This is a genomic window from Clostridium sp. LIBA-8841 (assembly GCF_057782475.1).
In genome coordinates, this window is sequence record NZ_CM173488.1 from 1 (window position 1) to 57,671 (window position 57,671).

A 57,671-nucleotide genomic window follows, 5' to 3' on the forward strand; every position below is an offset into this window, starting at 1 on the left:
ATGGATGCCCAACTAAACAATCTATGGGAACAAGCGTTGAATATAATAAAAGGAGAAATCTCTGAAATAAGCTTTAATACTTGGATTAAGAGCTGTACTCCTATATCAATGTCAGACAATACATTGAAACTTTCTGTTCCTAATGAATTCACTAAAGGGATTCTAGATACAAGATATAAGGACTTATTAATTCAAGCTTTAAAGATAGTTACATCTAGAAGATTTAAAATAGAGTTCTACCTTGAATCTGATTTAGAAGAAGAGAAAGAGAATGAGGAAAAACAAAAAGAAGAAAAAAAAGAGAATACAAATGATGTCGATGGCTCTATAGTTGTAAGCGATGAAATGTCAGCTACACTAAATCCTAAATACACATTTCAATCTTTTGTCATCGGTAATAGTAACCGTTTCGCTCATGCAGCATCTTTAGCTGTTGCTGAGTCACCAGCCAAAGCCTATAATCCTTTATTTATATATGGAGGAGTTGGCCTTGGAAAGACTCACTTAATGCACGCTATAGGACACTATATTCTTCAAGAAAATCCTAAAGCAAAAGTAGTTTATGTGTCATCTGAAAAATTTACTAATGAGCTTATAAATGCTATTAAGGATGATAAAAACGAAGAGTTTAGAAATAAATATAGAAAAGTCGACGTTTTATTAATAGATGATATTCAATTCATAGCTGGTAAGGAACGTACTCAAGAAGAATTCTTCCATACTTTTAATGCATTACATGAAGAGAATAAACAAATAATTCTATCATCAGATAGACCACCAAAAGAAATTCCTACATTAGAAGATAGATTAAGATCTAGATTCGAATGGGGTCTAATTGCAGATATTCAAGCACCCGATTTCGAAACTAGAATGGCAATACTAAAGAAAAAAGCTGATGTTGAAGGGCTAAATGTACCAAATGAAGTTATGGTGTATATAGCTACTAAAATCAAATCAAACATAAGAGAATTAGAAGGCGCACTTATAAGAATAATAGCGTATTCATCTTTAACTAATAGAGATGTAAGCGTTGATTTAGCTTCTGAAGCACTTAAAGATATAATATCTAATAAAGAAAGTGCTCCAGTTACAATAAAAACTATTCAAGAATCTGTAGCAAATTATTATAATTTAAGAATAGATGATTTAAAATCACAAAGAAGAACTAGAAATATAGCTTATCCTCGTCAGATTGCTATGTATTTAAGTAGAAAGCTTACAGATATGTCTTTACCTAAAATAGGTGAAGAATTTGGTGGTAGAGACCATACTACAGTAATTCATGCTTACGAAAAAATTTCTGAGAATTTAAAGACTGATGAAGGTCTACAAAGTATGATAAACGACATTACTAAAAAGCTTACTCAAAAGTAATTAACAAAGTACATAATAACTGTATAATATCTGTGGATAACCTGTTAATTATTATGTTTATTATTTTTTACCTGTTATTTTGTTGTGGATAATTGTTCACAGTAATCTACAGGTTATCCACAAGCAAAAAATCTCTGTAAGCATTGATATATAAGAGGCTCAGAGGTTTATCCACAAATCCACAGGTACTATTACTATTATTATTATATATATTATCTATTAATATATCTATTATACAAAAATTCACACTGTGTATAACTTATGTGAATAAGTCCTAGAAGGAGGGTTTTAATTTTGATATTTACATGTGATAAAAATAAACTACAAGAATCTATAGCTATAGCTCAAAAAGCTATAACAGGAAAATCAACAATGCCTATATTAGAAGGTCTATACATAGAAGCTTCAGAAAATATAGTAACTATAATAGGATCAGACAAGGATGTTAGTATAGAAACTAAATTTGAAGCAGAAGTTAATGAACCAGGTAAATTAGTTGTTGATGCCAAAATCTTTGGAGAAATAATAAGAAAGTTACCTAATGATAAAATTAAAATAGAAACAGTTTCAGAAGAAGCTATAAGAATAACATGTCAAAAGTCTGTTTTTGATTTATTACACATGAATGCAGAAGACTTCCCAAGTTTACCTAAAATAAATGAGAACATGATCTTCTCAATAAACCAAGGAATTCTTAAGAATATGATAAAAGGAACATCTTTTGCTATAGCTCAAGATGAAACAAGACCTATTCTTCAAGGTATATTATTCGAAATTAAAGATTCTAAATTAAACTTAGTAGCTTTAGATGGATATAGACTAGCAATAAGAACGGAAGATATAGATACTAACAATACAATTAATGCTGTTATACCAGGAAAAACTTTAAATGAAGTTGCTAAGATATTAGATGACTCTGATGAAATAGTTAATATTACATTTACTCCAAATCATATATTATTTAATATGGGAGATACAAAAGTAATTTCTAGATTATTAGAAGGTGAATTTATAAAATACGATGCTTTATTACCAAAAGAACATAAGTTACAAATTGAAGTAGATAAACAAACACTTCAAAATGGTATTGAAAGAGCATCACTTATGGCTAAAGAAGGAAATAGTAACTTAGTTAAGTTTGATATAACTGATGAAAACATAGTAATCACATCTAATTCTCAATTAGGAAAAGTTAGGGAAGAGGTTACTATAAAATTGCAAGGAGATGAAATACAAATTGCATTTAACTCAAAATATCTTTTAGACGTTTTAAAAAATATGGAAGAGGATAAAATAGAATTAAGAATGACAAGTAGTATATCTCCTTGTATTATTAGAAATAAAAACAATGATTTATGCGAATATCTAGTTTTACCAGTAAGAATAGCAAGATAATTTAAACTTATTTTATAACTATGGTGAGTTTAGTATTACTAAACTCACCATAGACTATTTTTTATTTTATTTTTGAAAGGAGAAACAATGTATTTATTTTTAATATACATTGGGTGAATAATTATGCAAGAAGTAAAGATCAATACAGAATTTATAAAATTAGATTCATTTTTAAAATGGTGTGGAGCAGTTAGCTTAGGATCAGAAGCTAAAATGTTCATAATGGATGGAGAAGTTTTAGTTAATGGAGAAGTATGTACTCAAAGAGGAAAAAAATTAAGAGTTGATGATACTGTAGAGTTCAATGGTGAAATTTATAAGTTAATTTAAAGATACATAGCCTAAAGAACATAAGAATATGGTATAATTAAATATAGGTGTTTTTATGTATATAAAAAGTTTGCAATTAATTAATTATAGAAATTATGAAAATTTATCAATCAAGCTTTGTCCGAATGTAAATGTCTTTATAGGTGATAATGCACAGGGAAAAACTAATGTAATAGAAGCAATATATTATTGTGGATTTGCTAAGTCCCATAGAACTAATAAAGACAGGGAGCTAATAGAGTGGAATAAGGACAGAGCTTTTATAAGGTTAGATGTTCATAAAGATAGATTAGATAAAATCATAGATGTGAATATTTTAAAAGATGGAAAAAAAGCTATTAGCATAAATTCAATAAAGATAAGTAAAATTGGAGAATTAATTGGAACGTTTAACGTTGTTATGTTCTCTCCAGAAGATTTAAAAATAGTAAAAGAATCTCCTGGAATAAGAAGAAAATTTCTTGATATGGAACTTAGCCAATTAAATAAAAGGTATTATCATAATTTAGTTCAATACAATAAAGTTTTACATGAAAGAAACTTAGTTCTTAAAAATAAAAATGTAAATGAGGAAATGTTAGATATATATGATATACAATTGGCACAATATGGAGAGAATATTATTAAGACAAGATTAAAGTATATAGAACAGTTAAACAAATATTCTAAAGAAATTCACAAAGAAATAACTTCAGGAAAAGAAGAGATTGAATTTAAATATATTTCAACTGTAAAAGATTTAGATAATATTAAAGATTCTATGATAAAGCTATTAGAACAAAATAGAAAAAAGGATATAGATAAAAGAGCAACATCTATAGGCCCACATAGAGATGATTTTAATATATATTTAAATAATATAGATGCAAAGATTTATGGTTCACAAGGTCAACAAAGAACTAGTGTATTAACAATAAAATTTGCATCTTTAAAAATAATAAAAGAAATAACAGGTGAATATCCTGTGTTATTATTAGATGATGTATTGTCAGAATTAGATTTTAATAGAAAAAGATATGTTTTAACATCTATAAAAAACATACAAACAGTAATAACATGTACAGGAATAGAGGATTTAACCAGTTATTTAGATGAAAACTCAAAAGTATTCAGAGTTATAAATGGACGTATTCAATGTTAAAGGAGGAGTATTTGTGTTTTTACACTTAGGAGAGAATGTAGTAGTTCCAGTTAAAGATGTTATAGGAATATTTGATATTCAAACTGCTATGTATAGTTCAGATACTATACAATTCTTAAGAATGGCTGAAGAGGATGGATTCGTTGAAAGAATTACAGATGAAAAGCCAAAATCTTTTGTTATAGCTGAGATAGATAAAATGAGTAAAGTATATCTTTCACCTATTTCATCATCTACATTAACAAAGCGTACAGATATTAATTATAATCCTTAAATTTTTGAATAAAGATAAATTTAAGTTTATTAACTAAAGATTTATTTATTTTTAAAAAGTTTTTAGAAATATAGGATTGCCACATTATTTGGGAAGGGTTAACCCATATCCTTTAAATTAATAGATCTTAAATAATGTTTACGTTAAGTGTGAGGATCGAAGGAATTTCAACTAAGTTGTTTGAAATTATTCACGGAAGACCCTATAAAAGTTAAATTGCTGCTATATAGGAGGAGTTATATGTTGGAGCAAAACAATCAAAATTATGATGCTAGTCAGATTCAAGTCTTAGAAGGATTAGAAGCTGTAAGAAAAAGACCAGGAATGTACATTGGTAGTACTAGTTCTAGAGGTCTTCATCATCTAGTTTACGAAATTGTTGATAACAGTATTGATGAAGCATTAGCAGGATACTGTAAGAATATAAAAGTTTACATACACAAGGATAATTCAATTACTGTAGTTGATGACGGAAGAGGTATGCCAGTAGGAATCCATCCAAAGATGGGAAAACCAACTGTAGAAGTTATCATGACAGTTCTACACGCAGGAGGTAAATTCGGAGGAGGCGGATACAAAGTATCTGGTGGATTACATGGTGTTGGTGCATCTGTAGTTAATGCTCTTTCAGAATTATGTGAAGTAATTGTAACTAGAGATGGATATGTTTGGAAACAAATATATAAAAGAGGTGCTGTACTTACTGGTTTAGAGAAAATAGGAGAAGCTGAAGGAAGTGGAACTAAAGTTCACTTTAAACCAGATGTTGAAATATTTGAAGAAACTGAATATGATTTCGAAATTTTATCACAAAGACTTAGAGAGTTAGCATTCTTAAATAAAGGAATAAACATAACTCTTATTGATGAAAGAGGAGAGGAAATCAAAGAAGAAGTATATCACTATGAAGGTGGTATAAAATCTTTTGTAAGTTATTTAAATAGAAACAAAGAGGTTTTACATAAAGAACCAATTTATGTAGAAGGTCTTAAAGATGGTATTTCAGTAGAGGTTTCATTACAATATCATGATGGATTCAATGAAAATATCTTTACTTTTGCTAATAATATAGATACTGTTGAGGGAGGAACTCACTTAGCAGGATTTAAAACAGCATTAACTAGAGTAATGAATGATTACGCTAGAAGATTTGGCCATTTAAAAGATGCAGATAAGAATTTATCAGGAGATGATATCAGAGAAGGTCTAACTGCTGTTATTTCTGTTAAAATATCTGAACCTCAATTTGAAGGGCAAACAAAAACAAAATTAGGGAACAGTGAGGTTAGAAGTGCTGTTGATTCAATTTCAGGGGAAGGAATATCTACTTTCTTAGAGGAAAATCCTGAAGTTGGTAAAGTAATAATAGAAAAAGCTTTATTAGCATCAAGAGCTAGAGAAGCAGCAAGAAGAGCGAGAGAACTTACAAGAAAATCAGTTCTTGAAAGAAGTTCACTACCGGGTAAACTTGCTGACTGTTCATCAAAAGATCCAAAGGAATGTGAAATCTATATAGTTGAGGGAGACTCAGCGGGTGGATCTGCAAAGCAAGGAAGAGATAGAAAATTCCAGGCTATATTACCTTTAAGAGGTAAGATAATGAACGTAGAAAAGCAAAGATTAGATAAAATTTTAGGTTCAGATACTATAAGATCAGTGGTAACTGCTTTAGGGGCAGGTATAGGACCTGAGTTTGATATAGAGAAAATAAGATATAATAGAATAATAATCATGACAGATGCTGACGTTGATGGTGCTCACATAAGAACTCTATTATTAACATTCTTTTATAGATATATGAGAGACTTAGTTGAGCAAGGACACGTTTATATAGCACAACCACCACTATATAAAATTTCTAAAGGTAAACAAGAAAGATATGCTTACACAGATTCTGCTGCAGATGAAATAATAGCTGAGTTTGGTGGAAAAGATAGTAGCGTTAATGTTCAAAGATACAAAGGTCTTGGAGAAATGAACGCAAACCAACTTTGGGAAACTACTATGGATCCAGAATCAAGAGTATTGTTAAGAGCAGATATAGAAGATGCTATGGCAGCTGATGAGATATTTACAATTCTTATGGGCGATAAAGTAGAGCCGAGAAGAGAATTTATTCAGAAGAATGCTAAAAAGGTTAGCAATTTAGATATATAGTACTAATATGAGGTGAAGTACATGAGCTTTAATGAGGGAAAAGTAATACCCATAGATATAAATAAAGAAATGAAAAAATGCTACATAGATTATGCTATGAGCGTTATTGTTGGTAGAGCATTACCAGATGTTAGAGATGGTTTAAAACCAGTTCACAGAAGAATTTTATATTCAATGCAAGAATTAGGACTATATCCTGAGAAAGGATATAGAAAATGTGCCAGAATCGTTGGGGAAGTTTTAGGTAAGTACCATCCACACGGTGATACATCAGTTTATGATGCTTTAGTTAGAATGGCACAGGATTTCTCTTTAAGATATATGCTTGTTGATGGACACGGTAACTTCGGTTCTGTTGATGGGGACTCAGCAGCGGCAATGAGATATACAGAAGCTAAAATGAATAAAATAGCTTCTGAAATGCTTAGAGATATAAATAAAAATACTGTTGATTTTGCACCAAATTTTGATGGTGAGGAAAAAGAACCAGTTGTATTACCTTCAAGATATCCAAACCTTTTAGTTAATGGTTCATCAGGTATCGCAGTTGGTATGGCTACTAATATCCCACCACACAACTTAGGTGAAGTTATTGATGGAACTATAGCTCTTATAGACAATCCAGAGTTAACAAGCTTAGAATTAATGACATACATCAAAGGACCAGATTTCCCTACAGCTGGAATAATAATGGGTAAATCAGGTATAAGAGCAGCTTATGAAACTGGAAAAGGTAGAATAGTAGTAAGAGCTAAGGCTGAAATTGAAGAGGAGAATGGAAGACATAGAATCATAGTTACTGAACTTCCATACCAAGTTAATAAGGCTAAGCTTATAGAATACATTGCAGATCTTGTTAAGGATAAAAAGATTACTGGAATATCAGATTTAAGAGATGAGTCTGATAGAGAAGGTATGAGAATTGTTATAGAACTTAAGAGAGATGCAAATCCAAGTGTTACCTTAAACATGCTATATAAGCATACAAAGATGCAAGATACATTTGGTGTTATAATGCTTGCTTTAGTTGATAATGAGCCACAAATTTTAAATTTAAAACAAGTGCTAACTCATTATATAAATTTCCAAAAAGATGTTATAACTAGAAGAACTCAATTCGAGCTTAATAAAGCAAAGGAAAGAGCTCACATATTAGAAGGATTAATAATAGCTCTTGATAATATTGATGAAGTTATAAGAATAATAAGAGGATCTAAGACTACAGATATAGCTAGAACTACACTTATAGAAAGATTTGGTTTAAGTGAAAAGCAAGCTAATGCAATCTTAGAAATGAGACTTAGAAGACTTACTGGTCTTGAAAGAGATAAGATTGAAAATGAGTATAATGAGCTTATGAAGTTAATAGACTACTTAAATGCAATCTTAGCTAGTGAAGAAAGATTATTAGAAGTTATAAAAGAAGAGCTTCTAGAAATCAAAGCTAAGTACTCAGATGACAGAAGAACTCAAATAGAGAAACAAGAAAATGAAATAGATATAGAAGACTTAATACAAGAAGAGGATGTTGTAATAACTCTTACACACACTGGATACATCAAGAGAATTTCTTCAGATGTTTATTCAGCTCAAAAGAGAGGTGGTAAGGGAATACAAGCAATGACAACAAAAGAGGATGATTTTGTTGAAAATATACTTGTAACATCAACACATGCAAACTTATTATTCTTCACTAATAGAGGGAAGGTATATAAGATTAAGGCATATGAAGTACCTGATGCAGGAAGAACTGCTAAGGGAACAAATCTTGTAAATATACTACCTTTAGAAGCTGATGAAAAAATACAAACAGTTCTTTCAGTTAAGGATGTTCAAGAAGATGGATACTTATTCATGGGAACTAAACTAGGAATAGTTAAGAAAACTCGATTAGGAGACTTCAAGAACATAAGAAAGAATGGATTAATAGCCTTAAACCTTAGAGAAGGTGATGAACTTCTAAAAGCTAAAATAACATACGGAGATGCAGATATAATGTTTGTAACTCAAGATGGTAATGCTATAAGATTTAACGAAACAGATGTTAGACCTATGGGTAGAAGTGCATCTGGTGTTAAAGCTATCAGCTTAAGAGAAGGCGATGTTGCTGTTTGTATGGATATCGCTGTAGAAGGTGAAAAACTGTTAGTTGTAAGTGAAAATGGTTATGGTAAGAGAACTAACCTAGATGAGTATAAGGTACAAAATAGAGGTGGAGTAGGTCTTATAACATATAAAGTATCAGAAAAGACTGGTAAAGTTGTTGGAGCTACTGTATGTAAAGAAGATGATGAACTTATGCTTATAAATAACCAAGGGGTAGCTATAAGAATAAATGTAAGTGGAGTTTCAGTTACAAGTAGATCTGCAATGGGTGTTAAACTTATGAGAACTCTAGAAGATGAAGCAGTAGTAACTATTGCAAAAATATCTGGGGATAATGGAGAAGAGGAAGAAGAATCAACTTTATTAGACCAACTAGAAAGCACAAATGAAATTGCAGAAGAAGTAGCTACAGAGGTTAAAGAAGAGGAAAACTAATATAGTTTTAAATTAGCTCTGATGTTTTTATAGCATCAGAGCTTTTTTTTATAGAAATTTATATGTTTATTAAATTAAATAATAAAAAATGAGTTGAATTAAAAGAAAAATATAATATTAATAAAATAGAATTTGTTGAAGATATTTGAGATTAAAGTAAGAAAAATAGGCTATAAGCATAGATAAAAGAGAAATTAAGATATAAACTTTACCTAGTGTATCAATAATTAAATATATGAGTAAAATAAAGAAAATAAGAGAAAATACAGCTTAATTTATTAAAATGAAGTGAAATAAAAATGTGGATTAGAAGGTATGTGATAAGATATTACTTGTCGCTGACGAACAGCAACAAACAAAAAACAAAACTTGGGAAACAAGTTAAAAAAGTTTTTTGAAGAAAAATGTTGACAAAGTTCGAAAGTGGTGATAAACTAAAGAAGTCGCTTGAGGGCGACGAAGAAATGGTCTTTGAAAATTAAACAGAAGATATTAACATAAACCAGCAATTCTTTTATAAGTAATATGAGTAATAGATTAAACTTTTAAATTGAGAGTTTGATCCTGGCTCAGGATGAACGCTGGCGGCGTGCTTAACACATGCAAGTCGAGCGATGAAGTTTCCTTCGGGAAACGGATTAGCGGCGGACGGGTGAGTAACACGTGGGTAACCTGCCTCATAGAGTGGAATAGCCTCCCGAAAGGGAGATTAATACCGCATAATGTTGAGAGATGGCATCATCTTTTAACCAAAGGAGCAATCCGCTATGAGATGGACCCGCGGCGCATTAGCTAGTTGGTGGGGTAACGGCCCACCAAGGCGACGATGCGTAGCCGACCTGAGAGGGTGATCGGCCACATTGGGACTGAGACACGGCCCAGACTCCTACGGGAGGCAGCAGTGGGGAATATTGCACAATGGGGGAAACCCTGATGCAGCAACGCCGCGTGAGTGATGAAGGTTTTCGGATCGTAAAGCTCTGTCTTTGGGGAAGATAATGACGGTACCCAAGGAGGAAGCCACGGCTAACTACGTGCCAGCAGCCGCGGTAATACGTAGGTGGCGAGCGTTATCCGGATTTACTGGGCGTAAAGGGAGCGTAGGCGGATGATTAAGTGGGATGTGAAATACCCGGGCTCAACTTGGGTGCTGCATTCCAAACTGGTTATCTAGAGTGCAGGAGAGGAGAGTGGAATTCCTAGTGTAGCGGTGAAATGCGTAGAGATTAGGAAGAACACCAGTGGCGAAGGCGACTCTCTGGACTGTAACTGACGCTGAGGCTCGAAAGCGTGGGGAGCAAACAGGATTAGATACCCTGGTAGTCCACGCCGTAAACGATGAATACTAGGTGTGGGGGTTTCAACACCTCCGTGCCGCCGCTAACGCATTAAGTATTCCGCCTGGGGAGTACGGTCGCAAGATTAAAACTCAAAGGAATTGACGGGGACCCGCACAAGTAGCGGAGCATGTGGTTTAATTCGAAGCAACGCGAAGAACCTTACCTACACTTGACATCCCTTGCATTACTCTTAATCGAGGAAATCCCTTCGGGGACAAGGAGACAGGTGGTGCATGGTTGTCGTCAGCTCGTGTCGTGAGATGTTGGGTTAAGTCCCGCAACGAGCGCAACCCTTGTCGTTAGTTACTACCATTAAGTTGAGGACTCTAGCGAGACTGCCTGGGTTAACCAGGAGGAAGGTGGGGATGACGTCAAATCATCATGCCCCTTATGTGTAGGGCTACACACGTGCTACAATGGCTGGTACAGAGAGACGCAATACCGCGAGGTGGAGCCAAACTTTAAAACCAGTCTCAGTTCGGATTGTAGGCTGAAACTCGCCTACATGAAGCTGGAGTTACTAGTAATCGCGAATCAGAATGTCGCGGTGAATACGTTCCCGGGTCTTGTACACACCGCCCGTCACACCATGAGAGTTGGCAATACCCGAAGTCCGTGAGCTAACGCGTAAGCGAGGCAGCGGCCGAAGGTAGGGTCAGCGATTGGGGTGAAGTCGTAACAAGGTAGCCGTAGGAGAACCTGCGGCTGGATCACCTCCTTTCTAAGGAATACATCTTAGGATAACTAAGATGACATAGAATTCTGGATAATATCTCTGTTTAATTTTGAGAGACTATCTCTCAAAATTGTTCTTTGAAAATTGCACATAATTTAATTTATAGAAAACAACAAGCCAAATTGGCAAACCAATTTCTATTCTTTGTAAAATGAGAACTATAACTAATATAGGTCAAGCTACAAAGGGCGTATGGTGAATGCCTTGGCATCAGGAGCCGATGAAGGACGTGATAAGCTGCGATAAGCTTCGGGTAGGCGCACATAGCCTGAGATCCGAAGATCTCCGAATGAGGAAACTCACATGGGAAACCCCATGTATCGTTAAGTGAATACATAGCTTAATGAAGGTAACCCAGGGAACTGAAACATCTAAGTACCTGGAGGAAGAGAAAGAAAAATCGATTTTCTTAGTAGCGGCGAGCGAAAGGGAAAGAGCCCAAACCGGAAACTTGTTTCCGGGGTTGCGGACATAACATAAAAGTGGAGGCTATTGTAACTGAAGAGAGCTGGAAAGCTCCACCGTAGAGGGTAATAGTCCCGTAAGTGAAACGAGAAGACCACGAGTTATGATCCAGAGTACCACGAGACACGTGAAACCTTGTGGGAAGCAGGGAGGACCACCTCCCAAGGCTAAATACTACCTGATGACCGATAGTGAAGCAGTACCGTGAGGGAAAGGTGAAAAGAACCCCGGGAGGGGAGTGAAATAGAACCTGAAACCGTATGCCTACAACCGCTCAGAGCCCCATATGAGGGTGATGAGGTGCTTTTTGTAGAACGAGCCAACGAGTTACGGTATGTAGCAAGGTTAAGTACTTAAGGTACGGAGCCGAAGGGAAACCGAGTCTGAATAGGGCGACTAGTTGCATGCCGTAGACCCGAAACCGGGTGACCTATCCATGGCCAGGTTGAAGCGAGGGTAAAACCTCGTGGAGGACCGAACCACGTTGCTGTTGAAAAAGCATGGGATGAGCTGTGGATAGCGGAGAAATTCCAATCGAACCCGGAGATAGCTGGTTCTCTCCGAAATAGCTTTAGGGCTAGCGTCGAGTATGAGTAGTGGAGGTAGAGCACTGAATGGGCTAGGGGGCATAGCGCTTACCGAACCTTATCAAACTCCGAATGCCACATACTTTGAGCTCGGCAGTCAGACTACGAATGATAAGATCCGTGGTCAAAAGGGAAACAGCCCAGATCGTCAGCTAAGGTCCCAAAGTGTAAGTTAAGTGGGAAAGGATGTGAGATTTCTAAGACAACTAGGATGTTGGCTTAGAAGCAGCCACTCATTAAAAGAGTGCGTAATAGCTCACTAGTCGAGAGATCTTGCGCCGAAAATGTAACGGGGCTAAACTTACCACCGAAGCTACGGGCTTGAACTTAGTTCAAGCGGTAGGAGAGCGTCGTAACCGGGCTGAAGTCGTACCGTAAGGAGCGGTGGACTGGTTACGAGTGAGAATGTTGGCATCAGTAGCGAGATGTGGGTGAGAATCCCACAGGCCGAAAACCTAAGGTTTCCTCAGGAAGGTTCGTCCGCTGAGGGTTAGTCGGGACCTAAGCCGAGGCCGAAAGGCGTAGGTGATGGACAACTGGTTGATATTCCAGTACCACTACCATCGTTATTATCGATGGCGTGACGCAGGAGGATAGTGTGTGCTAGCTATTGGATGCTAGTCTAAGCATTTAGGCAGTGAAAGTAGGCAAATCCGCTTTCATAATGCTGAGGTGTGATGGGGAAGGTTCTACGGAACCGAAGTACATGATTCCACGCTGCCAAGAAAAGCGTCTAGAGAGAGAAGTAGTGCCCGTACCGCAAACCGACACAGGTAGGTGAGGAGAGAATCCTAAGGCCGGCGGAAGAATTACAGTTAAGGAACTCGGCAAATTGACCCCGTAAGTTCGCGAGAAGGGGTGCCTACGAGAGTAGGCCGCAGAGAATAGGCCCAAGCAACTGTTTAGCAAAAACACAGGTCTCTGCTAAAGCGTAAGCTGATGTATAGGGGCTGACGCCTGCCCGGTGCTGGAAGGTTAAGGGGAACACTTAGCGCAAGCGAAGGTGTGAACTTAAGCCCCAGTAAACGGCGGCCGTAACTATAACGGTCCTAAGGTAGCGAAATTCCTTGTCAGGTAAGTTCTGACCCGCACGAATGGCGTAATGACTTGGGCACTGTCTCAACTGTAAATCCGGCGAAGTTGTAGTGCGAGTGAAGATGCTCGCTACCCGCGATTGGACGGAAAGACCCCGTAGAGCTTTACTGTAGCTTAGCATTGAGTTTTGGTATTGTCTGTACAGGATAGGTGGGAGACTAGGAAACCAGGGCGTCAGCCTTGGTGGAGTCATCCTTGGGATACCACCCTGACAGTACTGAAATTCTAACTGGCGGCCATGAATCTGGTCACAGGACATTGTTAGGTGGGCAGTTTGACTGGGGCGGTCGCCTCCTAAAAAGTAACGGAGGCGCCCAAAGGTTCCCTCAGAACGGTCGGAAATCGTTCGTAGAGTGCAAAGGCAGAAGGGAGCCTGACTGCGACACCCACAAGTGGAGCAGGGACGAAAGTCGGGCTTAGTGATCCGGTGGTACCTCGTGGGAGGGCCATCGCTCAACGGATAAAAGCTACCTCGGGGATAACAGGCTGATCTCCCCCAAGAGTCCACATCGACGGGGAGGTTTGGCACCTCGATGTCGGCTCGTCGCATCCTGGGGCTGAAGTAGGTCCCAAGGGTTGGGCTGTTCGCCCATTAAAGCGGCACGCGAGCTGGGTTCAGAACGTCGTGAGACAGTTCGGTCCCTATCCGTCGCGGGCGTAGGAAATTTGAGAGGAGCTGTCCTTAGTACGAGAGGACCGGGATGGACTGACCTCTGGTGTACCAGTTGTTCTGCCAAGAGCACAGCTGGGTAGCTAAGTCGGGAATGGATAAACGCTGAAAGCATCTAAGCGTGAAGCCAACCTCAAGATGAGATTTCCCATAGCGTAAGCTAGTAAGATCCCTTGAAGAACACAAGGTTGATAGGTCGGGGGTGTAAGCATGGTAACATGTTCAGCTGACCGATACTAATAGATCGAGGGCTTGACCAAATATAGTAAATTAAATATGTGCAATTTTGAAAGAACAAAATCTTTCAAAAATATGTTGACAAATTATTAGAGATTTGATAACATATACATGTCATCTGGTGATGATGCTCTTTAGGGTAACACCCGTTTTCCATTCCGAACACGAAGGTTAAGCCTATTGAGGCCGATGGTACTGCACGGGAGACTGTGTGGGAGAGTAGGTGGTTGCCAGGTAATATGGATCTTTAGCTCAGTTGGTTAGAGCAACCGGCTCATAACCGGTAGGTCCGGGGTTCGAGTCCCTGAAGGTCCACCATTTTTGGGGGTATAGCTCAGTTGGGAGAGCACCTGCCTTGCACGCAGGGGGTCAAGAGTTCGAATCTCTTTATCTCCACCAAAAACTCTAAACATTTGTTTAGAGTTTTTTTATTGTCTTAAATACATATACAATTCTAAAGAATCTAAAATGTTCAAAATAATCTTAAAAATTTTCCACATAAATTATAAAAAACTAACAAGTTATCCACAGGAAATATGTGAGTTATATACATATAAACATTTAGTTAGTGGATAAATATATTAACGGAAAGATAATATATAATAATTATCTTTATATGTTATAATTTACAATATTAATATCTTTAATAAGAACAGAAGGTGAATACCTAATATGACTTACAGAATAAAGCAATTCTTTTGGGCTATTTCAGCTAATTTTAAAGAGCTAGATTATGCTTATGTAGAATGCTTTTTAACTGAGTACGAGTTACACCTTTTTAAAAAACTTAAAAAAGGTGAGCAGCTACATTGTATAAAAGTTTCTAGGGATTGTGTTAGATTAGCTAGAGCTAAAGGAATTAACTCAGATATACAATTAAGAAAAGTTTCTAAATTAGGATTATTACATGATATAGGAAAACTATATTATCCATTAAATGTGATGACTAAATCTTTTTTAATTTTGGGAAAAAGATTATCTAATAATGAAATAAGAAAGTTTCAAAATATAAAAGCTATATATATTTACTATAATCATGGAGATAAAGCATTTAATTATCTAAGAGAAAATGATTATGATCCAGATTTTATAGAAGCAATTAAGGGACATCATTCTATGAAGAGTGGGAATAATATATTGCTAGATATATTAAAAGAAGCAGATGATATGAATTAATTTAAAAAAATATTTTTTATAGAATTTATAAATATAATTTTCTATATAGATTTTATTAAAGTTCAGAGGTTATTAATATATATCTGAATTTTAATAAAGTTTTATTTTAAGTATATATATGAAATATTAAAAATTTAAGGAGGGGAAATTTTGAAAAATAAGATACTAAATATAGTTCTTATGAGTGTCTTACTTCTAGTTGTAATTTTATTAGTTTCAACTAACTTTATTATTAATGTTCAATGGTTTAAAGAAGTAGGATATTTAGATGTGTTTTTTACTAAATTAGTGGCTATATGCAAATTATTTATACCTATATTTATAGTATATTTTGCTGTTATAGCTATATATCTTTTTTCTTTGAGAAAAAGTATAAATAATTTAGTGGGGGAATCTAAGTTTAAATCAATTAAAAAATATTTCTTGTTATTAAATTTAGGAATATCAGTATTAGGAGCTGGAGCTACTGCAGCAACTCAGTGGTATAAAATTCTTCAATTTACTAATGCAGTTCCTTTTGGAGAAGTAGATCCTATATTTAACAAAGATATATCTTTTTATGTTTTTAAACTTCCATTAGTACAATCTATTTTTAATGCTACTATATCATTAATAGTTATATTAGCTATTATAACAGTTTTAATCTATTTAGCGTTAGGTCTTAAAGATAAATTCTATCAAAACCAAGATAATGTTATAAGTATAAATAATAGGGTTGATGGTATAAGAAAATTTGCGGGAAAACAACTAGCAGTGTTAGCATCAATATTAGCATTACTTATAGCTGGTGGTTACTTATTAAAATCATATAATTTAGTTTATAGTACTAGGGGAGTAGTCTATGGAGCAAGCTATACAGATGTTAAGATAACATTATTATTTTATAAGGTTATAGCTGTAGCCTGCGTAATATCTTCAATAATAGTTTTTGTTTCAATATTAAGGACAAAATTTAGACCAATAATAATATCAATTGCGGCAATTGCTGTACTTATTGTTTTAGAGCCTGTAGTAGCGATTCTTACTCAACAGTTTTTTGTTAAACCAAATGAAATGGAGTTAGAAAAACCGTATATTTCTTATAATATTGAGGCGACTAAGAAGGCTTTTAATATTGATAATATTGCAGTAAAAGAAATGGAGCCTAATGAGAATATAACTAGCCAAGAGTTAGAAGATAATAAGGATATAATTGAAAACTTGAAGGTTAATTCAACAGGCCCTCTACTAAGTTTCTATCAACAAGTTCAACTTATAAAAAATTACTATCAATTTAATGATACTGATACAGATAGATATGATATAAATGGAAAATATACTCAAGTATTTATTTCACCAAGAGAAATAAATAGAGAAGCTATGACTACATGGCAAAATAAACATCTTAGATATACTCATGGGTATGGAGTAGCTATGAGTAGGGTTAATAGTGTAACAGAAGCTGGACAACCTGATTTCGTTATGAAAGATATACCAACAGTTAACAATACAGATATCAATCTTGAGAATCCAAGAATATATTTTGGTGAAGGGGATAATGATTATGTTATTGTAAATACTGAAGGTGGTGAATTTGATTATCCAACAGGAGATACTGAAAATACATTTAATTATAATGGAACTGGTGGAATAAAAATGACACCTTTTAATAGATTATTATTTAGTATTTACGAAAAGAGTCCTAAAATAATAATGTCTAGTTCTATAACATCAGAAAGTAGAATAATTCTTAACCGTAATATAGTTGATAGAGTTCAAGCAATAGCGCCTTTCTTAACTTATGATAGTGATCCATATGTGGTAATTCATGATGGAAGGTTAGTTTGGATGATGGATGCATATACAACAACAGATAAATATCCTTTATCAGAGCCTCATGAAGGAATAAACTATATAAGAAACTCTGTTAAGGTTGTTGTAGATGCTTTTAATGGAGATGTTAATTTCTATATAGCAGATGAAAATGATCCTATAATTGAGTGTTACTCAAAAATATATAAAGGTTTATTTAAACCTATGTCTGAAATGCCTCAGGATTTAAAGGAACATTTCAGATATCCTCAAAACTTATTTGAACTACAAAGTAAGGTTTTAACAAAGTACCATTTAGATGATCCTATTAAATTATTCACTGAAGAAGATTTATGGGATAGATCTTTAGAGGTTCTTAAACATGGAGGAGAAAGTTCAAGTCAGGAAGATGAAGGAAATGGAAAGTCAATTTTCGGTAGTGTAAGAGAATCTAAAAATAATGAATCTGAAAATGAAGGACTTTATCTTATGACAAAGTTACCTGGAGAAGAGAATGTTGAAATGATGCTTTTAGATTATTTTAATATGAGAGGCAAACAAAGTATGGTGGCTCTTCTTGGAGCAAGAATGGATGGAGATAACTATGGTGAATTAGTAATGTACAAGTTCCCTCCTCAAAGAACTATATATAGTCCAATTCTATTTAAGAATAGAATACAACAAGATCCTAATATATCTAAGGAAATAAGTCTTTGGACTGGAAAAGGATCAGAGGTTATATATGGTGATATAATTATTGTTCCTATAGATGACTCTTTATTATATTTGAATACAATTTATTTAAAAGCTGATTCAGGAAATGGTATGCCTGAAATGAAGAGAGTTATACTTTCTAATGGTGATAAAATAGTTATAGAAGAAAATGTTGAAAAGGCATTACTAAAATTATTTAATTATAGTTCACCAGGAGAGGGAGAAAATTCTAATATAAATGGAAATACTACGAATGAAGCACCAGTAAATAATGGCGGAGTAAAAGAGGCTGCTGATTTATTTAATAAGGCTATAGAGGCGCAAAAGAATGGTGATTGGGCTTCATATGGTGAATTTATAAATCAATTAGGAGATATTTTAAATAAAATATCACAAGAATAATAAAAATAATATGAGTGTATTAAATATTTTTTAGAATTTTTATATTAAAATTCTAAGGAGTGTTTAAACACTCCTTTTTATATGTTTATAATTTTACTAATATTTATAATAGTTTTTGGAATTTATGATATAATTTTTAGTGGAAGATATCTAAGAGCTAGGGGTGAAACATATGGATTATGATGTGTTGATATTAGGTGGAGGAATCATAGGATGCTCTGTTGCATATGAGTTATCAAAATATAACTTAAACATAGCTCTTATAGAGAAAGATTTTGATATTGCAGATGATGTTTCCTTTGTTAATACAGCAATTGTATATGATGGTTCTGAATGTAAGGATAATTTAATGGGTTATTTAGAAAATATGGGAAACACGATGTTACCTGAAATAACTAAAAAATTAAATGTTCCATTTAAAAGAGTAGGCCATTTAACTATAGCTGAAAATGATGAGACGGTTAGAATAATTGAAGAGAACTATAGAAGAGCTAAATCTAGAGGAATAAATAATATTTACTTAGTTGATGAGAAAAGAGCAAGAGAAATAGAACCTAACTATAAGGGTGAAATAAAAAAAGCTATATACTCAGAAAATATAGCAGTTACAAGTCCATATGATTTGGCAATAGGGTTTGCAGAAATAGCTTATGATAATGGAGTAAGCTTCAGACTAGAGGAAATAGTTTTAGATATTCAAGGTATAGCAAAAGGATTTAGAGTAACTACAAATAAAAATAAGTTTACTTGCAGATTTGTTATTAATACAACGCCAGGTGAGCATTATACCATAGATCAAGATAAAGATTATGAGCAAAAAAATGCTTTAAAAACTTATTATTTATTATTAAATGATGAAATAAAAGAAAAAACATCAAATATAGTTGTCAAACTAAAAAATAAGGAAGAATTTATAATCCAAAAAAATACTGTTAATGGAGATACGTTAATTGGTATAAATTCAAATCAGTCATTAGGATTTATGAAATCCTTAAAATTAGCTAAAGAAATGATAAATAGCATTAGTAGAAAAAATGTTAAAGATATTTTTTATGATGATCATAGTAACGATAGAATGATTATAGATGATAGTAGAAAGAATAATGGATATATAAAGGTTATGGGAAAACATTACGGAGAAGTTACCATAGCTCCTGCTGTATCAAAAATAATATGTGATGAAATAATTGAAAAATTAAATTGTAGTTTAAATAAAAATTTTGTAGATAAAAGAAGAGAATTTTATCGTTTTAGAGAATTATCAGATGAAGAAAGAAATGAGCTTATATCCTTAGATAAGAGATATGGAAAAATAGTATGTCTTTGTAATGGTATTAGTGAAGGAGAAATAGTAGATTGTATTAGACGTCCTTTAGGGGCAAGAACCGTTGAAGGCGTAAAAAGAAGAACAGGTGCTACCTTTGGAACTTGCCATGGAGCTTATTGCATAAGTAAAATAATAAATATATTAGCGAGAGAGCTTGATAAAAAGCCAACAGAAATAGTTGAGGATTCTAAAAATTCTAAGGTTTTAGCATCTAGAATTAAGGAGTTTAATAGAGTCTAAAGGGGTGTTTTTAATGCATAAAGATATATTTACTAGTGTTGTTAGAGTTAGAGGGTCTAAAAAATATAATGTAGTGCCTGTGAAAAGCAACAAACCAGTTGAAATGTCTAAATGGATTGATTTTTCAAGTGTTTTAAGTAGATTATATGTTGGAGTACCTACTAAAAGTGGAAATGTGGTCTGTAAGAATATAATGAATACAGGAGTAGACATTATATGCACAAAAAATCTACCAAAAGATAGTTAAGAATTGACAAAAGACAAATATTAAAGTATATTTTTTATATATTAAGTTTAAGTTAATATTAAACCTGTGAGCAGGCTAGTAATGTTATATATTGCTTTCAGAGAGCTAGTGGTTGGTGTGAACTAGTACAATATTTTCATGAATCCACCTGTGAGGGACTGTGATGAGCAGTACGGAATTAACCGTTAAAGTTTTTAAGAGGATAAAATATTTTATGTTTTATCAATTAGGGTGGCAACGCGGAGTCTTTTCGTCCCTTTTTATAGGGAACGAAGGCTCCTTTTTTATATATTTTTTTAGTTAATAAAATTTTTAATATAAATAAAGTTCTGAAAGGAGAATGGAAATGTTAGATTTAAAAAAGTTAAGAAGTAATACTGAAGAAGTAAAAAATGCTTTATCTAATAGAGGAGAAGATTTCGACGTAAATGTTATAGACGAAGTTATAGCTTTAGATGAAGAAAGAAGAAAAATATTAGTTGATGTTGAGGCTTTAAAAAAGCAAAGAAATGAAGTATCAGCTGAAATTCCAAAGAGAAAGAAAGCTGGAGAAGACGTTACTGAAGTAATGGCTGAAATGAGAGAAATAGGAGATAAAATCAAAGCTGATGATGCTAGAGTTGCTGAGTTAAATGATAAAATCAACTATATCATGTTAAGAATCCCTAACATACCAAACCCATCTGTTCCAGAAGGAGAAACTGATGAGGATAATGTTGAAATAAAAAGATGGGGAGAACCTACTAAATTCAACTTTGAACCGAAAGCTCACTGGGATTTAGGAACAGATTTAGATCTTTTAGACTTCGAAAGAGGTGGAAAAGTTGCTGGATCAAGATTCACAGTTTATAAAGGAATGGGTGCTAGATTAGAAAGATCTATAATAAACTTCTTCTTAGATAAACACACATTTGAAAATGGATATACTGAAGTATTACCTCCATACATGGTAAACAGAGATAGTATGACTGGTACAGGTCAACTTCCAAAATTCGAAGAAGATGCTTTTAAAGTAGAAAACAATGGATATTTCTTAATACCAACAGCTGAGGTTCCTGTAACAAACATGTACAGAAACGAAACTTTAGAAGGAGATAAACTTCCAATAAAACACGCTGCATACAGTGCTTGCTTCAGAGCAGAAGCTGGATCTGCAGGAAGAGATACAAGAGGTCTTATAAGACAACACCAATTCAATAAAGTTGAGTTAGTTAAGTTCTGTAAGCCAGAAGATAGCTATAAGGAATTAGATAAATTAGTTCAAGACGCTGAATCTGTATTACAAGCTTTAGGATTACCATATAGAATAGTTAGAATATGCAAAGGTGACTTAGGATTTACAGCTGCATTAAAATATGACATAGAAGTTTGGATGCCAAGCTACAATAGATATGTTGAAATTTCAAGTTGTTCAAACTTTGAAGATTTCCAAGCTAGAAGAGCTAACATAAAATTCAAAAACTCTCCAAAAGAAAAACCACAATTTGTTCATACATTAAACGGATCAGGAGTTGCTATCGGAAGAACTGTAGCTGCTATATTAGAAAACTACCAACAAGAAGATGGTTCAGTAGTTATACCAGAAGCTTTAAAAGAATATATGAGATGTGACTTGTTAAAGTAATATTTATTATTTAGAAGACTAAAGTAATTTGAATAAATTTATATAAAACATAATAGATGTCATATTATATGATTTAAATCTATAATATCAAAATTATAAAAACGGTATTTAAAATACCGTTTTTATTTTTATAGTATCAAAAAAATCTTAATTAACATATTATAAATTAGGTTTAAATTAAAGTGAGGTGTACTATTATGGATAACTATGGATATGATTATGAAAATGAATACGATAGATATGAAAAAGGATATCGCAAATATAAAAAGTCAGAATATGAAAAGGAAGATGACAGATGCAAAGAAGACTGGCGCAAATGCAAAAAGTCAAAATGCGAAAAAGAATGCGATAAATGTAAAGAAGAATGTTGCAGATGCTGTGAAAAAGAATGGGATAAGTGTAAAGAAGACTGTTGCAAATGCAAAAAGTCAAAATGCGAAAAAGAATGCGAAAAACGTAAAGAAGAATGTTGCAAATGCTGTGAAAAAAAATGCGATAAATGTAAAGATGAATGGTGCAAATGCTGTGAAAAAGAATGCGATAAATGTAAAGATGAATGTCGCAAACGTTGTGAAAAAGAATGGGATAAATGTAAAGAAGAATGTCGCAAATGCTGTGAAAAAGAATGTTGCAAATGTAAAGAAGACTGTTGCAAATGCAAAGAGTCAGAGTGTGAAAAGGAAGACGATAAGTGTAAAAAAGACTGTGATAAATGTAAATGGTTAGAGAAAAAATCTGAAGATTTAACTAAAGAAGCTACTAAGATTAATAAAGCTGTTAAAGAAAAAGTTAAAAAAGCAAAAGAAGTTAAAAAAGAAATTGATGAATTAAAAGAAGAATTAGAATGCTTAATGAGAAAAGAAAAGGCTTTATTATGCGAAGCGATGGAATTAGATGAATTATTAGAAAGAACAGTTTATGAGGCATTTAAGTATTTGTATGCTACAATTGATTGTTATAAAAATTGTAAGGATAAAGATAAAGACAAAGAGTGCTGTTGTAAATGTTGCTGTAAATGCAAAAAAGAAAGAGATTATGAAGATTAATTAAATCGAATAAGAGATATTATGATAGAGATACTATAATATAGTATCTCTTATTTTTTTATAAAAAGTGTTGACATAAATTTAAACAGTTGATATAATAATTAACGTACCGCGGAGAGATGGTCGAGTTGGTTTAAGGCACCGGTCTTGAAAACCGGCGTGCGTGTGAGCGTACCATGGGTTCGAATCCCATTCTCTCCGCCATTTTTTTTACAAAAAATAAAAATGGAATATTGTGGAGAATTACTCAAGTGGCTGAAGAGGCTCCCCTGCTAAGGGAGTAGGTCGGGCAACCGGCGCCCGGGTTCAAATCCCGGATTCTCCGCCAAAGCATCTAGTTTTACTAGATGCTTTTATTTATGTTTATATAAAAAATATGATATTATGTTAAAATATAATTTACTTTACGTTGAATTTTAGATAAACTTTCTTATGGTAACAAAATTTTTATTTTATATTTTAAGATTAAATATTAGTCAATAATAAATGAGTCTATCAATAATTTTTATTACAACTATTAAAATTATTAATATAAAATTTATACATAATATAATTTTTTTATTAATTTAAAATGTATAATTTAAGTATATGAATTTTTATTGGGAGGAGATATTTTGAAAGGATCATCAGGACCAGTTAGAGCTAAAAAACCTAAAAAGTCAACAGCGTATACACTATCTATATATTTAGGATGGAGTAGTATTTTTGCAGCATTATACTTTTTCATGCTTGGATTACCTTTTTCAATTCCAGGAATTATTGCTGGGTACATAGCTTTTAAAAAGCACAATGAAAGTAAGTTTCCTTTAATATTAAATATAATAGGGTTTGTATTAACAGTATTCACTTGGATATTATTTATGAAAATACCTTTACAATAATTAATTACGTAATAAAGAGATACTATAATAATAAAATTAGTATCTTTTTTAAAAAAAATAGTTGACATATAAATCAAAAATGATATAATAATAAATGTGTCAAGTATGGAGAGATGGTCGAGTTGGTTTAAGGCACCGGTCTTGAAAACCGGCGTGCGTGTGAGCGTACCATGGGTTCGAATCCCATTCTCTCCGCCACAAGTGGAGAATTACTCAAGTGGCTGAAGAGGCTCCCCTGCTAAGGGAGTAGGTCGTGTTAAGCGGCGCCCGGGTTCAAATCCCGGATTCTCCGCCAAAGCATCTAGTTTTACTAGATGCTTTTTTTATTTTACTTAATCTTTATTTCTTTTAGAAAAATCATGTTCTCTAAGACATTCTTTAATCAATAATTTAAGCTTTTCATTATCATCATCTAACAGTTCAATAAATATTTCTTTTAAAACTTTTTTAAAGAATACTTTCAATAGAATATAGAAGATACAAATAAAAAATACTAAGTAAAAAAATATATCCATATAAATTTCCTCCTTTAACTCTTAATATTATACTATTATTTTCTGTAATAGGAATTAAAAGGATTATAAAATCTTTTTATAACATAGATCAGATATTGTTTTTTTATTTGTGATAAATTACTTATTAATCAATTGGTATCTATTACTTAAAAAGAAACATAAGATATATATGAAGTAATATTATATGGAGTTATTAATGAGAGTTGAAAAATTAAATGAATTAAAAAATAATTCTAAAAGAATTGTTTTTAACAATGATTCTAAAATAGTTTTTTTTAGTGACTGTCATAGAGGGGATGGAACATATAAGGATAGCTTGGCTCCTAATATTAACATATATCTAACGGCACTTAGGTATTATCATAAAAATAAATTTACTTATATAGAAGTTGGAGACGGAGATGAACTTTGGAAGTTTAAGAATTTACAAGAAATATATGATATGAATCATGATGTATATGAAGTTTTAGATGATTTCAAAGAAAAAAATAGGCTTTATATGATATATGGAAATCATGATAAAGATAAAAGTAAAATAAAATTTTTAAGAAAAAATAAAAGAAGAAATAGGCGAAATCATTCTGCTTGTGATTTTTATAGTACATTAGAAATATATGAATCATTAGTTCTAGTACATGAGGAGAGCAAGAGAGATTTCTTTATATTACATGGACATCAAGTAGATTTTTTAAATAATGAATTGGCTTTTCTATCAAAATTTTTAGTTAGATATGTATGGGCTATTTTAGAGGCTTTTATGGGATTTAAAGATCCTATAAGTCCTGCTAAGAGTAATAATAAAAGAGATAAATTTGATGAAAAAATAATTAATTGGGCTGAAGAAAATGATACAAGAGTTGTTCTTGGACATACTCATAAAACTTTATTTCCAAGAAGTAGGAATGATTCAACATATTTCAATATAGGATGTTGTGTGCTTCCTAGAACTGTTACGGCTATTGAGATTGAAAGAGGAGAAATTGCTCTAATAAAATGGACAATAAAAGTTGATGAAAAAGGTTCATTGTTTGTTGGAAGAGATATTATTGGTGGACCTACTAAAATACAGAACTATTAAAAAGAAAACTCTAATGTTATACACAAAAACATTAGAGTTTTTAGATTATTTGTTGATAATTAAAATTTTTATGTGAATAAGTTAATCTTTTAATTCTTTTTTTCTCCCTTAGCTTTTACTTCATTACGGTGTGCTTTTCTTTGTTTTTCTTCTCTTTCTTGTTTTTCAAGAAAGCATGCCATTGGATTACCAAGGTTGGTTTCAATCTCAGCTGTAGCATCCATTATTTTTTTGAAAGTATTACTTATGTTCATTTAAAACACCCCTTTTGAATAAATAAAAATATTAGTTCTTTTTATAAAATTTATAGATTTCATCATTATTATATACCGTATTGTAAACAATTTCTATAGTAAAATACACGATATATTTTTTTTGTGATATTGCTATTTAAAAGAAAGAAATAAGTATAAAATGTTATTATAATAGGTAATAATTTTGAAATGTATAAATAAATTTTTGAGGTGTAAACATGGGATTAAGAATCATATATGGAAGAGCTGGTACTGGTAAGAGTACTTTTTGTATAAATCAAATAAAAAAGAAGATAAATAATTCACCTGATAATAAATTAATTTTAATTGTTCCAGAGCAATTTACTTTTCAGACTGAGAATAGAATGCTAGAAGCTATAGGAGAAAAGTATGTGTTAAATGCTGAGGTGCTTAGTTTTAAAAGACTTGCACACAAAGTTTTTAATGATTGTGGAGGGGCAACAAGAACAATTATGAGTGATGCTGGTAAAAGCATGCTTATTTTTAAAGTACTAGAAGATTTATCTGATGATATGACAGTTTTTAAAAATGCTTCTAGACAAAAAGGATTTATAGATATAGCTTCCAAAACAATAACTGAGTTTAAAAAATATAACGTAAATAATGAAATTTTGGATTTAACTATAGATCAAATAGAAGATGAAAATCTTAAAATGAAGATGGAAGAATTAAAGGATGTTTTTAATGAATTTAACTCAAAATTACACGAGGGACATATTGATGGAGAAGATCAGTTACTTCTGTTAAATGAAAAACTAGATGGATGTTCTTTATATGATGGAGCTGAAATTTGGATAGATGAGTTTACTTCATTTACTCCAAATCAGTTAAGTGTGATAGGAAAGTTATTAAAGCGAGCTAAGAGCGTTAACATAACTTTATCTATTGATGAGGTAAATTCAGCTAAAGGTGAAAGTGACCTTTTTGTTGCTACAAAAAATACAGAAAAAAGGTTAATGAATTTAATTCAAGAAGAGGGAATAGCTTTTAGTGGATATATTAATTTGAATGAAGATGTCCCATATAGATTCAAAGAAAATAAAGAATTAGAGCATATAGAAAGACAGCTTTATGCTTATCCTTTTAAACAGTATAGAGGAAAAAATGAAAGTTTAAGACTTTATAGAGCAAATAATAATTATGATGAAGTTGAGTTCGTTGCTAAAGATATATTAAGGCTTGTTAGAGAAAAGAAATATAGATTTAAGGATATTTCAATAATATGTAGAGATGTTGATAATTACGAGAAGGTTGTATCAGCTATTTTTACTGAATATGAGATTCCCTATTATATAGATAAGAAAATAGATATAGCTAGTAACCCACTTATTGTTTTTATAAACTCAGCAATAGATATAATAAGTAAAAATTGGACTTATGAAAGTGTGTTTAAATATCTTAAAACTGGATTGATAAAAGAGTTTAGAGGTATTGAGGGTGCGGAGTTTATTGATGAATTAGAAAACTATGTATTGGCCTATGGAATAAAGGGAAAGAAGTGGATGGAAGAGTGGGTTAATTATAGTTCTAGCATTTTAAAAGAAGAAGAAATATCTGAAGAAAATAAACAAAGATTAAGTAGATTAAATGACATTAGAGAAAACATAGTTCATCCTCTAGAAGAATTTAATAAGCAATGTAAGGGAAAGAAAACTTTAAAAGAATTTGCTATAAATTTATATGAATTTATAGATTCTAAATTAGAAATCATGGACACTATAGACCAATATGTTGAATATTTCAAAGAAAATGATATGGCAATTAAGGCAAAAGAGTATTCAGAGGTAAGAGATATTTTCATAGATGTCTTAGAACAGGCAGTTGATGTTCTAGGAAATGAAGTTATGGATTTAAATGAATTTATGAAAGTATTAAATATTGGATTATCTCAATATGAAATGGGATTAATTCCTGTGGCATTAGACCAAGTAAATATAGGAGATATAACTAGAATAAAAAGTAGAGGTGCAAAGGCCTTATATATTATTGGAGTAAATGATGGGGTACTCCCTTCTGCTAATAAAGAAGAAGGAATCTTATCAGATAATGATAGAGAAATCTTATTTGAAAAAGGTGTGTCATTAGCTTCTGATACAAGAACAAAAATGTTTGAAGAACAGTTTTTAGTTTATACAGCCTTTACTATAGCTGAGGAATATTTAGTTGTAACTTATCCTTTAGCAGATTTTGAAGGGAAATCTCAAAGACCATCTATTATAGTTCATAGATTAAAGAAGATACTTCCTAATGTAAAAGAAGAAAGTGAAGGATTTAAATTAATAAATGATAAGTATGAAAAGATTTCTGCTAAGATTCCTACTTTAAATGAACTTATGATAGCAATTAGGAAAAATTATGAGGATATTGAAATAGAGGATTATTGGAAGTATGTTTACGATTGGTATTTAGGTGAACCTAAATGGAAAGAAAAAATAGAATATGTCAAGAAAGGACTTGAATATACTAACCTAACTAATAATATTTCAAAAGAGAAGGCTAAAAGACTTTATGAAGATAATAAAAATAAAATTTCTTTAAGTGTTTCAAGACTAGAAAGATATGCTCAGTGTCCTTTTGCTTACTATATACAATATGGATTAAAGGCTAAAGATAGAAAAATATATGAGTTTACAGCACCTGATTTAGGTAGCTTTATGCATGAAATATTAGATGAATTTACTAATGAAGTTAAGGAGAAAGATTTAAAGTGGAGTGATTTAAGCCATGAAAACTGTAGAAATATAATAAATTCATTAGTTGATAATCAAGTTAAAAATAATAAATCATCCATATTAAATAGTTCAAAGAGATATTCTTATTTCACAGATAGATTTAAGAGAATTCTTACAAAATCAGTTATGGTAATCAGTGAACAAATGAAGAGAAGTGACTTTGAAATCTACAAAAATGAGTTAGCGTTTGGATTTTCGAAAGATGTTAATTCTATAAAGCTTGATCTTTCTTCAGGAGAGAGTTTTTATTTAAATGGAAGAATAGATAGAGTTGATAAATTAAATTTAGATGGTGAAACATATTTAAGAGTTATAGATTATAAAACTGGTTCAAAAAAATTTGACTTAAATAAATTTTATAATGGTCTTCAAATACAACTTTTAGTTTACTTAGATGCTCTTATAAATAATTCAGAAAATATAGTTGAAAATCAGGCTATGCCAGGGGCTATCCTTTATTTTAGAATAGATGACCCTATATTAAAATCTAAAGGAGACTTAACAGAGGAAGAAATAAAAGAAGAGGTTTTAAAAGAGTTAAAATTAGAGGGGCTTTTACTTGATGATGTAAAAGTTATTAAGGCTATGGATAATAGCTTAGAGCCTGGAATGCACTCACTTATAATACCTGCAAATATGAAAAAGGCAGGAGATTTAGGAAAAAATAAGGCATTAATAACTATGGAACAATTTGAGTTATTAAGAAAATATGTTAATGAAAAAATGGTTGAGATATGCCAAAACATGATAGAGGGTAAAATTGATATAGAGCCATGTAAGGAAAATAAAAATATAGTATGTGATTATTGTAATTACTCACACATATGTCAATTTGATTCTAGCTTAGAGGATAATAGATATAAGGTTATTGCAAAGAAAAAAGAAGAAGAGATATGGAAGAGTATAAACGAAAAAGTAGGCGGTGAAGTAAATGGGGACTAAATGGACTAAAGAACAAGAATTAGCTATAAATACTAGAAAATGCAACCTTTTAGTTGCTGCTGCGGCTGGCTCTGGAAAAACGGCTGTACTAGTTGAAAGAATAATAAAGATGATAACAGAAGGAGAAAATCCTATTGATATAGATAAGTTATTGGTTGTTACATTTACTAATGCTGCTGCTTCTGAAATGAGAGAGAGAATAGGAGATGCCATATCTAAAGCTTTAGAGAAGGATCCTAGTTCTGAAATACTTCAGAGACAATTAGCACTTTTAAATAGAGCTAGTATAACGACTATGCATTCTTTTTGTTTAGAAGTTATAAAAAATAATTTTCACTTAATAGATTTAGATCCTGGCTTTAGAATAGGGGATCAAACAGAATGTGAGCTTATAAAGCAAGATATTTTAGCGGACCTTTTTGAAGATATGTATGCTAAAGATGATGAATGTTTTAAAGATTTAGTTGAAGCTTATGGTGGAAGTAAAAGTGATGATAATTTAAATAGTATAATATTAAAATTTTATAATTTCATAATGAGTGGTCCTTGGCCAGAAAATTGGTTAAATGAGAAAGTAGAGGAGTTTAACATAAATTCCGTAAATGAACTTGAAAGTAAAAAGTGGATAGAAGTTTTAAAAGAAAGTATAAGCTTAGATTTAAATAATGCTTATTCAATGCTTGCTCAGGCTAGAGATATAGCTGAAATGGGAGTAGGACTTGACCCGTATTTAGTAAATATATATCCTGAAATAATCCAAGTTGAAGAGCTTAAACTTGCTTTAAAAGAAGGAATAGTTCCATTTTATAATAAGCTTATGGAAGCAAGTTTTGGAAGGCTAAAATCAGTTAGAAAAACTAGTGTAGATGATGAAAAAGCATTAGTAAAAACTAAAAATCTTAGAGATGACAGTAAAAAAATAATAGAAAATTTAAGGGATAAAGTTTTTGAAACATCTCTAGAAGAAGCAGTTTTAGGAATGCAAAAAATGTATCCTTTAATGAAATGCTTAAGTGGTTTAGTAATTGAATTTTCTAATAGGTATAGAGATAAGAAAAGAGAAAAAGATATTTTAGATTTTAATGACTTAGAGCATCTTTGTTTAGAAATTTTAATAGATAAAGATGAAGATGGTAATATAAAGCCTTCACAGGTTGCTTTAGAATTTAGAGAAAAATTTGAAGAAGTTTTAGTTGATGAATATCAGGATAGTAATACAATTCAAGAAACTATAGTTGGAATGGTATCAAGAAGAGATGTAGAAAATTCTAATGTATTTATGGTTGGTGATGTTAAACAGAGTATATATAAGTTTAGACAAGCGAATCCAGAACTTTTCTTAGATAAATATATTAATTATAGAGAGTTTGAAGATTCAAATAGAAAAATAATGCTTTATAAAAACTTTAGAAGTAGGGAAGAGGTTATAAATGGAGTAAACTACATCTTCCAAACTTTAATGAGTAATACTGTTGGAGAACTTGAGTATGATGAAAAAGAAGCATTAAACTTAGGTGCTAACTATGGCGAGATAAATGAAGAAAATGTAGAGATTTATTATATTGATGAAATACCGAATTTAAAAGTTGCTGGTGATATAGAATTAAATATATTAAATAAGGCAGGTAGTAAAGATGATAATAAAGATTATGGTGATGATGATGGGCAAAGTGAAGAAGAGGAAGATTTAGATAGCATACAATTAGAAGCACGAATAGTTGGTAAAAAAATTAAGGAGTTAATGAATCCTGAAGATGGAAGCACCTATATGGTTTTTGATAAGGATTTAGGAAAGTATAGAAAAATTAAATATAAGGATATTGTAATTTTGCTTAGAGCAACTAAAAACTGGGCTGAAACCTTTGTTGATGAATTAGGAACTGAGGGCATTCCTGTTTATGCTGACACTGGTACAGGATATTTTCAAACTATTGAGATTAGAACAATAATGGCATTACTTCACATAATAGATAACCCAATGCAAGATATTTATATATTATCTGCATTACGTTCACCTATATTTTCATTTACATCTGAAGAATTTGCAGATTTAAGGTTATTAAATAATGATAAATATTTCTTTGAAATAATAAAGGAAGTTGTTGAGGGTACTTATGACGGAACTATCTCTGATGAGTTAAAGGGTAAGTGCAACTATTTCTTAGAGTATTTAAATAAGTGGAGAGAAAAATCTGCTTATATGCCAATAGATGAGTTTATTTGGTTCTTATATTCTGATACATCTTACTATGGATATGTTGGAACAATGCCAAATGGAATTCAAAGGCAAGCTAATTTAAGAATATTATTCCAAAGAGCAAAACAATATGAATCAACAAGTTTCAAAGGGTTATTTAATTTTATAAACTTCATAAATAAACTTAAAAAATCTTCAGGGGATATGGGAAGTGCAAAAATACTTGGAGAAAATGAAGATGTTGTAAGAATAATGAGTATCCATAAAAGTAAGGGGCTAGAATTCCCAGTTGTTATATTAGGTGGAACAGGAAAACAATTTAATAAGATGGATCTAAGAGAAGATATACTTCTTCATGAGACTTTAGGAATAGGAACGAATTGTATAGATGTTAAGAAGAGAATAAAGTATGATACACTTCAAAAACATGCTATAAAGAAAAAATGTGAATTAGAAGTTTTATCAGAAGAAATGAGAATTTTATATGTTGCATTCACAAGAGCTAAGGAGAAATTGATCATAACTGGTGCTGTATCAGATTTAGAAAAATCTTGTGAAAATTGGTGCAAGGCGGGAGCTTCTTCTGAAAACAATAGAATAAGTCCTGGTAGCGTTTTAAAAGGAAAGAGTTATTTAGATTGGATTGGTATGGCATTAACTAAACATAAGGATGGAGATGCTATAAGAAACATTGGTGATGGAGATATAAATTTAAACTTAGATGATAATTCAAACTGGAGTTTTAAAAGTTGGGAAAAAAGTGAACTTTTAAGTACTAATGAAAATAAGCAAGAAAAAAATAATATTGATGCTTTTGAAAGTAGTAATTGGATTGAATCTAAAAAAGATATAAAAGAAGTTATAGAAATAAGAAATAGACTAGGGTTTAAATATAAATATATAGAGTCATGTAATACTCCTTCAAATATTTCTGTAACTGAATTAAAGAGAGCTCATCAAGAAGAAGATTTTATGGAAGAAAGTTATAACATTATTGATAATGACAGTAATGAAGAAAATAAAAAAGAAAAAATAAAAAGAAAGCCAAAGTTCATGGAAGAAAAACAAGAAGAATTTTCAGCGGCTAAAAAAGGAACTATAACTCACTTTGTAATGCAACACATTGATTTAGATAAGGTAATTTATATAAATGAAATAAAAGAAGAAGTTCAAAAGATGGTTCAAAAAGAGCTTTTAACAGAAGAAGAAGGAAAAGTAGTAAATGTTTTTAAAATACAAAAATTCTTTAAAAGCGATTTAGGACAGAGAATGTTGAGTTCATATAAATCAGGTAAAAAGGTTTATAGAGAGCTACCATTTATAACTGAAATTCCAAGTTCCATTGTAGAAAAAAGTCTTGATACTAAAGTTTATGGAAATGAAAAAGTTAGATTACAAGGTATTATAGATGCTTTCTTTGAAGAAGAGGATGGCTATGTTCTTCTAGATTACAAAACTGATTATATTAAAGAAGGAGAAGAGGAGGAGTTTATAAATAAATATAAAATACAAGTTGATTTATATAAAAATACTTTAAATAAAATTTTAGGAGAAGAGGTTAAGGAGTCTTATCTTTACTCATTCTATCTTGAAAAAGAATTGAAAATAAAATAATTTAATTAAAATAAGCAAAGAATTAAATCTTTGCTTATTTCATTTTTGTGCTTAAATTGTTAAAAAAGTTTAAAAATCAACATAGAACAAGACATTTTATGCTAAAATATTGTAAAATAAAGTTAAAAATACTATAAAAAGGTGAAGTTATGAGTAGGTATAAAGTTTTATGTGAGGATTTTAGAATTTATATTCTAGAGAGGTTTCATAATGATTGGGAGAAAGCCATTGATTACTGTGAATATTTAATATCTGAGATTGTAGAAGTGGACGATCTAGAATCTTTAGGTATGATTTATTTTGTTTTAAGTTATCTAAATTCACATGTACTTAATTATAAAAAAACAACTGAGTATGTTGAAAAGGCTGAAAAATTACTTATAAAGCTATCATATGATGAACTTTTACTAGATCTATATGGTATAGTAGCCACTTTTCATAATAAAAAAGGTTACTATAAAATGACGTTTAAGTATGCCTACAAAGGGTTGAAAATAGCTCAGGAGCTTTATGATAAAACTGGAGATAAAGAATGTCAAGATGAACTTATAGCTATAAATTTATTCATGGCAAGTACTTGTTTTAAATTAGGTGTAACAAGTATGGGAAACTTTTATCTTAATGAAGTTGTAGATGTACTTGATCTTAGAGAAATTACTAGAAGTGATATTTTTTATAATTTATATACTTGTTATTACATGAATTCAAATTTTGAGTTAGCAAAAGAAAATGCAGAGAAATGTTTTAATTTAATGAAAAACACAAAGAACAGAACGCCAGAAAAGGGATTAATGGAATGCTTAATACCTATAGTTAAATGTGATATAAAGCTTGGAAATTTAGATTTAGCTTTAAAAAATTTATTTGTTATTGAAGAAAAATTAAATTTTAATAGGGGATATATTTATTTTTTGTATGGTAAAATATACGAAGCCAAGGGAGAAAAGAGAAGAGCAAATGAATATTATATTATAGCATATAAGATGTATGAAAAAGATGAAAGATATTCTGAGGCTTTACGTTCATTAAAAAAAATAATAGATTATTATGAAGAAAAGGAAGATGTACTTAATGAATTAAAGTTTAGAAAATTATTCATGAAGTTTAATAGTAAGGTAAACACTGTAGAGGAAGATTATATGCTATTAGAATGCGTAAGCAAGTTTCATATGGAAAGATTAAATATTGAAAAAGAAAAGGTATTAAGTGCGCAAAAGTTAGCTTATAACAAGGATATTGAAAAACTAGCATATAAACTAATAACCACAGTTGATGAATTAAATAGTGTTCAAAATCAAATTAATGAAAAAAATAAAACGATAAAAGTTATTGCTGAAAGATTAAGCAGAGATTCTATGACGGGAGTTTATAACAAGGAATATATAATAGAAAAAATAAATGAAATAGAGAATAATGAAAATGAATTTTTCATAGCTATGCTTGATTTAGATAATTATAAAAAAATAAATGATAAATATGGTCATTTATTTGGAGATAATGTTTTGAAAGATGTGGCTTGGAGTATCCAAAATGAACTTAGAGAAGGTGACTTTCTAGGACGATTTGGAGGGGAAGAGTTTATTGTAGTTTATAAAAATAAGAGACTTGATTATGTTGTTAGAAGCACAGAACGTATTAGGACAAGTATAGAAAATTTAAGGTGGAAAAATGGTGCTAAATTAACTATTAGTATTGGAGTTGCTAAACATAATTTTAGAAAGAAAAGTGGATATTTAGAAACTTTAAAAAAGGCTGATAAAAATTTATATGAGGCTAAAAATAAAGGGAAAAATATGGTTTGCATTTAAATAGAGAAGAGATTGTATCAAAAGTAGCTAAAAATAAAACTTATTCTAATATACTATTCATGTTATTTATAAGTTTTATTATTTTAAGTTTTGATACAATCCATTTTCATTATCTATAAGAAGAATATTGTTTACTAAGGTTTAGTAAATTTTCTTTTGTATTTAATTCTGGGGTTTCTAGTACATTTTCAAGAAGAAAATTTAATGTAATGCCTATATTCTTTCCAGGTGTATAGTTAAGTTCAGTAATTAAATCATTACCTGTTATGGCTAAATCCTTGATAAATATAGGTTCCTTTGAAGCCAGTATATCAGAAATTCTATCTTTTAAAATATCTATATACTCAGTATCATACTCATCCATATAAGTTAAATAAGCTTTTATTAACTCTAGTAGATCAAAAATATTTTCAGCTCCTACTGAGTTTATAAGTAGCTTAAGTTTTTTTCTTGTCATATTGGATGAAATCTTATTTATATTTTCTACTAAATTACATGTACTATTTATGGTGTTATTATCATATTTAAGCTTCTTTAAAATTATTTTGCATTTATCAACTGCATTTTCAGAATTATAAACTTTATGAAATAAACCTGCTAATCTTACATGAAGTTTTTTAGGAAGTGAATTTAATAATCCATAAGTATCATGAATATCATCATATGCATCATAACAATTTATTAGTTTTAAATCATTAAATTCTTTAATTAATAAATCAGCAAAACCAAGTTTTCTAAGAAGCATAAGTCCTCTGTCGGGATTATTACTTAGGATGATTTTAGTGAATTCACTTTGAATTCTTTCCATACTTATATTTTTTATTAATTTAAAATTTCTTTTTATTGATTCAGCAGTTTCTTTTTCTATTTTAAAGTTTAATTGACAGCTAAATCTAATAGCTCTAAGCATTCTTAAAGCATCTTCAGAGAAACGTTTGTCAGGATCTCCTACACACTTTATTAATCTCTTTTTTAAATCGCCTTTTCCATCAAAATAATCTTTGAATCCTAAATAGGGACTATATGCCATTGCGTTTATAGTAAAATCTCTTCTAGATAAATCTTCTTCTATATTAGAAACGAACTTTACATCCTTAGGTTTTCTATTGTCTAGATATTCACCATCGACTCTATATGTAGTTATCTCATAAGGAGTTTTATCTATTAAAACTGTTACAGTTCCATGCTTTATACCAGTAGGAATTGTCTTATCAAAAAGTTCTTCTATTTTTTCAGGCAATGCATTAGTTGTAATATCATAATCTTGTGGATGTTTATTCAATAATGAGTCTCTTACGCAACCACCAACGATAAAGGCTTCAAAATTATTGGTGTTAAACTTATCTAAGATATATTGAACATTATTGGGTAAATTCATTAACTAGCCACCTCCATATAAGTTATTTTATCAATTAATATAAATTTTAGCTATAAATAAGAAGTTTATTTGTTTACAAAATTTAATAATATGTAATAATTAAAATAGAGATTATTAAAATGAAAGAAAGGATAGACTTATGGAAATACCGGTAAAAAAAATAGGTGAATTCGTTAAAGGAGAAAGAGTCGAAGGTTTTTTTCTTTTAAAATCAATTACTTTAAAGACTACTAATTCAGGTGGTAAAAAGTATTTAGATTTAGTTCTAAGTGATAAAACTGGGGATATATTAGGCAAAGTATGGGAGATTAAACCTGAGCATGAAGAGTTAAAATGCAATACTGTTGTTAAGATGCGAGGAACTATAAATAGTTGGCAAGGAACGCTTCAGTTTAAAGTAGAACATGTTAGAGAAACTAATGAGGAAGATAACATAAATTTAGATGATTATGTTCAATGTGCACCATATACTAGCGATGAAATGATTAACACTATAAAATGTGTTGTTGATAATATGAATGATATAGATGTAAAGAATATTCTTAATAGAATTTTAGAAATTAATGAGGATAAGCTTAAATATTATCCAGCAGCGAAATCTAATCATCATTCAATAAAGGGAGGCTTATTATATCACATAACAACTATGTTAAAGTTAGCAGAGAATATTTGTGGTATATATGATTTCTTAAATAAAGATTTAGTTTATGCAGGGGTAATACTTCATGACATGGCTAAAATAAAGGAAATGTCTTCTAATGAAATGGGAATAGTTGATGAATATACTTTAGAGGGAACTTTACTTGGGCATATTACTCAAGGAATAAAAGAAATTGAGGTAATAGGAAAAGAAGTGAATGCAGATAGCAAGATTATAATGTTACTTCAACATATGGTTCTATCTCATCATTATGAACCTGAATACGGAAGTCCTATTAAGCCTCTTATACCAGAGGCAGAAATGTTACACTATTTAGATGTAATGGATGCTAGAATGTATGATATGAAGAAGGCAATTAGTGAAACTAAAGTAAATGAATTCTCAGAAAGAATTTGGTCTTTAGATAGCAGAAGAATATATAACCATGGAATAAGTAAAAAAAATAATTAAAAAAACAGCTCTTTTAGAGCTGTTTTTTATTTAATATATTATTATTTTTGAGCCGTTTTTAACATTATCATAAAGCCATTTAGAATCTTCAACAGCTAATCTTATGCATCCATGAGAGGAAGGAACACCTAAGGTTGAATCAGATACTGTTGTTTGGTCTGCATCAAAAGGAATTGAATGAAATAAATAATTTCCCATGAATTGAACATAGTATTTTCCACCCTGACCGTATTTAGGTGAGAAAAACCATGGTGCTCTAGATTGAACAGTGAATACTCCAACTGGCGTTTCTTTTCCTTCAATACCTGTTGAACAAAGGAAAGATTTTTCTAAAGACCAATTATTTTCTGAGCCTTCATATACATAAGTCTTTTGTTCAGCAATATTAACGAAAACTAAATGATCAGTTTTACTACTAATATCAAATTGATTTATTGTATCTGAATTTAATTTTTTATAATATTCCATAACGGGAGCAGTTCTTTCTGTAGCCTTATCTATATTTTTTTGACTATAATTTTCAAGATGCTCTAATCTAAGTTTTTCTAATTCATCTTTTTTGGCTTGTAATGTTGAATCTTCTGGTAAAGTTTCAAGCTGAGAATCTAAATATTCTATTCCTTTTGAATATTTTTCATTTGAAATATATTCATCTACAGTTTCTAAGATAGGTTCTCTTATTTCATTTAAACATACTTCTTCATAGTCTGAAGCTTTTGATTTAAAATCAGAAAGATTATGTACACTTTTAAAATAGTTTAAAGCTTCTAAATAGTTATATTCATTTAACTTAGAAACTCCAATATCAAAATATTCCTTTGAATTTTTAATTATGGGAACTGTATATTTAAAGTTTGATATTTCTTCATTTAATACATTGAAAGAAAGTAAGTGATTTAATTGTTCTACTGCTACTTCTTCTGATATATCTCCAGAAGAAAAATCAGCTTTTATATCTGAGAACTTTTTTATTATTATGTCATCTGATGAATTAAGAAATGATTTTTTTAATAAAATATTTTTTGTTCCCTTGTTAAAATAATTTGAAGCTGCTTCATAATTATTTGATTCTAAAGCTTCATTGAATTCATTTAAATTATTTTTAAATGATATTGTAAAATAAGCTGCAACTAATACTAATGATATTAATAATGTTGAGCAGATTGTGATTAAAAGTTTTTGTTTTTTCATTTATGTACTCCTAAAAAATTTAATATTTATATTTAAATAATAGACAATAATTTAAATAATAGACAATAATTATCATAATATCAAAAAAATATTAACCTTAATCATTATATTACATTTTTGTCCTTTAAATAAGGACTATTGTATTTTTAGTATTAAACAGTCATAATATTAATATAAAGTAATCGCTTAAATAAAACGTTAACAATTTATTTTGTAATAAGGTGGTGTTGAGTATGAAAAAAGTTCATGAAAGATTTTTAGAATATGTAAAAGTAGATACTAAATCAGATGAAACAACAGGAGTGACTCCTAGTACAAAAGGCCAGCTAGAACTAGGAAAAATGCTTGCAGAGGAATTAAAGGCAATTGGAGTAGATGAAGTAAGAATAAGCGAAGAGGGATATGTATATGCTTCTTTAAACAGCAATTGTGACAAAGATATTCCTAAAATAGGATTTATTTCACACATGGATACTGCACCAGATATGAGTGGAAAAAATGTAAATCCTAAAATTGTTGAAAACTATGATGGTAAAGATATAGAATTAGGAAATGGTTATGTATTATCACCAAAGTTTTCACCAGAACTTCCTATGTATAAAGGACAGACTTTAATAACTACAGATGGAACAACCCTTTTAGGAGCTGATGATAAAGCTGGTGTAGCTGAAATAATAACTGCTATTGAATACTTAGTAAATAATCCAGAGATTAAACATGGTGATATTAAAATAGCATTCACTCCAGACGAGGAAATTGGAGAAGGTGCAGATCACTTTGATGTTAAAGGATTTGGAGCAGATTTTGCTTACACAATGGATGGTGGTAGAATAGGTGAATTAGAGTATGAAAACTTTAATGCTGCAGGCGCTAAGGTTGAAACAATAGGTAAAAATGTTCACCCAGGAAGTGCTAAAGGAAAGATGATTAACTCTATTTTAGTTGCTCATGAGTTTATTTCTATGCTTCCTTTAGATGAAGTTCCAGAAAAAACTGAAGGATATGAAGGATTCTCATTCTTATTAGATATAAAAGGAGAAGTAGAAAAAACTACATTATCATTCATAATAAGAGACTTTGACAAAGAAGGATTCAAAAATAGAAAAGCTAAATTTAATGAAATCGCTGATGAATTAAATAAAAAATATGGTGAAGGTACAGTTACTGTAACTTTAAAAGACCAATATATGAATATGAAAGAAATGATAGAACCTAGAATGCACATTGTTGAAACCGCTGAAAAAGCTATGAAGGAATGTGGAATTGAACCAATCAAGAACCCTATAAGAGGTGGTACTGATGGTGCTAGATTATCATTTATGGGATTACCAACACCAAACATATTTACTGGTGGTGAAAACTTCCATGGAAGATATGAATATATCTCAATAAATTCAATGGAAAAAGCTGTTGAAGTAATACTAAACATAATAAAACTTTATGCTGAAAAGTAGATTTTTAGATTAAAGAATGAACCTATAAATATATTTTGAATTCTTCTCTTAATATATTTATAGGTTCTATTTTTTAAGGTTCTTTTGTATCGCCTAAGAAGAATAATGCTAAAGTTCCTACTCCGGTATGGGAACCTATAACTATTCCTATATAATCTATAATTATGTTTTTAACATTATATTTTTCTCTAATCATATTAGCTAAAATTTCTGCATCTTCAATACAATCACTATGAGCTATAAATATTGTTTGCTCTTCTGGATTTACAATGTGTTTTTCAAGTCCTTGGAAAAGAGCTTTTATAGATTTTTTTCTTCCTTTAGCTTTTGCGAAATTATGAAGTTCACCTGCATCATTTACATATAACATTGGCTTTATGTTTAGTAAGCTACCAATAGTTGCGGCTGTAGAAGAAATTCTACCACCTCTTTTTAAATGATCTAAACTATCTACTGTGAAATAGTGGCATACTTTGTTTTTATTTTCTTCAACCCAAGAAGAAATTTCATCTATAGATTTTCCATCTTTTTTCATTAAACCAGCATAATAAACAATTAATCCTTCACCTAAGCAAGCTGCTTTAGTGTCAATTATTCTTATATCTGCATCAGGATATTTTTCCAAAAGTTCTTCGCGAGCCATAAGTGAACTATTGTGTGTTCCACTTAAAGCTGATGAAAATGCTAAATATAGCACTGAGATTCCTTGTTTTACATACTCTTCAAAAGCTTCAACAAATCTAAATGAATTTACTTGACTTGTTGATGGCATAGCACCTTCTCTTATTTTATTATAAAAATCTTTATGAGTTAATTTTCCGTCAAAATTATCAACATATTCTTTATTATTAATATTACATATAAGTCCTAAATAATTAATATCTAAATCTTTAACCATGCTCTTTGGAAGGTCTGCTGCTGAGTCAGCGAATATAACAAAATTTTTCAATGCACTTTTTCCTCCTTTTTTAATATAATATTACTAACTAAGTATAATATTTAATATAAAAAATATCTAGTTAATAGAATATTGTATTAGACATTAATAATATATTTAATAATAAATTAAGCTTTGGGAATAATATGTAATATCTTGATTTATTAATTAATATATGATATTATAAGTCTGTTAATATGCGGTGGTAGCTCAGCTGGATAGAGTAGTCGGCTACGAACCGATTGGTCGGGGGTTCGAATCCTCTTCGCCGCACCAAAAGCTTGTAACTTAAGGTTACAAGCTTTTTTTTTATACCCATTAATATATTCTAAAAACTTTATAAATATCCTCTTTATATTTTAGATATAATTGGAATTTAGAATAAAAAAGTTTTCTTAGGTGAAAATAATTATAAAATGAAGCGCTTAATTCATTAAGAATTTTAGTCAAATTATCTAAGTTTAAAGAAAGATAAAATAATATGCTAAAGGTGAAATAGTATGAATTATGATTTTATAATTACGATTTTAGATGAACATAATGAATCCAGTATTTTATTAACTGAAAAATTAAATCCTAAAGAAATACTTTATTTATATGAAAGTGATGATGAATTAAAAATTTTAAATCCTTTAAGACAATTTTATTTAAATAAATTTCCTAATTGTGTTTTTAACGATGAAAAATTAGGTGGGAATAAATTAATTTCTATTGAAGGAGCCATAAAAAAAATTAAGGATAGAAAAGTAGCAATATGTGTAAATCAGGGAAATAAAAAGGACATCTTAATAATGTATACTTTAGCTCTAAAGCATAATATAGATGGTTTTTTTATAGATATACCAAAGGAAGAACTTTTAAAATTTAATTTAGAAAATATACAATGTGAAAAGTGTAGTTTTGTAGATTTAGATGTTGAGGATATTATAAATAGTATTGGAGCATCTATTGTTATAGACTCAACAGAAATTTCTGAGATTAATATCATAGAGAGTATGACTAATTACATAGCAGATAATTTATTATTATGGGAAAATTACAAGACAAGGCTTAGCGACAACAGTGTGTTTATTCATGATGTTTCAAATCCAAGATGCATAAAGATAGATAAAGAGTTGTTGAATAGAGAAGAGGTAATACTTTTAGACAAGATACTTGAGTTCTTAGAAAAAAATAATCAAATAAGAATAAAAAATACAGATCAATGTTTAAAAGTAATATTTCAAAATGAATTTATAAAAGGATTTATTTTTAAAAGTGGAACTTGGCTTGAAGTTTTAACAAAAAATATTATTGAAGAAATAAAAAGTGTTGATGATATAAAAAGTGGAGTTTTATTTCTCTGGAATGATAAAGAAGTTAGAGTTAAAAATGAGCTAGATGTTGTTGCTATAAAAGATTCAGTTCTTATATGTGTTTCTTGTAAAGACTCAAAAAAATATGATGAAGTTGCTTTAAATGAATTAAATGTTTATTCAGAACAATTAGGAGGAGAAAATGTAATAAAAATATTAGTAGCTACTAAACCTCCTATTAAATCATCTACTTCAAAGAGAGCTAAGGAGATGAATATAAATTTAGTAATTTTTGATGGAGACAAAAAAGCATTTAAGGAAGAGTTAGAAAAAATAATAAAATAAATTTTATTTTAAAACTTTATTTTATATAAAATAAAATTTATTTCTAGGATAAATAAAAAAAATAAGGAGAAAATAAATATAAATTCTCCTATAATCTTATTTTATAAAAAACAGGAGCTTAATTATTTTTCAATAATTAAGCTCCTGTTTAACTATTTGTGTCCAATAGTTTCACCCATATTAACTTTAGTTTCAAACCCTAATTTTGTTTGTTCAACTATATCTGAATCTACTTTTACCATACCTTTTTTAAAGAATAGTATAGTAGTTGAACCACCAAATTTAAAGTATCCTTTTTCTTCTCCTTTAGTAACTCTTTTACCAGGAGTATATGTTTGAAGAATTGTACCAACACAAGTAGCACCAACTTCTACATGAAGAATTTCACCAAAATTATCAGAGTTAAAAAGAGACCATTCTCTTTTATTCTTACAGAAAAGTTCAGAGATATTATTAAGAGCTATTGGGTTAACTGAGTAATAAAAACCTGAAATTTTCTTTGTTTCACCACAAGTTCCGTTATCTACAAAATGAAATCTGTGGTAGTCTGTAGGACATAATCTTAGTATAAGGCAAGTTCCACCTTTAAATTCTTCTGCAACCTTAGGATCATCTATTAATTCCCTTAAAGAATATGTAAATCCTTTAATTTGTACAACATTATCAAGATCTATGTTTTCAAATGCAGATAATCTACCATCTCCAGGAGAAATTAAAATATCCTCGCTAAAATCAATAGGTCTAGCTTCATTTGTTAATGTTCTTGCAAAGAAATCATTGAAATTTTCAAATTCATTTATGTTTTTATTACAAAGAGACATATCAATATTGAACTCATCAATAAATGGTTGAATTTTTTTCTTACTTAAAGAAGAATCACAATAATTTCCGTAAACCTTAGAGAATATCTTCTTTTTTACAAATAATTCAACGAAGCTTTTTCCTACAGGAGATGAATAAGACCAATTTATATATTTAAGACCAGCTACTTGCTCGATGTCATAAGTTTTAGTTTTCCTATTATAAACCTTTATCATAAATTATATCTCTCCTAAAAAAATTATGTTAAATACATATCTTATATTATTATATATATAAAATCAAATTGTAAACAAATAAATTACAAAATTATATATTATTGATTAAATAAAATAAGTGGTATATCATTAAATTGTTTTATAAATAAATGTTGGAGTGAGTAGTATGAGTAGAACTAAGAATGCTATTTTTGAAGCAGCTATACAGGTTTTTGCTACTTCAGGTTATAATGGATCAAGAGTTGATGAGATTGCAGCTAAGGCAAATGTTGCTAAAGGAACTCTTTATTACAATTTTAAAAGTAAAGAGGAAATTTTTAATTTTGTAGTAGAAAATGGTTTAGAGATTTGGAATGCTAAATTAGCTGAAATAGAAATTTCCAATGATGAACCTATAGATAAATTAAAAGCTCTTTTTAGAATGCAATTTAAATTACTATATGATAATAGAGCATTTTTTAAACTTGTAATAAGTCAATTATGGGGTAAGGAAACAAGACAAGATGGGTTAAGAAGTAAGATTAAAGAATATATATAAGGGGTAGAAAGAATACTAAGAGAAGCAATGGTGAAAAAGCAAATAAGAGAGTGTGATGTTTCTCTATTAGCTCATAGCTTATTTGGAAGCCTTATATCTGCATCGTTATATGAATTAAGTATAGATAAAATAATAGATGTTAATAATGTTATAGAGGAACTTACAGAAAACACTTTAAATGGTATTGTAATAAAATAAGTTGTGTTGACATATATTTGTTAAAGAGTTAAAATTATTATAAAATTCTAATAAGTCTCCATAGTTCAATGGATAGAACAATCCCCTCCTAAGGGATAAATGTAGGTTCGATTCCTACTGGGGATACCACGGTTTTAACTGTGAAGAAAGAACTCCATATATATATGGAGTTTTTTTTGAATATTTATAAAAATATATTTAATAAGAAAATTTTGTATAATATAATATTATATAAGAAAAATAAAAATGAAGAAAATATATAAAATAATGGGAGTGGTTTAGTTGGACCAATATACGTCTCAAATTTTGCTCTTGATAGTATTAATAATACTATCTGGATTTTTCTCAGCATCAGAAACTGCATTAATGTCTTTAAGTAAAATTAGGATAAGACATATGGTTGATGAGGGAGTAAAGGGAGCTAAATTATTAGAAAAGCTATTAGAAGATCCTAATAAATTATTAGGTGGAATATTGATAGGAAATAATATAGTTAATATAGGGGCATCATCATTAGCATCAACACTTGCTTATAGAATTTTTGGTGATGGTGGAGTTGCTTTAGCAACTGGTGTTATGACTATTCTTATTTTAATTTTTGGAGAAATAACACCTAAGTCATTAGCTAAACAAAATGCAGAAAAAGTTTCTTTATTTGTGGCACCTGTAATAAATATAGTTGTTATAGTTTTTAAACCATTTGTTTGGTTATTCTCTTTAATATCATCATTAATAGTAAAAGTGTTAGGTGGTGATTTAAATAAGAGTCAGCCATTTATAACTGAAGAAGAATTAAAAACAATGGTCGATGTAAGTGAAGAAGAAGGTGTTCTTGAAGTTGAAGAAAAAGAAATGATATTTAATGTTTTTGAATTCGGAGACCTTCAGGTAAAAGATATAATGGTTCAAAGAGTAAATGTTGTTGCAGTTAATGTAACAGCTACTTATGAAGAGGTAATAAAAGTTATAAAGGAAGAACAGTTTTCAAGAATACCAGTTTATAATGAATCAATAGATGATATAGTTGGTATATTATATATTAAAGATTTAATTCTTTTAGATAGTTATGAGGAAAACTTTGATGTAACTAAGTACATGAGAGAGCCGTTTAGAACATTTGAATTTAAGAAGATAACAGAGTTATTCTCAGAAATGAAAACAACTAGAAACCATATATCAGTAGTATTAGATGAATATGGTGGAACAGTTGGTATAGTTACTATTGAGGACTTAATAGAAGAAATCGTAGGAGATATTGAAGATGAATACGATGAGAGAGATAAGGATATAGAAGTTATCAAAGCAAATGAATTTGTAGTAGATGGAAGCACAAGACTTTCAGATTTAAGTGATATGATAGGCTTTGATATAGAGTCTGAAGAGTTTGACTCTATTGGAGGTTATGTCATAGGGCATTTAGGAAGAATGCCTGAGGTTGGAGAAGAAATAAAAACAAATAATCTTAGAATTATTGTTGAAGAATTAGATAGAAACAGAGTAAAAAAAGTTAGAGTTTACACATATAAAAGAGAACAAGAGGAGAGTTAATAGTGCTTAGTTTAGCTTTGGAAGAGGCAGAAGAAGCTAGAAAAAAAGGAGAAGTTCCTGTAGGTGCTGTAATCGTCAAAGATGGGAAAGTCATTGCAAAAGCCCATAATTTAAAAGAAAGTTTAAATGATCCAACAGCTCATGCAGAAATTCTTGCTATAAGAGAAGCTTGTAATAAAATTAATAACTGGAGACTTCAAGGATGTGAGATGTATGTGACTTTAGAGCCTTGTCCCATGTGTGCTGGTGCAATTCTCCAAAGTAGAATCTCTAAAATTCATATAGGAACCTTTGATGAAACAACTGGAGCAGCTGGTTCCATAGTAAATATTCTTCAAAATCCTAATCTTAATCATTTTCTTGAGGTTAAGTGGGAAAATGACGAGAATTGTAGTAAAATATTAACAAAATTTTTCAAAGATAGACGTGGGTAAGTAATGATTTACTTACCCATTTTATGTTATACTGAAAATACAAATATTGGTGGGGGGTGCATTATGAACAAATTAGACATGATGGTAGGATATGAAATAAATTTCTATGAAAAGAAATTTGATGAAAATGTAAAGAAATTATCTTACTATATGCATAGATGTTTTAATGAAACTATAGGGGAAAAAGTTGCTGGAATAGCTATTGAAGAGAATCTTTTATATGCTTGGTCATATTATTTTGTTACGATAGCTGATGAAGATCCTAAAATGGGTGACAGAATAATGATGGGACTTATAAACCACTTTAACAAATTATTAGAAGATAAGAATGTAAAAATAAGTGGTAAAGAAGGGGCAAAATTAATGATAGATCCTTCTTTCTGTAGAGTATGGTTTGGTACAAGTTTAAATGTTATGTTAGTTAAAAAATATGGTGAAGAAGACTACAAGGAAGTTTTCGACTACATTAAGGATAACTACTTACAAAAAGAATGTAAAGTAAGATCATTAAAGGTTTCATAATAATGTTTTTTAAATCAGTAAGTAAAGCTTTACTTACTGATTTTGTTTATATTATATAATTAATAAACAGTTTTAAAACTTAGAAAATATTAATAGATAAAATTAAAAGGTTTTTAGAACTAATTACATAAGATAGTGTGAAAGAAGTGTTTTTATGAAAATAAATAAAAAATATTTATTTACATTTTTTGTATTGCTAATAGTTGAAGTTTTTATTGCGCTTTTTGTTAAAGATAATTTTATTAGACCATATATTGGTGATGTTTTAGTTGTAATAGTAATATATACATTCATAAGAGGAGTAGTAGGAAGGAAAATAAAATTTTTACCTCTTTATATCTTCTTATTTGGTGTTTTAGTTGAAGTTTTACAATACTTTAAAATTGTTGAATTATTAAATCTTCAAAATAGTAAGTTCTTCACAATACTTATAGGAACGTCCTTTGATATAAAAGATATTTTATGTTATTTAGTTGGATGTTTAATTTTAGTTTTCTGGGAATTTATAAATAAAAATTAATTATTTAAAGTGGACTCAAATTTTGAGTTCACTTTTTTTACATAAATGAAGAGATGAGGGCATATTATTTTAGAGAGAATATTATGTAATAGTATTAGGAGGACTTCTTGTGAATGAAGATCAATTTAGTATAGATACATTATTAGTATCAATACTTATAATGTTGACACTTATAAATATAGATGTGATTCATATAACTGAAGCTCAAAATATAAATATAGAGATAGAAACAGAAGAGGATGTTCCTATAGTTTCAAATGCTTTTATAACAGCTAATGATGCTAAAAGATGGGCAGAGGGAAAAGGAGCTACTAGTGAGTTTATTGAATTAGCTGATTTATATTGGAAATATTCAGGTGAACATGGTGATGTAAATCCAGCTTTAGCTTATGTACAAGCCGCAAAAGAAACTGCGTATGGTAATTTTGGTGGAGTTTTAGATGCTTCGTATCATAATCCTTGTGGGTTAAAAACTAACAAAGGTGGGAGTGATAAAGATCCTAATGCTCACATGAGGTTTAAAAGTTGGAATGAAGGAGTAAAAGCTCATTTAGATCATTTAGCTTTATATGCAGGTGCTGAAGGATATCCGAAAGTTGAGACTAATGACCCTAGACATTTTCCTTCAATACTTGGAAAGGCTGAATCAGTAGTTGATTTAAGTAAAAGTTGGGCTCCAAGTGAAACTTATGGAGAAGAGATTCTTGCTATGTACAATGAAATGCTTGAAAGTGCAGGAAATCAAGATATAGAGGTAATAAATATATTTTAATAAATAAAAAAATTGGGCTATATCAAAACTTTAAATAATAAAACTTTATAAATTCTTACTGTAATTTAGCAATTCTTGAAATAAATTTATAAGTTTTTTATTAATTTTGATATAGCCTTTTTATTTATAGCAAAAAATTTTAAGTTCCGCAGTATGTTACATAAGGAATATTATTTTTTTCAGGTAACTCAGTATAACACTCAAAAGCTTGAGAATAATCATAAGGGTTCTTTAATACTTCTAAAAGATTATTCATAACAGTATAATCTCCTTTTTCAGCACTTTTTAAAGCTTCTTCTACTCTATGATTTCTAGGAATTACGTAAGGATTATTTTTCATCATTAAGTTTTTAACATCCTCATTTGATTTATTTTCTTCTTTCAATCTATTCTTCCAAAGAGTATACCAAGTCTTAAATTCATCAGTATTAAAAATTGGTTCATTTTCAATTTTGTTAAGAGTTAAAGCAACAAAAGTATTAGTATAATCAGCAGCATATTTTTGCATTGTACTTAAAAGGTCTTCAATTAAGGCTTCATCTTCAGGCTTCTTATTAAATAAACCAAGTTTAGCTCTCATCTTATCAAACCAATACTCTTTATATATTTTGGAAAAGTTTGATACTGATTTTCCTGCAATTTCAATTGCATCTTCTAAATTATCACTGAAAAGAGGAAGCAAGGTTTCTGCAAATCTAGCTAAATTCCACATAGCTATACTAGGTTGATTTCCATAGGCATATCTTCCAGCAACATCAATAGAACTAAATACTGTATTAGTATTATAGGTATCCATAAATGCACATGGACCATAGTCTATAGTTTCACCAGAAATAGCTACGTTATCAGTATTCATTACTCCATGAATAAATCCAACGCTTTGCCATTGTGATATAAGCCTTGCTTGAAGATTTATTACTTCTTCAAGGAATAATATATATTTATTTTCACTATTCTCTATGTTAGGAAAATGTCTTCTAATAGTGTAGTCGGTAAGAGCTTTAATATCTTCTGGAGTTCCCCACTGTGCCGCATAAGCAAAGGTACCTACTCTAATATGACTAGATGCTATTCTAGTTAATATAGCACCAGTTTCAAATTTTTGTCTTATTATTTCCTCGCCAGTATCAACAACAGCGAGACTTCTAGTAGTAGGAATTCCAAGGCCATACATTCCTTCACTTATGATATATTCTCTAAGCATAGGAGCAAGAGCTGCTTTTCCATCTCCACCTCTTGAATATATAGTTCTTCCTGAACCTTTAAGCTGAATATCAAATCTTTTTCCATCTTTAGATATATGTTCACCTAATAGAACCGCTCTACCATCACCTAACATTGTAAAATGACCAAATTGATGGCCAGCATAGGCTTGAGCAATTGGCTTAATTTCTTCAAAAGTTTTATTTCCTGCAAATATATTAAGCCCAAAATCACTATTTAAAACTTCTTCATTAAGTCCAAGTTCCTTTGCAAGAGAGGAATTAAATTTAATAAGTTTTGGATTTTTTGAACCCTTAGGATTTTGTTCACTAAAAAATATACTTGGAAGAGTTGAATAACTATTTTCTAAATTAAATCCTGCCTTTAATTCTAAATTTTTATCATTCATATTTTTCAAATCCTTTGTTTTATAATTTATTTCAAATTTTATTCCATCCCTATTATTATGTGTAAAATTCTTATATTAAATTAAAAACAATATTTACCTCATTATAACACTATTAAATATAAGTTTTTATAGTATATATAACTAAAAATAATGATTTTCATAAAAGAAATGAATTAATTATTATCACAATTTGAATTGTATTTAAAATTCATTTAAAAAATATTCAATTTTTTAGTGAGTTGCTGGTAATTTTATGGTATAATGTAAATACAAGTATTAATGGTTATTAAACAAAGGGGATATTTAAGCTTAAAAGAATAACGGGGGATAAAAATGAAAAGAAAAATTTTTAAAGTACTTATTTGTGCAACTTTAGCAGCTGGATTATGGTCTGTGCGTACAACTAAAGTTTATGCTTGGGATGGAAAGGCTGATGGAACTGGGACTCATGCTATGATTGCAACTCAGGGTGTTGAAATTTTAGAAAACGATTTATCAAATAGTGAATCAGCAAGTATAAGAGATAATTTACAAATTTTGAAACAGAACATGCATGATTTTCAATTAGGATCTACTTATCCTGATTATGATAAAAATGCTTATGATTTATATCAAGATCATTTTTGGGATCCTGATACAGAAAATAATTTTTCAAAGGACAATAATTGGTATTTATCTTATTCAATACCAGATACAGCAGAATCTCAAATAAGGAAATTTTCAGCCTTAGCTAGATATGAGTGGGAAAAAGGAAATTATAAACAAGGTACTTTTTATCTTGGGGAAGCAATGCATTACTTTGGAGATGCAGATACTCCATATCATGCTGCTAATGTAACTGCAGTTGATAGTCCAGGACACGTTAAATTTGAGACTTTCGCAGAAGAGAAAAAAGATCATTATAAAATAAATACAACAGGAAGTAAAACTGATGAAGCTTTTTATGCTAATATATTGACTAATGAAGATTTCAATTCATGGTCAAAAGAATTTGTTAGAGGTTATGCTAAAACAGCAAAGGATTTATATTATAGTCGTGCTAATATGAATTGTAGTTGGGAAGATTGGGATTATGCAGCAAAAGTAGCTTTAGCAAACTCTCAAAAAGGAACAGCAGGGTACATATATAGATTTTTACATGATGTATCAAATGAAAATACTTCATCAAACAACAAAAATGTAAATGAATTAGTGGCTTACATAACAACTTGTAATGAAGATTATTCTGGAACAAATGACTATATGTATTTTGGAATAAAAACAAAGGATGGACAAACTCAAGAGTGGAAAATGGACAACCCTGGAGATGACTTTATGAGTGGAAGTCAAGATACTTATACATTTAAGTTAAAAGATGAAAATTTAAAAATTGATGATATACAAAATATGTGGATTAGAAAAAGTAAATTTACAGAATTTGCAGATGACTATAAACCTGCAAATATAAAGATAATATCAAATGGAAATGTTGTAGTGGATAAGGATATAAATGAATGGATTGGAAATACAACATATAATATAAAATAATAGGTTTTGGTAGTATTAAAGAAGCTTAAGCAAGATAAAAATCTTGTTTAGGCTTTTTTTACTTTATCTGAAAATCGTAATAGTTTAAAACATATATTTAAATAGCTTTTATAGGATTAGTACTTAAAGTAATAATCCTTTTATTTTAAGAATATAATCAATAAGAATATTGTTGCTATATTGGGAGGATTCAAATGAAAGTAGATATAATTTCTGGATTCTTAGGAGCTGGTAAAACTACTTTAATAAAAAAGCTTTTAGATACTTTAGTAGATAATGAGAAGGTAGCTATTGTGGAAAATGAATATGGAGAAGTTGGAATTGATGGAGCATTACTTCAAGATAGAAAGATTGAGGTGAAAGAAATTAATTCAGGTTGCATATGCTGCACAATAAAAGGTGATTTTAAGCAGAATATATTAGATATAATCTCGAATTATAGACCTGACAGAATTATAGTGGAACCTTCAGGAGTAGCTAATTTTTCTCAGGTGCTTGAGTCTATAAATGAAGCTGGAATAGACGGGTTAAGAATAAATATGAAAATTACTATGGTTGATGCTCAAAATGTTGATATGTATATGAGAAACTTTGGTGATTTTTATAGGAGTCAGTTAGTTAATGCGAACACAATAATACTAACCAGAGTAGAAAAACTTTCTAACGACGAAATTACAGAGGTGTGTAATAAAATAAAAAGTATAAATAGTAAAGCTAATATTATAACAACTGAATTGGACAAGTTAAGTGCAGAGAGAATAATTCAGGTATCTGAGAGAAAAGTTGAGGAATTAATAAGTAGTACAACTATTAAAAAGCCTAGGATTATTGGATTAAGAAGAGTATCTGCACCAGAGTTCTTTGAAAATTGGGGAGTAGAAACACCGAAAACTTTTGAGTATTCTGAGTTATTAAAAATCCTGAATGAATTTCAAAATAATAAACATGGTGAAGTTCTAAGGGCAAAGGGAATAATTAAATCAAAGAATGATAAATGGTTTAAATTTGATTTTGTTCCAAATGATATTTCCATAGTTGATTATAAAAGTGATTATACAGGAAGAGTTTGTGTCATAGGAAGAAATTTAAATAAAGATAGTATAGATAAATTATTTTCATAATAATAAGGGGGAGGGGTTAGGTGAAAAAGTGTTCTATTGATTTGATTACAGGTTTTTTATCATCTGGAAAAACATCTTTTATAAATCATATTTTAAATGACTTTTCTAAAGAAGAAATATTGATAATACAATGTGAATCAGGAAAAGAATCCTTATTTACAAATAAATTTAATAGAAATGTTAATGTAAAATATTTTTCTAGCATGGATGAAATGAATGAAGAAGATTTAATAAGAAGTATAAAATTTTATGCGCCTAGGAGAATTTTAATTGAATGTAATGGTGCTGCAGAAACAAAAGTATTTATAGAGAAAATTAAGGATGGAAAGCTTAAAGAATATTTAAAAATTGGGCTTATAGTTAATTTAATAGATATGACAACCTTTAATATGTTTTTAAAGAACATACCATCAATGATAATACCGAACATATCATTAAGCAATCTTATTGTTTTAAATAAATGTAATGAAATAAGTCCAGCTTCTTTAAAAGAATATAAAGAAATGATAGGAAGATTTAACCCTAATGCACATATAATTAATTGCATAGGCAAGGAAGAGAGAAATATGAATTTTAATAAAGATAGACTTATAAATAGGATGATGGGATAAGTATGGAGCTTTTAAATAAATTTTCTATAATTTTTTCTAGTATAGTAATAGAAGCGCTGCCTTTTATACTTATAGGGGCAGTGCTATCTTCCTTTATGCAAGTTTATATTTCAAATAATATATTTAATAAAATAATATCTAAAAATAAATTATTAGGTTCAATTCAAGCTGGTATAATAGGTGTTTTTTTACCTGTTTGTGAGTGTGCAACTGTACCTATAACAAAGGGGTTATTAGGTAAGAATGTTCCTATAAATGTAGCAATAACTTATATGTTAGCTGCACCTATAGTTAATCCATTAGTTATTTTATCAACATATTATGCCTTTGATGGAAACATAAAAGTAGTATTGTTGAGAGTAGGGATTGGGTTTGGAGTAGCAGTTATAGCTGGGCTAATTATGCTTTGTTTAAGTGAAGGAAATAATATTTTAAGAGAAGATAAGGTCTTAGATTTAGAGGGCAGATGTCTTTGTGGCTGTTCAGAAATAGATGATGATTCTAGTAAGCCAATAAGGCTTTTAAAGCATACCTCCATTGAATTTTATGAAATAGGTAAGTATTTTATAATTGGTGCTACCTTGGCATCATTATTTCAGACTTTTGTGCCAAGGGAGAGTATTTTTTACTTTGAAAATAGTACAGTATTATCAATAATAATACTAATGGTATTTTCATTCTTAATTTCCTTATGTTCAGAAGCTGATGCTTTTGTTGCTAGTACTTTTATGAATAGATTTTCTTTAGGATCAATAACTGGATTTTTAATTATAGGACCAATGATAGATTTAAAAAACACAATAATGTTATTTTCAGTATTTAAAAAATCCTTTGTAATTAAGCTTTTATTTGTAGTCTTTTCACTTTGTTTTATAGCTTCAGCTTTGGTGTTTTAAGGAGGAAATTATATGAGAAAATTTAATTTTAGTGAATTCATATGGTTTCTTATATTAGTTTGTTTTGAATTTATAATTATAAAAATGTTGTTAAATGAAAAAATTTTTTTGATTATATCAAGAGATATGAAAGCATATATGATTTTATCTACAATAATATTATTTTTACTTTTAATTATTCAGTTTTTTAATATTTTCAAGGTATCTACTAGAAAATTTCTTAAAACAGGATATATTATATTTATTTTTGCTTTAGTAATTTTAAATATAGCTAATGGACTAAATATTAATCAAGTTTCTTTAAGTTTAAAAGGAGTTAAATTATATCATGATAGACATAAGGATTTAAGTCATAATCATAGTCACTCTCATGATGCTGTAAATATTGAAGAGGCTTTAGTTTTTACAGAAGAAAATTTTCATAACTCTGTAGAGGAACTAATAATTCACTTAGATGACTACATAGGAAAAGAAATTTCTATAGAAGGACTTTTATATGTCAGTGATTTATATGAAAAGGGTGAATTTGCAATAACACAAATAGAAATGACCTGTTGTATAGTTGATTCAACTTATTTAGGGGTATTATGTAAAGGAGATTTGCCTGATTTAAATAATGGAAGTGAAATAAAAATTAAAGGAATAGTTGAATCTAAAACAATTAGGAATAATGCTGGAGAAGAGATAAAAATACCACTAATAAATGCATTCTATACTGATACTTTGCAATAAGAAGTTTTAAATAAAGGTTCACATAAAAAAAGATTATAAAGAAAATATTTTAGTAGGTTTATTTTATATAAGATCTAAAAAGTAACTAATATTTTAATTACTTTTTAGATTTTTTATTTTTAAAGGTTTTGAGATACATATTTACTTAACAATTTTTCTGTAATATTATTATAAAAACTAAAAAGGAATTGGAGGGATTAGATGAATCCAGTGGCATTTTCAATTGGGAGTTTTGAGGTTAGATGGTATGGGATAATAATTGCCTTAGGAATTCTAATAGCAATGGCATTAATAAGCATTAATGCTAAGAAAAAGAATTTAAACTTTGATGTTATACTTGATTTGTTTTTATGGTGTTTTCCTTTTGCTATTATAGGAGCTAGAGCATATTATGTGCTTTTTGAGCTTGAAAATTATCATAGCTTTTGGGAAATGATAAATATAAGACAAGGTGGACTAGCTATTCATGGGGGAATAATAGGAGCTTTCTTAACTGCATTTATTTATTGTAAAGTTAAAAAAATAGATTTTTTAGCTTATGCAGATATTGTAGCACCAGCTTTTATATTAGCTCAAGGAATAGGAAGATGGGGAAACTTTTTTAATCAGGAAGCTCATGGGGGGCCTGTTAGTAGTGAATTTATAAGTAAGTTTCCAGAGTTTATTCAAAAAGGAATGCACATAAACGGAACTTATTATCATCCTACGTTTTTATATGAGAGCATATGGGATATATTTGTTGCTATTATCTTAATGATAATCTTATACAATATTACAAATAAATATAAAGGTGTAGTTATTTCATCTTATATAGCCTTATATTCATTAGGAAGATTTTTCATTGAAGGATTAAGAACAGATAGCTTATATTTTATGAATATTAGAGTTGCTCAGCTAATAAGCTTATTAGGGATTATAGTTGGAGTAGGAGCTATAATATTTATTATCATAAAAGCAAGGAAAAAAGAATAAGAATAGTTATAAATTAGATTTTAATATAGACTAATATGTATGAGCTCTTACTTATACATATTGGTTTTTTATTAAAAATTTTTATTTGAAGGAAAATTTGTTATAAAAATGGAATAATTATAATTAAATTTTCAGTATTGAATTGGTTAGATTTATATGTTAGAATGAAAAAGTATCATAAATTAATATTTATTATGGAGAGATGTCCGAGTGGTCGAAGGAGCACGCCTGGAACGCGTGTGTAGGGGAAACTCTACCGAGGGTTCAAATCCCTCTCTCTCCGCCATGCCGTGCTAGATGGGGAGTTAGCGGTGCCCTGTAACCTGCAATCCGCTACAGCAGGATCGAAGTCCTCATAGAGGCTCTAGCTTGTGGAGTCTGCCCTATGTAAGTGGTGTTGAGAGTTGGGCCCCACGCAATGAAAACCTGTGAACCTCGTCAGGTCCGGAAGGAAGCAGCGATAAGCAGTCATTTTCATGTGCCGTGGATCAGTCTGGCTTGAGCTAACTGCATAGGTAACGTTCATAAGCTATTGTCGAAGTGAGGTGCACGGTTTTATTATGTTTTTAAACTTTTAACTTATTTAGTTAAAAGTTTTTTTTATTTGTAAAATTATGTTTTCTATATATTTACAAATAGTTAATAAATAAACTTTAGACTTATTGGTATAATTATATACGTCAACTTACGATAAAAATGTAATTTTACGGAGGAGTTTATGGGAAAAAAAATTTTGGTAGGAATATTATCAGCGACTTTATCATTATTCATCCTTGGATGTGGAAGTGTAGGCGTTGAAAAGAATGTAACAAATAGTCCCGTAGAAAAAAGAAGCGAAGAAGAAAAACAGAAAAGTAAAGAAGAATATATAGACAAGCTTTCATCAACTATTGTTAATATAAGTGTAGATGGCTCAATAAATAATATGAGAACTATATCTGAAACAGGAGAATTAAATGATATTATGATTGAAGAGTTAAATAAATCAAACAACTTTTTTCAGTCTTTAGTTGATGATTTCACAAGTTTAAATGTTCCAGAGGAATTTGTTTCCTATAATGATGATATATTAAATAGTTTAAATGATGCTAAATCATCTTTAGAGGTATTAAAAAATTCTGAAAACAAAGAAGATATAAAAAATAATGCAAATAAATTTATTCAATCTAATAAAGAAATATCTCATATAATAGATAAGGTTTTATTATATTATGCTGGATGCTAAAAGTTTATATATTAAACTTAGATAATTAGGTTGTATCAAACTCTAACAACTAAATTTATAAATATGTTTTTATATTATTTATAGAATTTGTTGAATTATTTTGATATTATCTCATTATTTTTTATTGACTTTTTGCATTTAAGCAATTAAAATACTATTAACATAACAAATTAAAATTTTTGGAGAGTATGGTAAGATGAATAATTTAAACTTAACTAAGGCTTTACAATTAAATACCTTTTACTTTAGCTATTATAGTTAAGTTTGTGTTTATGATACATACGGAATCATAGATGCAAACTAAAAGTTTGTATCTATGATGGCTAAGTTTACAATGCATGTAGAGTCACATAGATAAACACTATGTGGCTTTTTTTAATCCTAGGCAACTAAGGCCACATAGTTTTACACTATGTGGCTTTTTTATATGAAAAATATAAATTAATTAGATTGGGGTTGTACAAAAGACATGAATAAAAAGAAAGATATATTAATAATAGGATTCGCTTTATTCTCTATATTCTTTGGAGCAGGAAATTTAATATTCCCTCCATACATAGGATTAACTTCAGGAAGTGAATGGTTAGTTAGTTTTTTAGGATTCATAATATCCGATGTAGGAATAATATTTTTATCAATTGTTGCTATTTCTAAAACAGGATCATTCCAAGGGGTAGCAGGAAAGGCTGGTAAAAAGTTTGGAATTACCTTAGAAGTTTTAATGATGCTTTGTTTAGGTCCTAT

At 29.9% G+C, this 57,671-nt stretch carries 43 protein-coding genes, 9 tRNA genes, 3 rRNA genes, 1 other RNA gene and 1 other annotated feature (1 of these 57 running past the window's edge); of the genes, 49 read left to right on the forward strand and 7 right to left on the reverse strand.

The window, feature by feature from the left end; translation table 11 throughout:
* The 23 genes from dnaA (at position 1) to AC2A4K_RS00115 (ending at position 24,085) form a co-directional block, all read left to right on the forward strand.
* The gene (gene dnaA / locus AC2A4K_RS00005; RefSeq protein WP_322504937.1) at positions 1-1,374 is read left to right on the forward strand and encodes a chromosomal replication initiator protein DnaA; all 1,374 of its coding nucleotides are present in this window, start codon (positions 1-3) and stop codon (positions 1,372-1,374) included.
* A gap of 294 nt (positions 1,375-1,668) precedes the next feature.
* Positions 1,669-2,769, forward strand: a complete 1,101-nt coding sequence (dnaN, locus tag AC2A4K_RS00010; protein ID WP_322504938.1) for a DNA polymerase III subunit beta — start codon at positions 1,669-1,671, stop codon at positions 2,767-2,769.
* A gap of 123 nt (positions 2,770-2,892) precedes the next feature.
* A complete protein-coding gene (yaaA, locus tag AC2A4K_RS00015; RefSeq protein WP_003470354.1) occupies positions 2,893-3,099 on the forward strand; it encodes a S4 domain-containing protein YaaA in 207 nt (68 codons plus the stop codon).
* A 55-nt stretch (positions 3,100-3,154) separates the two neighbouring features.
* Positions 3,155-4,240 carry a DNA replication/repair protein RecF gene (recF, locus tag AC2A4K_RS00020; protein ID WP_322504939.1) on the forward strand — a complete coding sequence of 362 codons (1,086 nt, stop codon included), beginning with the start codon at positions 3,155-3,157 and terminating at the stop codon, positions 4,238-4,240.
* A 13-nt stretch (positions 4,241-4,253) separates the two neighbouring features.
* Positions 4,254-4,514, forward strand: coding sequence for an extracellular matrix regulator RemB (remB, locus tag AC2A4K_RS00025; RefSeq protein WP_003451015.1), 261 nt, complete (start codon positions 4,254-4,256; stop codon positions 4,512-4,514).
* Positions 4,515-4,754: 240 nt separating this feature from the next.
* Positions 4,755-6,671 carry a DNA topoisomerase (ATP-hydrolyzing) subunit B gene (gene gyrB / locus AC2A4K_RS00030; protein ID WP_322504940.1) on the forward strand — a complete coding sequence of 639 codons (1,917 nt, stop codon included), beginning with the start codon at positions 4,755-4,757 and terminating at the stop codon, positions 6,669-6,671.
* Between the two features lie 21 nt (positions 6,672-6,692).
* The gene (gene gyrA / locus AC2A4K_RS00035) at positions 6,693-9,212 is read left to right on the forward strand and encodes a DNA gyrase subunit A (RefSeq protein WP_322504941.1); all 2,520 of its coding nucleotides are present in this window, start codon (positions 6,693-6,695) and stop codon (positions 9,210-9,212) included.
* A 546-nt stretch (positions 9,213-9,758) separates the two neighbouring features.
* A 16S ribosomal RNA gene (locus AC2A4K_RS00040) occupies positions 9,759-11,273 on the forward strand.
* A gap of 187 nt (positions 11,274-11,460) precedes the next feature.
* Positions 11,461-14,365, forward strand: a 23S ribosomal RNA gene (locus tag AC2A4K_RS00045).
* Between the two features lie 94 nt (positions 14,366-14,459).
* A 5S ribosomal RNA gene (gene rrf, locus AC2A4K_RS00050) occupies positions 14,460-14,578 on the forward strand.
* The 16S, 23S and 5S rRNA genes sit together here with 2 tRNA genes alongside, the layout of an rRNA operon.
* 5 nt (positions 14,579-14,583) lie before the next feature.
* A tRNA-Ile gene (locus AC2A4K_RS00055) sits at positions 14,584-14,660 on the forward strand.
* A gap of 5 nt (positions 14,661-14,665) precedes the next feature.
* Positions 14,666-14,741, forward strand: a tRNA-Ala gene (locus AC2A4K_RS00060).
* Positions 14,742-15,014: 273 nt separating this feature from the next.
* Positions 15,015-15,518: an HD domain-containing protein gene (locus AC2A4K_RS00065; protein ID WP_322505349.1), complete on the forward strand. Its 504-nt coding sequence runs from the start codon at positions 15,015-15,017 to the stop codon at positions 15,516-15,518.
* A 150-nt stretch (positions 15,519-15,668) separates the two neighbouring features.
* On the forward strand, positions 15,669-18,425 hold the full coding sequence (locus AC2A4K_RS00070; protein WP_322505350.1) for a UPF0182 family protein: 2,757 nt from the start codon (positions 15,669-15,671) through the stop codon (positions 18,423-18,425).
* A gap of 172 nt (positions 18,426-18,597) precedes the next feature.
* Positions 18,598-19,992 (forward strand): NAD(P)/FAD-dependent oxidoreductase, encoded by a 1,395-nt coding sequence (locus tag AC2A4K_RS00075; protein WP_322505351.1) that lies wholly within the window; start codon positions 18,598-18,600, stop codon positions 19,990-19,992.
* Between the two features lie 13 nt (positions 19,993-20,005).
* Positions 20,006-20,239, forward strand: coding sequence for a DUF1667 domain-containing protein (locus tag AC2A4K_RS00080; RefSeq protein WP_322505352.1), 234 nt, complete (start codon positions 20,006-20,008; stop codon positions 20,237-20,239).
* A gap of 57 nt (positions 20,240-20,296) precedes the next feature.
* Positions 20,297-20,500 (forward strand) — a binding site (T-box leader).
* An 85-nt stretch (positions 20,501-20,585) separates the two neighbouring features.
* Positions 20,586-21,863, forward strand: a complete 1,278-nt coding sequence (gene serS / locus AC2A4K_RS00085) for a serine--tRNA ligase (RefSeq protein WP_322505353.1) — start codon at positions 20,586-20,588, stop codon at positions 21,861-21,863.
* Positions 21,864-22,060: 197 nt separating this feature from the next.
* The gene (locus AC2A4K_RS00090; RefSeq protein ID WP_322505354.1) at positions 22,061-22,909 is read left to right on the forward strand and encodes a hypothetical protein; all 849 of its coding nucleotides are present in this window, start codon (positions 22,061-22,063) and stop codon (positions 22,907-22,909) included.
* A 113-nt stretch (positions 22,910-23,022) separates the two neighbouring features.
* Positions 23,023-23,113 (forward strand) — tRNA-Ser (locus tag AC2A4K_RS00095).
* 33 nt (positions 23,114-23,146) lie between these two features.
* Positions 23,147-23,237 (forward strand) — tRNA-Ser (locus AC2A4K_RS00100).
* Between the two features lie 286 nt (positions 23,238-23,523).
* Positions 23,524-23,790, forward strand: a complete 267-nt coding sequence (locus AC2A4K_RS00105; RefSeq protein ID WP_322505355.1) for a hypothetical protein — start codon at positions 23,524-23,526, stop codon at positions 23,788-23,790.
* Between the two features lie 107 nt (positions 23,791-23,897).
* Positions 23,898-23,988, forward strand: a tRNA-Ser gene (locus tag AC2A4K_RS00110).
* A 5-nt stretch (positions 23,989-23,993) separates the two neighbouring features.
* Positions 23,994-24,085 (forward strand) — tRNA-Ser (locus tag AC2A4K_RS00115).
* 37 nt (positions 24,086-24,122) lie between these two features.
* Here the strand turns inward: AC2A4K_RS00115 and AC2A4K_RS00120 are convergent.
* Positions 24,123-24,305 carry a hypothetical protein gene (locus tag AC2A4K_RS00120; protein WP_322505356.1) on the reverse strand — a complete coding sequence of 61 codons (183 nt, stop codon included), beginning with the start codon at positions 24,303-24,305 and terminating at the stop codon, positions 24,123-24,125.
* 196 nt (positions 24,306-24,501) lie between these two features.
* Here AC2A4K_RS00120 and AC2A4K_RS00125 point away from each other — a divergent pair, with 196 nt between their 5' ends.
* Positions 24,502-25,383, forward strand: a complete 882-nt coding sequence (locus AC2A4K_RS00125; RefSeq protein WP_322505357.1) for a metallophosphoesterase — start codon at positions 24,502-24,504, stop codon at positions 25,381-25,383.
* An 89-nt stretch (positions 25,384-25,472) separates the two neighbouring features.
* On the opposite strand, the gene AC2A4K_RS00130 is transcribed toward AC2A4K_RS00125, so the two are convergent.
* Positions 25,473-25,637 (reverse strand): hypothetical protein, encoded by a 165-nt coding sequence (locus AC2A4K_RS00130; protein WP_322505358.1) that lies wholly within the window; start codon positions 25,635-25,637, stop codon positions 25,473-25,475.
* 218 nt (positions 25,638-25,855) lie between these two features.
* Between AC2A4K_RS00130 and addB the strand changes: the two genes are divergently transcribed.
* The 3 genes from addB to AC2A4K_RS00145 all read left to right on the forward strand — a co-directional run bounded on the left by addB (position 25,856) and on the right by AC2A4K_RS00145 (position 34,951).
* Positions 25,856-29,332, forward strand: a complete 3,477-nt coding sequence (addB, locus tag AC2A4K_RS00135; protein WP_322505359.1) for a helicase-exonuclease AddAB subunit AddB — start codon at positions 25,856-25,858, stop codon at positions 29,330-29,332.
* Entirely contained in the window at positions 29,322-33,143 is a 3,822-nt protein-coding gene (gene addA / locus AC2A4K_RS00140) for a helicase-exonuclease AddAB subunit AddA (RefSeq protein WP_322505360.1), read from the forward strand. Before addB ends, addA begins: the two co-directional genes overlap by 11 nt.
* 149 nt (positions 33,144-33,292) lie before the next feature.
* Positions 33,293-34,951, forward strand: coding sequence for a GGDEF domain-containing protein (locus tag AC2A4K_RS00145; RefSeq protein WP_322505361.1), 1,659 nt, complete (start codon positions 33,293-33,295; stop codon positions 34,949-34,951).
* Between the two features lie 109 nt (positions 34,952-35,060).
* Here AC2A4K_RS00145 and AC2A4K_RS00150 read toward each other — a convergent pair whose 3' ends face one another.
* Positions 35,061-36,329 (reverse strand): CCA tRNA nucleotidyltransferase, encoded by a 1,269-nt coding sequence (locus AC2A4K_RS00150; protein ID WP_322505362.1) that lies wholly within the window; start codon positions 36,327-36,329, stop codon positions 35,061-35,063.
* Positions 36,330-36,468: 139 nt separating this feature from the next.
* On the opposite strand from AC2A4K_RS00150, the gene AC2A4K_RS00155 reads away from it, so the two are divergent.
* Positions 36,469-37,440: a 3'-5' exoribonuclease YhaM family protein gene (locus tag AC2A4K_RS00155; RefSeq protein WP_322505363.1), complete on the forward strand. Its 972-nt coding sequence runs from the start codon at positions 36,469-36,471 to the stop codon at positions 37,438-37,440.
* Positions 37,441-37,470: 30 nt separating this feature from the next.
* Here the strand turns inward: AC2A4K_RS00155 and AC2A4K_RS00160 are convergent, their stop codons facing one another.
* Positions 37,471-38,631 (reverse strand): L,D-transpeptidase family protein, encoded by a 1,161-nt coding sequence (locus AC2A4K_RS00160; protein ID WP_322505364.1) that lies wholly within the window; start codon positions 38,629-38,631, stop codon positions 37,471-37,473.
* Positions 38,632-38,864: 233 nt separating this feature from the next.
* On the opposite strand from AC2A4K_RS00160, the gene pepT reads away from it, so the two are divergent.
* Complete coding sequence (gene pepT, locus AC2A4K_RS00165; protein WP_322505365.1) at positions 38,865-40,085, forward strand: peptidase T; 1,221 nt, start codon at positions 38,865-38,867, stop codon at positions 40,083-40,085.
* 73 nt (positions 40,086-40,158) lie between these two features.
* On the opposite strand, the gene AC2A4K_RS00170 is transcribed toward pepT, so the two are convergent.
* A complete protein-coding gene (locus AC2A4K_RS00170; RefSeq protein WP_322505366.1) occupies positions 40,159-41,034 on the reverse strand; it encodes a DegV family protein in 876 nt (291 codons plus the stop codon).
* 187 nt (positions 41,035-41,221) lie between these two features.
* Between AC2A4K_RS00170 and AC2A4K_RS00175 the strand changes: the two genes are divergently transcribed.
* Both AC2A4K_RS00175 and AC2A4K_RS00180 read left to right on the forward strand, forming a co-directional pair.
* Positions 41,222-41,298: transfer RNA gene (locus AC2A4K_RS00175), tRNA-Arg, on the forward strand.
* 224 nt (positions 41,299-41,522) lie between these two features.
* Positions 41,523-42,662 (forward strand): Card1-like endonuclease domain-containing protein, encoded by a 1,140-nt coding sequence (locus AC2A4K_RS00180; protein ID WP_322505367.1) that lies wholly within the window; start codon positions 41,523-41,525, stop codon positions 42,660-42,662.
* A 152-nt stretch (positions 42,663-42,814) separates the two neighbouring features.
* Here AC2A4K_RS00180 and AC2A4K_RS00185 read toward each other — a convergent pair whose 3' ends face one another.
* Positions 42,815-43,699: a phosphatidylserine decarboxylase gene (locus tag AC2A4K_RS00185; protein WP_322505368.1), complete on the reverse strand. Its 885-nt coding sequence runs from the start codon at positions 43,697-43,699 to the stop codon at positions 42,815-42,817.
* A 166-nt stretch (positions 43,700-43,865) separates the two neighbouring features.
* On the opposite strand from AC2A4K_RS00185, the gene AC2A4K_RS00190 reads away from it, so the two are divergent.
* The 8 genes from AC2A4K_RS00190 (at position 43,866) to AC2A4K_RS00225 (ending at position 48,231) form a co-directional block, all read left to right on the forward strand.
* The gene (locus AC2A4K_RS00190) at positions 43,866-44,237 is read left to right on the forward strand and encodes a TetR/AcrR family transcriptional regulator (RefSeq protein ID WP_488458833.1); all 372 of its coding nucleotides are present in this window, start codon (positions 43,866-43,868) and stop codon (positions 44,235-44,237) included.
* A gap of 27 nt (positions 44,238-44,264) precedes the next feature.
* Positions 44,265-44,435 (forward strand): hypothetical protein, encoded by a 171-nt coding sequence (locus AC2A4K_RS00195; RefSeq protein ID WP_488458834.1) that lies wholly within the window; start codon positions 44,265-44,267, stop codon positions 44,433-44,435.
* Between the two features lie 54 nt (positions 44,436-44,489).
* Positions 44,490-44,564 (forward strand) — tRNA-Arg (locus AC2A4K_RS00200).
* A gap of 153 nt (positions 44,565-44,717) precedes the next feature.
* Positions 44,718-45,983, forward strand: coding sequence for an HlyC/CorC family transporter (locus AC2A4K_RS00205; RefSeq protein WP_322505370.1), 1,266 nt, complete (start codon positions 44,718-44,720; stop codon positions 45,981-45,983).
* A gap of 2 nt (positions 45,984-45,985) precedes the next feature.
* On the forward strand, positions 45,986-46,417 hold the full coding sequence (tadA, locus tag AC2A4K_RS00210; protein WP_322505371.1) for a tRNA adenosine(34) deaminase TadA: 432 nt from the start codon (positions 45,986-45,988) through the stop codon (positions 46,415-46,417).
* Between the two features lie 63 nt (positions 46,418-46,480).
* Positions 46,481-46,939: a hypothetical protein gene (locus tag AC2A4K_RS00215; protein ID WP_322505372.1), complete on the forward strand. Its 459-nt coding sequence runs from the start codon at positions 46,481-46,483 to the stop codon at positions 46,937-46,939.
* 154 nt (positions 46,940-47,093) lie between these two features.
* Positions 47,094-47,459, forward strand: a complete 366-nt coding sequence (locus AC2A4K_RS00220) for a ribosomal maturation YjgA family protein (RefSeq protein WP_322505373.1) — start codon at positions 47,094-47,096, stop codon at positions 47,457-47,459.
* Positions 47,460-47,568: 109 nt separating this feature from the next.
* Entirely contained in the window at positions 47,569-48,231 is a 663-nt protein-coding gene (locus AC2A4K_RS00225) for a glucosaminidase domain-containing protein (protein ID WP_322505374.1), read from the forward strand.
* A gap of 139 nt (positions 48,232-48,370) precedes the next feature.
* Here the strand turns inward: AC2A4K_RS00225 and AC2A4K_RS00230 are convergent, their stop codons facing one another.
* The gene (locus AC2A4K_RS00230; protein WP_322505375.1) at positions 48,371-49,843 is read right to left on the reverse strand and encodes a protein adenylyltransferase SelO; all 1,473 of its coding nucleotides are present in this window, start codon (positions 49,841-49,843) and stop codon (positions 48,371-48,373) included.
* Between the two features lie 333 nt (positions 49,844-50,176).
* Here AC2A4K_RS00230 and AC2A4K_RS00235 point away from each other — a divergent pair, with 333 nt between their 5' ends.
* The 10 genes from AC2A4K_RS00235 to brnQ all read left to right on the forward strand — a co-directional run.
* The gene (locus AC2A4K_RS00235) at positions 50,177-51,370 is read left to right on the forward strand and encodes a phospholipase C (protein ID WP_322505376.1); all 1,194 of its coding nucleotides are present in this window, start codon (positions 50,177-50,179) and stop codon (positions 51,368-51,370) included.
* Between the two features lie 194 nt (positions 51,371-51,564).
* Positions 51,565-52,491, forward strand: coding sequence for a CobW family GTP-binding protein (locus AC2A4K_RS00240; RefSeq protein WP_322505377.1), 927 nt, complete (start codon positions 51,565-51,567; stop codon positions 52,489-52,491).
* 20 nt (positions 52,492-52,511) lie between these two features.
* The gene (locus AC2A4K_RS00245) at positions 52,512-53,102 is read left to right on the forward strand and encodes a GTP-binding protein (RefSeq protein ID WP_322505378.1); all 591 of its coding nucleotides are present in this window, start codon (positions 52,512-52,514) and stop codon (positions 53,100-53,102) included.
* Between the two features lie 2 nt (positions 53,103-53,104).
* Positions 53,105-53,998 (forward strand): permease, encoded by an 894-nt coding sequence (locus tag AC2A4K_RS00250; protein WP_322505379.1) that lies wholly within the window; start codon positions 53,105-53,107, stop codon positions 53,996-53,998.
* A gap of 12 nt (positions 53,999-54,010) precedes the next feature.
* Positions 54,011-54,730 (forward strand): TIGR03943 family putative permease subunit, encoded by a 720-nt coding sequence (locus AC2A4K_RS00255; protein ID WP_322505380.1) that lies wholly within the window; start codon positions 54,011-54,013, stop codon positions 54,728-54,730.
* 201 nt (positions 54,731-54,931) lie between these two features.
* A complete protein-coding gene (gene lgt, locus AC2A4K_RS00260) occupies positions 54,932-55,702 on the forward strand; it encodes a prolipoprotein diacylglyceryl transferase (protein WP_322505381.1) in 771 nt (256 codons plus the stop codon).
* 196 nt (positions 55,703-55,898) lie between these two features.
* Positions 55,899-55,988 (forward strand) — tRNA-Ser (locus tag AC2A4K_RS00265).
* 2 nt (positions 55,989-55,990) lie between these two features.
* Positions 55,991-56,255, forward strand: an RNA gene (gene ffs / locus AC2A4K_RS00270) — signal recognition particle sRNA large type.
* A gap of 165 nt (positions 56,256-56,420) precedes the next feature.
* On the forward strand, positions 56,421-56,927 hold the full coding sequence (locus AC2A4K_RS00275) for a hypothetical protein (RefSeq protein ID WP_322505382.1): 507 nt from the start codon (positions 56,421-56,423) through the stop codon (positions 56,925-56,927).
* 469 nt (positions 56,928-57,396) lie between these two features.
* Positions 57,397-57,671, forward strand: the beginning of a protein-coding gene (gene brnQ / locus AC2A4K_RS00280) for a branched-chain amino acid transport system II carrier protein (protein WP_322505383.1). 1,012 nt of this gene lie beyond the right edge of the window; only the first 275 of its 1,287 coding nucleotides appear in the window; its start codon is at positions 57,397-57,399; the stop codon falls past the right edge of the window.

What these genes read in the sequence shown, in the direction of transcription:
- AC2A4K_RS00080 (WP_322505352.1), top strand. Translation starts at nt 20,006, where the DNA reads ATGCATAAAGATATATTTACTAGTGTTGTTAGAGTTAGAGGGTCTAAA.
- AC2A4K_RS00255 (WP_322505380.1), top strand. Translation starts at nt 54,011, where the DNA reads ATGAGAAAATTTAATTTTAGTGAATTCATATGGTTTCTTATATTAGTT.
- AC2A4K_RS00215 (WP_322505372.1), top strand. Translation starts at nt 46,481, where the DNA reads ATGAACAAATTAGACATGATGGTAGGATATGAAATAAATTTCTATGAA.
- AC2A4K_RS00220 (WP_322505373.1), top strand. Translation starts at nt 47,094, where the DNA reads ATGAAAATAAATAAAAAATATTTATTTACATTTTTTGTATTGCTAATA.
- AC2A4K_RS00150 (WP_322505362.1), bottom strand. Translation starts at nt 36,329, where the DNA reads ATGAATTTACCCAATAATGTTCAATATATCTTAGATAAGTTTAACACC.
- AC2A4K_RS00160 (WP_322505364.1), bottom strand. Translation starts at nt 38,631, where the DNA reads ATGAAAAAACAAAAACTTTTAATCACAATCTGCTCAACATTATTAATA.
- AC2A4K_RS00090 (WP_322505354.1), top strand. Translation starts at nt 22,061, where the DNA reads ATGGATAACTATGGATATGATTATGAAAATGAATACGATAGATATGAA.
- AC2A4K_RS00075 (WP_322505351.1), top strand. Translation starts at nt 18,598, where the DNA reads ATGGATTATGATGTGTTGATATTAGGTGGAGGAATCATAGGATGCTCT.
- AC2A4K_RS00155 (WP_322505363.1), top strand. Translation starts at nt 36,469, where the DNA reads ATGGAAATACCGGTAAAAAAAATAGGTGAATTCGTTAAAGGAGAAAGA.
- addB (WP_322505359.1), top strand. Translation starts at nt 25,856, where the DNA reads ATGGGATTAAGAATCATATATGGAAGAGCTGGTACTGGTAAGAGTACT.
- AC2A4K_RS00065 (WP_322505349.1), top strand. Translation starts at nt 15,015, where the DNA reads ATGACTTACAGAATAAAGCAATTCTTTTGGGCTATTTCAGCTAATTTT.
- AC2A4K_RS00180 (WP_322505367.1), top strand. Translation starts at nt 41,523, where the DNA reads ATGAATTATGATTTTATAATTACGATTTTAGATGAACATAATGAATCC.
- serS (WP_322505353.1), top strand. Translation starts at nt 20,586, where the DNA reads ATGTTAGATTTAAAAAAGTTAAGAAGTAATACTGAAGAAGTAAAAAAT.
- addA (WP_322505360.1), top strand. Translation starts at nt 29,322, where the DNA reads ATGGGGACTAAATGGACTAAAGAACAAGAATTAGCTATAAATACTAGA.
- AC2A4K_RS00125 (WP_322505357.1), top strand. Translation starts at nt 24,502, where the DNA reads ATGAGAGTTGAAAAATTAAATGAATTAAAAAATAATTCTAAAAGAATT.
- AC2A4K_RS00145 (WP_322505361.1), top strand. Translation starts at nt 33,293, where the DNA reads ATGAGTAGGTATAAAGTTTTATGTGAGGATTTTAGAATTTATATTCTA.
- AC2A4K_RS00250 (WP_322505379.1), top strand. Translation starts at nt 53,105, where the DNA reads ATGGAGCTTTTAAATAAATTTTCTATAATTTTTTCTAGTATAGTAATA.
- AC2A4K_RS00230 (WP_322505375.1), bottom strand. Translation starts at nt 49,843, where the DNA reads ATGAATGATAAAAATTTAGAATTAAAGGCAGGATTTAATTTAGAAAAT.
- AC2A4K_RS00130 (WP_322505358.1), bottom strand. Translation starts at nt 25,637, where the DNA reads ATGAACATAAGTAATACTTTCAAAAAAATAATGGATGCTACAGCTGAG.
- pepT (WP_322505365.1), top strand. Translation starts at nt 38,865, where the DNA reads ATGAAAAAAGTTCATGAAAGATTTTTAGAATATGTAAAAGTAGATACT.
- gyrB (WP_322504940.1), top strand. Translation starts at nt 4,755, where the DNA reads ATGTTGGAGCAAAACAATCAAAATTATGATGCTAGTCAGATTCAAGTC.
- gyrA (WP_322504941.1), top strand. Translation starts at nt 6,693, where the DNA reads ATGAGCTTTAATGAGGGAAAAGTAATACCCATAGATATAAATAAAGAA.
- yaaA (WP_003470354.1), top strand. Translation starts at nt 2,893, where the DNA reads ATGCAAGAAGTAAAGATCAATACAGAATTTATAAAATTAGATTCATTT.
- recF (WP_322504939.1), top strand. Translation starts at nt 3,155, where the DNA reads ATGTATATAAAAAGTTTGCAATTAATTAATTATAGAAATTATGAAAAT.
- AC2A4K_RS00185 (WP_322505368.1), bottom strand. Translation starts at nt 43,699, where the DNA reads ATGATAAAGGTTTATAATAGGAAAACTAAAACTTATGACATCGAGCAA.
- dnaA (WP_322504937.1), top strand. Translation starts at nt 1, where the DNA reads ATGGATGCCCAACTAAACAATCTATGGGAACAAGCGTTGAATATAATA.
- AC2A4K_RS00240 (WP_322505377.1), top strand. Translation starts at nt 51,565, where the DNA reads ATGAAAGTAGATATAATTTCTGGATTCTTAGGAGCTGGTAAAACTACT.
- AC2A4K_RS00195 (WP_488458834.1), top strand. Translation starts at nt 44,265, where the DNA reads ATGGTGAAAAAGCAAATAAGAGAGTGTGATGTTTCTCTATTAGCTCAT.
- AC2A4K_RS00190 (WP_488458833.1), top strand. Translation starts at nt 43,866, where the DNA reads ATGAGTAGAACTAAGAATGCTATTTTTGAAGCAGCTATACAGGTTTTT.
- AC2A4K_RS00235 (WP_322505376.1), top strand. Translation starts at nt 50,177, where the DNA reads ATGAAAAGAAAAATTTTTAAAGTACTTATTTGTGCAACTTTAGCAGCT.
- lgt (WP_322505381.1), top strand. Translation starts at nt 54,932, where the DNA reads ATGAATCCAGTGGCATTTTCAATTGGGAGTTTTGAGGTTAGATGGTAT.
- AC2A4K_RS00275 (WP_322505382.1), top strand. Translation starts at nt 56,421, where the DNA reads ATGGGAAAAAAAATTTTGGTAGGAATATTATCAGCGACTTTATCATTA.
- AC2A4K_RS00120 (WP_322505356.1), bottom strand. Translation starts at nt 24,305, where the DNA reads ATGGATATATTTTTTTACTTAGTATTTTTTATTTGTATCTTCTATATT.